At 35.7% G+C, this 57671-nt stretch carries 58 protein-coding genes, 1 tRNA gene and 1 other annotated feature (2 of these 60 running past the window's edge); of the genes, 11 read left to right on the forward strand and 48 right to left on the reverse strand.

What is annotated here, in order from left to right:
• The 10 genes from ERK18_RS04315 to ERK18_RS04360 all read right to left on the reverse strand — a co-directional run.
• Positions 1 to 661, reverse strand: the 5' portion of a protein-coding gene (locus ERK18_RS04315; RefSeq protein ID WP_187154460.1) for an ABC transporter ATP-binding protein. 518 nt of this gene lie to the left of the window's left edge; 661 of the gene's 1179 nt are visible here — the first part of the coding sequence; it begins with the start codon at positions 659 to 661; its stop codon lies off the left edge, out of view.
• Between the two features lie 159 nt (positions 662 to 820).
• Positions 821 to 1381 carry a CDP-diacylglycerol--glycerol-3-phosphate 3-phosphatidyltransferase gene (pgsA, locus tag ERK18_RS04320; RefSeq protein ID WP_187154461.1) on the reverse strand — a complete coding sequence of 187 codons (561 nt, stop codon included), beginning with the start codon at positions 1379 to 1381 and terminating at the stop codon, positions 821 to 823.
• A 24-nt stretch (positions 1382 to 1405) separates the two neighbouring features.
• Complete coding sequence (locus ERK18_RS04325) at positions 1406 to 2533, reverse strand: helix-turn-helix domain-containing protein (RefSeq protein WP_187154462.1); 1128 nt, start codon at positions 2531 to 2533, stop codon at positions 1406 to 1408.
• A gap of 65 nt (positions 2534 to 2598) precedes the next feature.
• The gene (gene ymfI, locus ERK18_RS04330; protein WP_187154463.1) at positions 2599 to 3327 is read right to left on the reverse strand and encodes an elongation factor P 5-aminopentanone reductase; all 729 of its coding nucleotides are present in this window, start codon (positions 3325 to 3327) and stop codon (positions 2599 to 2601) included.
• Between the two features lie 161 nt (positions 3328 to 3488).
• Positions 3489 to 5939 carry an FtsK/SpoIIIE family DNA translocase gene (locus ERK18_RS04335; RefSeq protein ID WP_187154464.1) on the reverse strand — a complete coding sequence of 817 codons (2451 nt, stop codon included), beginning with the start codon at positions 5937 to 5939 and terminating at the stop codon, positions 3489 to 3491.
• Positions 5940 to 5958: 19 nt separating this feature from the next.
• A complete protein-coding gene (locus ERK18_RS04340) occupies positions 5959 to 6351 on the reverse strand; it encodes a DUF1149 family protein (protein WP_045927779.1) in 393 nt (130 codons plus the stop codon).
• A 1-nt stretch (position 6352) separates the two neighbouring features.
• Positions 6353 to 6910 carry a tRNA (cytidine(34)-2'-O)-methyltransferase gene (locus ERK18_RS04345; protein ID WP_187154465.1) on the reverse strand — a complete coding sequence of 186 codons (558 nt, stop codon included), beginning with the start codon at positions 6908 to 6910 and terminating at the stop codon, positions 6353 to 6355.
• Between the two features lie 37 nt (positions 6911 to 6947).
• The gene (locus ERK18_RS04350; protein ID WP_187154466.1) at positions 6948 to 8174 is read right to left on the reverse strand and encodes an AI-2E family transporter; all 1227 of its coding nucleotides are present in this window, start codon (positions 8172 to 8174) and stop codon (positions 6948 to 6950) included.
• Between the two features lie 13 nt (positions 8175 to 8187).
• Entirely contained in the window at positions 8188 to 8568 is a 381-nt protein-coding gene (locus ERK18_RS04355) for a PTS glucitol/sorbitol transporter subunit IIA (RefSeq protein WP_046331851.1), read from the reverse strand.
• A gap of 79 nt (positions 8569 to 8647) precedes the next feature.
• Entirely contained in the window at positions 8648 to 11404 is a 2757-nt protein-coding gene (locus ERK18_RS04360) for a cation-translocating P-type ATPase (protein ID WP_187154467.1), read from the reverse strand.
• A 170-nt stretch (positions 11405 to 11574) separates the two neighbouring features.
• Between ERK18_RS04360 and ERK18_RS04365 the strand changes: the two genes are divergently transcribed.
• Positions 11575 to 12609 (forward strand): lactonase family protein, encoded by a 1035-nt coding sequence (locus ERK18_RS04365; RefSeq protein ID WP_187154468.1) that lies wholly within the window; start codon positions 11575 to 11577, stop codon positions 12607 to 12609.
• A 66-nt stretch (positions 12610 to 12675) separates the two neighbouring features.
• Here ERK18_RS04365 and ERK18_RS04370 read toward each other — a convergent pair whose 3' ends face one another.
• From ERK18_RS04370 to ERK18_RS04380, 3 genes are read right to left on the reverse strand one after another with little or no spacing between them, the layout of a single operon-like run.
• A complete protein-coding gene (locus tag ERK18_RS04370) occupies positions 12676 to 13566 on the reverse strand; it encodes an RluA family pseudouridine synthase (RefSeq protein WP_187154469.1) in 891 nt (296 codons plus the stop codon).
• On the reverse strand, positions 13553 to 14359 hold the full coding sequence (locus ERK18_RS04375) for an NAD kinase (protein WP_187154470.1): 807 nt from the start codon (positions 14357 to 14359) through the stop codon (positions 13553 to 13555). The genes ERK18_RS04370 and ERK18_RS04375 overlap by 14 nt, the downstream gene beginning before the upstream one ends.
• Complete coding sequence (locus tag ERK18_RS04380) at positions 14359 to 14988, reverse strand: GTP diphosphokinase (protein ID WP_045927773.1); 630 nt, start codon at positions 14986 to 14988, stop codon at positions 14359 to 14361. The genes ERK18_RS04375 and ERK18_RS04380 overlap by 1 nt, the downstream gene beginning before the upstream one ends.
• Before the next feature lie 353 nt (positions 14989 to 15341).
• Here ERK18_RS04380 and ERK18_RS04385 point away from each other — a divergent pair, with 353 nt between their 5' ends.
• Entirely contained in the window at positions 15342 to 15965 is a 624-nt protein-coding gene (locus ERK18_RS04385) for a CYTH domain-containing protein (RefSeq protein ID WP_187154471.1), read from the forward strand.
• A 74-nt stretch (positions 15966 to 16039) separates the two neighbouring features.
• Entirely contained in the window at positions 16040 to 16660 is a 621-nt protein-coding gene (locus ERK18_RS04390) for a DsbA family protein (protein ID WP_187154472.1), read from the forward strand.
• Here the strand turns inward: ERK18_RS04390 and ERK18_RS04395 are convergent.
• From ERK18_RS04395 to ERK18_RS04420, 6 genes are all read right to left on the reverse strand, one after another.
• Complete coding sequence (locus ERK18_RS04395; RefSeq protein WP_187154473.1) at positions 16646 to 17488, reverse strand: competence protein CoiA family protein; 843 nt, start codon at positions 17486 to 17488, stop codon at positions 16646 to 16648. The two genes, ERK18_RS04390 and ERK18_RS04395, sit on opposite strands and share 15 nt — an antisense overlap.
• A 74-nt stretch (positions 17489 to 17562) precedes the next feature.
• Positions 17563 to 18285: an adaptor protein MecA gene (locus tag ERK18_RS04400; RefSeq protein ID WP_187154474.1), complete on the reverse strand. Its 723-nt coding sequence runs from the start codon at positions 18283 to 18285 to the stop codon at positions 17563 to 17565.
• A gap of 107 nt (positions 18286 to 18392) precedes the next feature.
• Positions 18393 to 18791, reverse strand: a complete 399-nt coding sequence (spxA, locus tag ERK18_RS04405) for a transcriptional regulator SpxA (RefSeq protein WP_034977372.1) — start codon at positions 18789 to 18791, stop codon at positions 18393 to 18395.
• A gap of 203 nt (positions 18792 to 18994) precedes the next feature.
• Entirely contained in the window at positions 18995 to 20728 is a 1734-nt protein-coding gene (gene ptsP, locus ERK18_RS04410; RefSeq protein ID WP_187154475.1) for a phosphoenolpyruvate--protein phosphotransferase, read from the reverse strand.
• The gene (locus ERK18_RS04415) at positions 20728 to 20994 is read right to left on the reverse strand and encodes a phosphocarrier protein HPr (RefSeq protein WP_034977366.1); all 267 of its coding nucleotides are present in this window, start codon (positions 20992 to 20994) and stop codon (positions 20728 to 20730) included. Before ERK18_RS04415 ends, ptsP begins: the two co-directional genes overlap by 1 nt.
• Before the next feature lie 113 nt (positions 20995 to 21107).
• On the reverse strand, positions 21108 to 21290 hold the full coding sequence (locus tag ERK18_RS04420) for a hypothetical protein (RefSeq protein WP_034977361.1): 183 nt from the start codon (positions 21288 to 21290) through the stop codon (positions 21108 to 21110).
• A gap of 170 nt (positions 21291 to 21460) precedes the next feature.
• Between ERK18_RS04420 and ERK18_RS04425 the strand changes: the two genes are divergently transcribed.
• Together ERK18_RS04425 and ERK18_RS04430 are read left to right on the forward strand one after the other, a co-directional pair.
• A complete protein-coding gene (locus tag ERK18_RS04425) occupies positions 21461 to 23662 on the forward strand; it encodes an ATP-dependent Clp protease ATP-binding subunit (protein WP_187154476.1) in 2202 nt (733 codons plus the stop codon).
• A 127-nt stretch (positions 23663 to 23789) separates the two neighbouring features.
• Entirely contained in the window at positions 23790 to 24071 is a 282-nt protein-coding gene (locus tag ERK18_RS04430; protein WP_187154477.1) for a DUF1827 family protein, read from the forward strand.
• A gap of 30 nt (positions 24072 to 24101) precedes the next feature.
• On the opposite strand, the gene ERK18_RS04435 is transcribed toward ERK18_RS04430, so the two are convergent.
• Together ERK18_RS04435 and ERK18_RS04440 are read right to left on the reverse strand one after the other, a co-directional pair.
• Positions 24102 to 25673, reverse strand: a complete 1572-nt coding sequence (locus ERK18_RS04435; protein WP_187154478.1) for a peptide chain release factor 3 — start codon at positions 25671 to 25673, stop codon at positions 24102 to 24104.
• Positions 25673 to 26545, reverse strand: coding sequence for a hemolysin family protein (locus ERK18_RS04440; protein WP_187154479.1), 873 nt, complete (start codon positions 26543 to 26545; stop codon positions 25673 to 25675). Before ERK18_RS04440 ends, ERK18_RS04435 begins: the two co-directional genes overlap by 1 nt.
• A 99-nt stretch (positions 26546 to 26644) precedes the next feature.
• Here ERK18_RS04440 and ERK18_RS04445 point away from each other — a divergent pair, with 99 nt between their 5' ends.
• Positions 26645 to 27106: a hypothetical protein gene (locus ERK18_RS04445; RefSeq protein WP_045927763.1), complete on the forward strand. Its 462-nt coding sequence runs from the start codon at positions 26645 to 26647 to the stop codon at positions 27104 to 27106.
• Here ERK18_RS04445 and ERK18_RS04450 read toward each other — a convergent pair.
• The gene (locus tag ERK18_RS04450; protein ID WP_187154480.1) at positions 27103 to 27588 is read right to left on the reverse strand and encodes a hypothetical protein; all 486 of its coding nucleotides are present in this window, start codon (positions 27586 to 27588) and stop codon (positions 27103 to 27105) included. The two genes, ERK18_RS04445 and ERK18_RS04450, sit on opposite strands and share 4 nt — an antisense overlap.
• A gap of 8 nt (positions 27589 to 27596) precedes the next feature.
• Positions 27597 to 28412 carry a recombination regulator RecX gene (gene recX, locus ERK18_RS04455; RefSeq protein WP_187154481.1) on the reverse strand — a complete coding sequence of 272 codons (816 nt, stop codon included), beginning with the start codon at positions 28410 to 28412 and terminating at the stop codon, positions 27597 to 27599.
• Between the two features lie 122 nt (positions 28413 to 28534).
• Here recX and rlmD point away from each other — a divergent pair, with 122 nt between their 5' ends.
• The gene (gene rlmD, locus ERK18_RS04460; protein WP_187154482.1) at positions 28535 to 29911 is read left to right on the forward strand and encodes a 23S rRNA (uracil(1939)-C(5))-methyltransferase RlmD; all 1377 of its coding nucleotides are present in this window, start codon (positions 28535 to 28537) and stop codon (positions 29909 to 29911) included.
• Between the two features lie 244 nt (positions 29912 to 30155).
• Here the strand turns inward: rlmD and ERK18_RS04465 are convergent, their stop codons facing one another.
• Entirely contained in the window at positions 30156 to 31112 is a 957-nt protein-coding gene (locus ERK18_RS04465) for an alpha/beta hydrolase (RefSeq protein ID WP_187154483.1), read from the reverse strand.
• A 71-nt stretch (positions 31113 to 31183) separates the two neighbouring features.
• On the opposite strand from ERK18_RS04465, the gene ERK18_RS04470 reads away from it, so the two are divergent.
• A complete protein-coding gene (locus ERK18_RS04470) occupies positions 31184 to 31468 on the forward strand; it encodes a hypothetical protein (RefSeq protein WP_187154484.1) in 285 nt (94 codons plus the stop codon).
• Between the two features lie 29 nt (positions 31469 to 31497).
• Here ERK18_RS04470 and ERK18_RS04475 read toward each other — a convergent pair whose 3' ends face one another.
• The 6 genes from ERK18_RS04475 to map all read right to left on the reverse strand — a co-directional run bounded on the left by ERK18_RS04475 (position 31498) and on the right by map (position 37880).
• Positions 31498 to 32661, reverse strand: coding sequence for a hydroxymethylglutaryl-CoA synthase (locus ERK18_RS04475; RefSeq protein ID WP_187154485.1), 1164 nt, complete (start codon positions 32659 to 32661; stop codon positions 31498 to 31500).
• Positions 32645 to 33871, reverse strand: coding sequence for a hydroxymethylglutaryl-CoA reductase, degradative (locus tag ERK18_RS04480; RefSeq protein ID WP_187154486.1), 1227 nt, complete (start codon positions 33869 to 33871; stop codon positions 32645 to 32647). Before ERK18_RS04480 ends, ERK18_RS04475 begins: the two co-directional genes overlap by 17 nt.
• A complete protein-coding gene (locus ERK18_RS04485; RefSeq protein WP_187154487.1) occupies positions 33872 to 35020 on the reverse strand; it encodes a thiolase family protein in 1149 nt (382 codons plus the stop codon). It abuts the gene before it with no gap.
• Positions 35021 to 35176: 156 nt separating this feature from the next.
• Complete coding sequence (gene galU, locus ERK18_RS04490) at positions 35177 to 36064, reverse strand: UTP--glucose-1-phosphate uridylyltransferase GalU (protein ID WP_045927754.1); 888 nt, start codon at positions 36062 to 36064, stop codon at positions 35177 to 35179.
• Between the two features lie 65 nt (positions 36065 to 36129).
• Complete coding sequence (locus ERK18_RS04495; RefSeq protein WP_187154488.1) at positions 36130 to 37047, reverse strand: YihY/virulence factor BrkB family protein; 918 nt, start codon at positions 37045 to 37047, stop codon at positions 36130 to 36132.
• 5 nt (positions 37048 to 37052) lie between these two features.
• Entirely contained in the window at positions 37053 to 37880 is an 828-nt protein-coding gene (map, locus tag ERK18_RS04500; protein ID WP_187154489.1) for a type I methionyl aminopeptidase, read from the reverse strand.
• Positions 37881 to 38016: 136 nt separating this feature from the next.
• On the opposite strand from map, the gene ERK18_RS04505 reads away from it, so the two are divergent.
• The gene (locus ERK18_RS04505) at positions 38017 to 38463 is read left to right on the forward strand and encodes a flavodoxin (protein WP_122052119.1); all 447 of its coding nucleotides are present in this window, start codon (positions 38017 to 38019) and stop codon (positions 38461 to 38463) included.
• A gap of 10 nt (positions 38464 to 38473) precedes the next feature.
• Entirely contained in the window at positions 38474 to 38989 is a 516-nt protein-coding gene (locus ERK18_RS04510; protein ID WP_187154490.1) for a GtrA family protein, read from the forward strand.
• 51 nt (positions 38990 to 39040) lie between these two features.
• Here the strand turns inward: ERK18_RS04510 and wecB are convergent, their stop codons facing one another.
• Positions 39041 to 40183, reverse strand: a complete 1143-nt coding sequence (gene wecB, locus ERK18_RS04515) for a non-hydrolyzing UDP-N-acetylglucosamine 2-epimerase (RefSeq protein WP_187154491.1) — start codon at positions 40181 to 40183, stop codon at positions 39041 to 39043.
• A 102-nt stretch (positions 40184 to 40285) separates the two neighbouring features.
• Positions 40286 to 40420 carry a hypothetical protein gene (locus tag ERK18_RS09500; protein WP_261982431.1) on the reverse strand — a complete coding sequence of 45 codons (135 nt, stop codon included), beginning with the start codon at positions 40418 to 40420 and terminating at the stop codon, positions 40286 to 40288.
• A 172-nt stretch (positions 40421 to 40592) separates the two neighbouring features.
• On the opposite strand from ERK18_RS09500, the gene ERK18_RS04520 reads away from it, so the two are divergent.
• Positions 40593 to 40829 (forward strand): DUF2188 domain-containing protein, encoded by a 237-nt coding sequence (locus tag ERK18_RS04520; protein WP_187154492.1) that lies wholly within the window; start codon positions 40593 to 40595, stop codon positions 40827 to 40829.
• A gap of 169 nt (positions 40830 to 40998) precedes the next feature.
• On the opposite strand, the gene ERK18_RS04525 is transcribed toward ERK18_RS04520, so the two are convergent.
• From ERK18_RS04525 to ERK18_RS04600, 16 genes are all read right to left on the reverse strand, one after another.
• Positions 40999 to 41439, reverse strand: coding sequence for a hypothetical protein (locus ERK18_RS04525; RefSeq protein ID WP_187154493.1), 441 nt, complete (start codon positions 41437 to 41439; stop codon positions 40999 to 41001).
• Between the two features lie 145 nt (positions 41440 to 41584).
• Positions 41585 to 41657: transfer RNA gene (locus ERK18_RS04530), tRNA-Arg, on the reverse strand.
• A 53-nt stretch (positions 41658 to 41710) separates the two neighbouring features.
• Positions 41711 to 43039, reverse strand: coding sequence for a PTS sugar transporter subunit IIC (locus ERK18_RS04535; protein ID WP_187154494.1), 1329 nt, complete (start codon positions 43037 to 43039; stop codon positions 41711 to 41713).
• The gene (locus ERK18_RS04540; RefSeq protein WP_187154575.1) at positions 43036 to 44271 is read right to left on the reverse strand and encodes a DEAD/DEAH box helicase; all 1236 of its coding nucleotides are present in this window, start codon (positions 44269 to 44271) and stop codon (positions 43036 to 43038) included. Before ERK18_RS04540 ends, ERK18_RS04535 begins: the two co-directional genes overlap by 4 nt.
• Positions 44268 to 44975: a GH25 family lysozyme gene (locus tag ERK18_RS04545; protein ID WP_187154495.1), complete on the reverse strand. Its 708-nt coding sequence runs from the start codon at positions 44973 to 44975 to the stop codon at positions 44268 to 44270. Before ERK18_RS04545 ends, ERK18_RS04540 begins: the two co-directional genes overlap by 4 nt.
• 125 nt (positions 44976 to 45100) lie before the next feature.
• Positions 45101 to 46102: a D-2-hydroxyacid dehydrogenase gene (locus ERK18_RS04550; RefSeq protein ID WP_187154496.1), complete on the reverse strand. Its 1002-nt coding sequence runs from the start codon at positions 46100 to 46102 to the stop codon at positions 45101 to 45103.
• Between the two features lie 163 nt (positions 46103 to 46265).
• Positions 46266 to 46637, reverse strand: a complete 372-nt coding sequence (locus tag ERK18_RS04555) for a pyridoxamine 5'-phosphate oxidase family protein (RefSeq protein WP_187154497.1) — start codon at positions 46635 to 46637, stop codon at positions 46266 to 46268.
• A gap of 94 nt (positions 46638 to 46731) precedes the next feature.
• Positions 46732 to 47916, reverse strand: coding sequence for a metal-dependent hydrolase family protein (locus ERK18_RS04560; protein WP_187154498.1), 1185 nt, complete (start codon positions 47914 to 47916; stop codon positions 46732 to 46734).
• 49 nt (positions 47917 to 47965) lie between these two features.
• Positions 47966 to 48204, reverse strand: a binding site (T-box leader).
• Between the two features lie 1099 nt (positions 48205 to 49303).
• Entirely contained in the window at positions 49304 to 49654 is a 351-nt protein-coding gene (locus ERK18_RS04565; protein WP_261982432.1) for a YbaK/EbsC family protein, read from the reverse strand.
• A 41-nt stretch (positions 49655 to 49695) separates the two neighbouring features.
• Complete coding sequence (locus ERK18_RS04570) at positions 49696 to 49863, reverse strand: type II toxin-antitoxin system YafQ family toxin (RefSeq protein ID WP_174795300.1); 168 nt, start codon at positions 49861 to 49863, stop codon at positions 49696 to 49698.
• A 129-nt stretch (positions 49864 to 49992) separates the two neighbouring features.
• Positions 49993 to 50298 (reverse strand): hypothetical protein, encoded by a 306-nt coding sequence (locus ERK18_RS04575; RefSeq protein WP_187154499.1) that lies wholly within the window; start codon positions 50296 to 50298, stop codon positions 49993 to 49995.
• A 54-nt stretch (positions 50299 to 50352) separates the two neighbouring features.
• Complete coding sequence (locus ERK18_RS04580) at positions 50353 to 51237, reverse strand: restriction endonuclease (RefSeq protein WP_187154500.1); 885 nt, start codon at positions 51235 to 51237, stop codon at positions 50353 to 50355.
• Between the two features lie 42 nt (positions 51238 to 51279).
• Complete coding sequence (locus ERK18_RS04585; protein ID WP_187154501.1) at positions 51280 to 52200, reverse strand: abortive infection family protein; 921 nt, start codon at positions 52198 to 52200, stop codon at positions 51280 to 51282.
• 52 nt (positions 52201 to 52252) lie between these two features.
• Positions 52253 to 55270, reverse strand: coding sequence for a type I restriction endonuclease subunit R, EcoR124 family (locus ERK18_RS04590; protein ID WP_187154502.1), 3018 nt, complete (start codon positions 55268 to 55270; stop codon positions 52253 to 52255).
• Positions 55271 to 55288: 18 nt separating this feature from the next.
• Positions 55289 to 56434, reverse strand: coding sequence for a restriction endonuclease subunit S (locus ERK18_RS04595; RefSeq protein ID WP_187154503.1), 1146 nt, complete (start codon positions 56432 to 56434; stop codon positions 55289 to 55291).
• Positions 56435 to 56447: 13 nt separating this feature from the next.
• On the reverse strand, positions 56448 to 57671 hold the 3' portion of the coding sequence (locus tag ERK18_RS04600; protein WP_390885856.1) for a type I restriction-modification system subunit M. The gene runs 357 nt beyond the window's last position; only the last 1224 of its 1581 coding nucleotides appear in the window; its start codon lies off the right edge, out of view; its stop codon occupies positions 56448 to 56450.

Here is a 57671-nt window from a genome sequence, read left to right on the forward strand (position 1 = left end):
ACTGTCCATCATGCAAAACAACTACTTTAGTTGCAAGCTTTAATGCCTCATCCATGTCATGAGTGACAAAAACAATTGTTTTGCCTAAGCGTACTTGTAAGTTTTGAACCAAGTTCTGCAAGCTTTCACGCGTTATTGGATCGAGTGCGCCAAATGGTTCATCCATTAATATCAAGTTTTGATCTGCCGCAAGCGCACGTACGACACCTATTCTTTGCTGCTGACCACCAGATAGCTCTGTTGGGTATCTGTCTAAATATGACTCAGGTAATTCAGCCATTTTAATAAGCTTTTGTGCTTCACCAGCCAGCTTTTCTTTAGGCCACTTTAATAATTTGGGTACTAAAATGATATTTTCTCTGATGGTCATATGAGGCATTAAACCATTATTCTGAATAACGTAACCGATATGACGCCTTAAATTGACAGGATTGAAACTTTTAACATTCTTGCCGTTAACAAGTACTTCACCTTTAGTTACACTGTTCATGCGATTTATCATACGCATTATAGTTGTCTTTCCTGAACCGGAGGTGCCAATCAGGCAGCAAAAATCACCTTTTTCTATTTTAAAACTAATATGTTTAACAGCTGCATTTTTCATTTTAGGATATATTTTTGAAACGTCCCGAAATTCAACTGCTGGTACTTTTTCTACCATAAAATTTCCTCCTTTTCCAATATTCCCTTAATTTAATCCTAACAAGTAAATGTAACTTAATCAACAATCTGTCTTTTCAACAGTAGTTTATATTAAAAATAATGCACAAAAAAACACTACTAAAAGCAGTGCTTTTTTCTATATTAACTTTTCATTAATTTACATTGATCCTTCGAAAACATCCCATGAACTGTGGAAATAATCCCAACCAGAATAAATTGTAAAGATTAATGCAATGTATAGCAAAATTGTTCCTATGTGACAGAAGTCTCCGATTAACAGGAAAATAATGGAAAGCATTTGACAAGTTGTTTTAATCTTGCCAGGCATGGCTGCAGCCATAACTTGACCCTTGTTTTCTGCCAATATTAAGCGCAAACCTGTTACTGCTAATTCACGACAAACTATAATAGCGATAACCCAGGCAGGAGCCAGATTTAACGAAATTAACATGATAAAAGCAGTCATGGTAAGCATTTTATCTGCCAGCGGATCCGCAAATTTACCAAAATTGGTAACAAGGTTGCGTGATCTTGCTATGTGCCCATCAAACCAATCCGTTGCAGATGCCACTGCAAAAACAATAGCTGCAATGACTAATTTCCAATAAACAGTTGTTCCTGCAACCTTAACACTAGCATCGCCACCAAAAATGACAATTAACATAAAAACTGGTATCAATAATATTCTAAAAACCGTTAACTTATTAGGCAAATTCATTCTTAACTTTTCCTCCCAAAATAACTATCTTTCATTACTATCATTCCCACCGGAAGAAGAGCCACCTGAATGACCAGATTCACTACTGTGTTCATTATTATTTGACTGATTGCTATCATGACCTGACTGATTATTATTCTGGTTACTCTGGTTATTATTTTGATTACTTTCTTGGCTATTGGATGAACTAGAATTATTGTTGCCACTAGTACCATTATTAGTGCTATGATTGCCAGTTTGATTATGGCTCTGGTTTTGATGATTTGAATTACTATGTCCTGAATTATTGGTCGTGGCTCCAGAATTGTTCTGACCATTTTGAGTTTGATTACTTTGATTGCTGTTACGTTTACCAATATAAAAGGTCAAAGAAAGATTCGAATTCTGAGCAGTATATGGAACTTTTTTACCACCAATTGTAACTGAAGTCCCGACAGCATTACTGAAAGTAACATCAACAGTTTGAGCAGTTTCAGGAATCCTCAATGTGTGCTTTTGACCAGCAGTTAAAGTCTGACCACTTTGGTTAACGCCGTTCATAGCAATAGAAACTGTAGTAGCCTGATCACCGGCTCGCACAACCAAATTACGATTATTTTTTAGACCAGTAATCTGGAACTGATTTGTAGCTAATTCTTTAATTTTTACGCTTTTCTTTTTAGGTTTCTTTACCTTTTGCTTACGTTTGCCATTATCTGAAGAAACAGAGACATCCCCAGCTGTATTGTTATTTTGATTGCGACTAGAAGAAAAATGGGCATAAACAACATAACATACCAAAATAACGACTATTATTCCTAAGCCAACAATAATTCGTGGCAGGTAATCCTGCCATATTTTTTTCTTGTTACTAGTAGTTTTACGGACTTCTTCACTTTTGTTGTCAATCGAATCTTCGACAAATTCATCAGGCTCAGCCTTAGGAATATCTTCATGATATTCACTCAAAAGCTTTTTACCATCCAAACCAACTATTTGGGCATACTGTCTGATAAATGCTCTTACATAAAAATCTCCAGGAAGTTTATCAAAATCGTTTTGCTCGATCGCCGTCAGATATCTGCCTTGAATTTTGGTTGCTTTTTCAATATCTTCAATTGAAAGTCCCTTAGCCTCTCTGGCACTGCGTAATTTATCTCCGATATCTGCCATAGTTACCTCTTTAAATTCTAATTTTACTCTTTGAGTATAACATATACTACATATTATTTTTACATTTATATGAGCCAGCCACCACTAACGTAAATGGTTTGTCCAGTTAAATATCCTGAATGAACATCAAGTAGTGTCCTAACCCAATAGGAAATATCATTGCCCTCTGCTAAACGTCCAACAGGTATTTCGCCCCTAACCTCTTCCATTGCTTCTGGTGCTAATATTGAATTCATTGATGTGTTGACCGCACCAGGTGCTAAAACATTTACTGTGAGATTGGCAGAAGCCACTTCACGAGAATATGCTTGTGCAAAGCGCTCAAGTCCGGATTTTGAAGAACTGTAGACAGCTTCCATAGCGCTGCCTGAACCACCATAAACCGAACCCAAATAAACAATACGACTATAATCATTTTTTATCAAATGAGGTTCTAACAAGCCTGTTAATTTAATAGGAGTAATCAAATTTATGTGCAAAACTTCATCAATTTTTGTCATATTCTGACTGCTAACAAAATTATAATCTGTAACTCCTTGGGCAAATACCACTGCGTTCACTGGCAAAAGCTCACTAACAAATTCTTTTAATTCATCATTTTTAGCCAAAAAATCTAACTTTATAGGAATAAAGTCTTGACTAGGATATTTTTGACTCATTCCTTCAGCCATAGTATAGGCCTTTTGCCAATTTTGACTGCAATGAACATAAAGAGACCAACCGGCGTTGGCTAAGTCAGCACAAATAGCTTGACCAATGCCACCTGTTGCACCAAATACAAGTGCTCGCTGCAATTAAAACATTCCTTTTATTTTATTTTAGTATGAAGATGACCATATAGCTAAACTAGTCCATTAAAGATAAATTCAGTTATGTATTCATATTCATTTTTATTTTAACATTATTTTTTTGTAAATTTGAACTAATAAAACGACATGATAAACTTTCTTAAAAATTAGGTCTTATCCTCATCTTTTTTAGGCGGTAACAAAACTTGACGAGGCTTTGATCCTTCAGATGGGCCCACAATCCCCTTCTCTTCCATCGCATCAACTATTCTGGCAGCACGATTGTAGCCTATACGAAATCTTCTTTGTAAAAGTGATACACTTGCTGTTTGTTGCTGTCTTACCAGTTCAACAGCCTGATCATAAAATTCATCCTCTGGTTCGTCATCTTGTTTTCCTGAATTTTCTTGACCTTTTTGCGGAATCATCCCTTTATCATATTCAGGCTTTTGTTGTTTCTTTACCCAAGATATTATCTTCTCAACCTCACTTGAAGAAACATAAGCACCTTGAATTCGTTCAGGTTTGGAGGCTCCTACCGGCATGTACAACATGTCTCCTCTGCCGAGCAACTTCTCAGCTCCCGTTTGGTCTAAAATTGTTCTTGAATCAATACCACTTGAAACAGCAAAAGAAATTCGAGATGGTACGTTTGCCTTAATTAAACCGGTAATGACATCAACACTTGGTCGTTGAGTAGCCAAGATCATGTGAATTCCCGCAGCGCGCGCCATTTGCCCCAAACGCACAATTGCACCCTCAACATCGCGGCCACCAACCATCATCAGATCACTAAGTTCATCGACTACGACCAAAATATATGGCAAAGGTTTCATCGCAGGCTTAGATTTATCTCGATTATTGAGTTGAACCTTATCATTAAACTCACCCACATTACGGACACTACTTGCGGCAAATAGTTTATAGCGTCGTTCCATTTCCTTAACAGCTTTGCCTAATGCATTCGCAGCTAACTTGGCATCTGTAACTACCGGTATCAACAAATGTGGTACACCATTATAAACCGAAAGTTCAACCATTTTAGGATCAATTAAAATCAACTTAACTTGATCCGGCAGTGCCTTCATTAATATACTCGTTAAAATGGTATTGATTGCAACAGACTTTCCGGAACCTGTCGAACCAGCAATGAGAAGGTGGGGCATTTTAGTTAGGTCAGCTGAAATTGTTTGTCCGCTAACATCCTTGCCCAAAGGTACTTGCATAGGATCTTTTTTAGCCCTATTATCTTGATTCTGCATTACATCTTTAAAAGCAACAACCGAAGTGTTTTTATTCGGCACCTCTATACCGATATATGGTTTGCCAGGTATAGGCGCTTCTATTCTGATATCTTTTGCTGCCAAGGCAAGAGCCAAATCATCTGCTAAATTAACAATCCTGCTAACTTTAACTCCAACAGCAGGCTGTACTTCATAACGTGTAATTGTAGGACCCAAAATTGCTTTTTTTATGATAACTTTGACGCCAAAACTTTTAAAAGTAGATTGTAAAGTTTGCGTATTTTTGCGAATAAGAGCCTTATCGGTACTTTGATCAACATTCTTAATGCTGTCAAGCAAGGTTAAAGGAGGTTTTTGATAATTTGGACTTACTTTCTGATCTTGTTTAAGTTCACCATGATCAACAGATTCCAATTCTTGCTTAATTTTCTTATCTTCTTCAACAAAAGAATGTGATTTGGGTAAATTGCCACTGGTATTATCAGTTTTGCTCTCTTTTTGAATATTATTTTGACTGGCCACCTGAATTTGTGGCTCAACCGGAGAATGTTCTGGCATATCACCAAATTCTGATTCATTCGAAACAGAATTATCTACATCCGTAGTGTCTGCAAATTCTTCGGTTGACTTGTCATTAACAGCAAAATCATCAACATCAGGAAAAACCATATTTTTAGAATCCGATGTCTCCTGTAAATTTTGAGATTGTTCATTCAAGTTCTGCTGTTGTTGTTTTTCTCTGAATGAACCATATTTATCTTTTATTTTCGTGCCAGCTGCCTTATTTTTATCAATAAAAAGCTGACTAACCGTCTGAAATTTTTTAATTATAGTTGCAAACTTTACATCAAAGAACATCAAAATACCACACGGAATTAGTAGAATTGCAATTACTCGCAATCCTATATGACCTAGTAAGGGATAAAATATTTGGTAGCATAATGCACCAATTACTCCTCCACCAACATGTTTGGTAACAGCCATTCGGCCAAATTCAGCTGATATTTCATGCCAGAATGCATTCATAAACGCATTATTTACAAATTCACTTTCAAAATAAACGCTGCTCTGAATTAATAAAAATCCGAGTATTGCAAAAAACAGACCACAACTGCGCTTAAATTTAAAGTGCATCGGCTTGTTGTAAATCAGCATAACCAGGCCAAAAATAATACAAATTCCAGCAGCTAATAAATATGAATCTCCAAAAAAGAAACGAAAAATATTCGCAACTTGTTTACCAAGTATTCCAAATTTAACAAATGCCAAAACTGAAATAATAATTTGTACAAGACCAACAATTGCCCAAGTAATTCCAGTATTCTGATTTTTCTTATGAGATTTAGTGGTTTTTCTCCTCTTCTTTTTAGGCATAATACTACCTAATCAACAATTAAAAATTTGCTTGGAAGTTCAAATTAACTGGTTCATCCAAAGTAATTTGAGTAACTTCATAAGTAAGGGTTTCAATATATTCAACTAATGGACGACTAAGCAACTTATAATCTGTCTTTTCCAGATCGCTGCCATCACCAAAATAATCTTTAATTTTGACGATCTGACTAATCATTCCACTTACAGAAAAATCTCCCGGCGCAGGTGCTACGTCAAAAACAACGGTTACATCAAAATAATTGCCGTCAGTACCAGCATCAGTTGTGCCATCATCATTTTGTTTTTCGACCTTTTTTAAGCCAAAATTTACCTGATCTTTAGTTTCCGGCTCTTCATTAATATCATAATGAAAATTTTTGACTATAACAGGAGTTTCTTTTTCAAAATCCATCTTAGTTTCCTCCTAAATTTCTTTCATAGCGCTCAGGGCGATTGTAGTTATCTTTTAATTTATCATTTTCATAATGATGGCTAGTTTCTAAATTAGGAAAACCCTGCTGACGCAATGCTTCAAGTAAAACTATCGCCACTGAGTTAGCCAAATTATAACAACGAATATTATCCGACATTGGTATTCTCAAATTGCGCTCGTAATATTCTCGCATAAATGTTTCTGGTAAACCAGTAGTTTCTTTGCCAAACACAAAGTAGTAATTTTTCGCAGAATCTGTATAATCTATTTCCGCATAATTTTTTGAAGAAAATTTAGAAATAAGATACATTTCGTCTTGGGAACCAAGTTGACCTAGGAATGCATTAAGATCTTCATGTACCCGAACATCAACCTTATCCCAATAATCCAAGCCAGCTCGTTTCATTTTTTTGTTATCGATTTGAAAACCTAATGGCTCAATCAAATCAAGAACTGTATTAGTCCCGGCACAAGTTCGAGCAATATTACCAGTATTAGCTGGCATTAGTGGCTCATATAACACTACGTGATTTGTCAATCTTTTTCTCCTTTACTATATTTTTAACAAATAAAACTTATTTTTTTGGCGGTTTTTCTTCTGATCCCGCGCTTAAATTATTCGAGTTCTCAGCCGCAACTTGGAAGTTTTCCTCATATTCATCTTCTTTGAAAACCTGAGAAACATTACGGTAATAGTTATAAACACGCAAAATAATAATTTTTAAAATAGCATAAATTGGAATACCAAAAATGACGCCCCAAAGTCCCCAAACAGAACTTGAACCTATCAATAATAAAATAGTGGTTACCGGGTGCATCTCCATCTTGTTTCCCATTACCAAAGGACTAATAACCCTTGATTCAATGGTCTGTTCTATTGCAAAAACAACCAAAACTTTAATTACCATTGGCACAGAAAGCATAATAGCAATCACGATTACAGGTATAAAGGAAATAAAAGTACCAAAATATGGAATAAGGTTAAGAATACCACTTAAAACAGCAAGGGCAATGCCATACGGAAGTCCAATGATACTGTAGCCAATGGCAAACATGATTCCGACCCAAAAAGCAACAGTAAGTTGTCCCCTAATATAAGATGCTAGTGCAGTATTAATATCGTAAAGAAGTTCGCCAAAACTTTTCTGCCAACGCTTCGGTGCAAATTGCATTAAGTAAGGGCGTAAATTGTGAGCATCTTTTAACATAAAAAACAGAATAAAGGGTGCAGTAAGTAAAGTCATAACTATAATAGTAACAACACTAATTGCCGAAGAAATATTGCTCAAAGTCGCATTGATAGCTTCATGCCCTGATTTAAAAAGCATATCTTGAGCACGATTGATAGCATCATTAATATTGCCCTTAACACTGTGAAGTTGCGGATTACTCAGCCAATCCTGTATCGCATTTGTAGCATCCTTCCAGATATGAGGCCAATGAGTAATTAATGAGTTAATTTGACTTTGAACAATTGGCAATAAAGTATTAACTATCCAAACGAGCAAAACTGCTACTAAAACAAATAATCCAAGAATAGTAACAATCCTTGGTACTTTGAACTTTCTCTCTAAAATATCTACTAGCGGATTCATAATATAAAACTGAATCAAAGCCAGCATTAACGGAGGAAGAATCGCACTTACAAAGACCTTAGCGGGATTTAAAACAAATGATATTTTGTTGAACAACCAAATCACAAGGAAGAACAACAAAATGTTTAGTAGTGCAATACTAAACCGATTATTCAAAAACCATTTTTGAAAGATGGTTCTTTTTTTATGTTTCTTCTCGTAGTCCATCAAATCATCCTAATCAAATATGCTCATATATTATGTCATCACCGATATTAAATTCGGGCATTGTCTGTTTATCTTCTAAAGTGAAATATACACCGTTAGCCAGTGGATTTTTTGACTTTTTCTGATTAAAAAATAAGGTAACATGACCTAAAGCTCTCATATCACTGGCAACCATGGAGCCAACAAAGTCAGCAACATAGGTCTGGCCATCGATTGTAACTGTATCGCCCTTTTTCATAATAAAACCAGTAAGCGGAGTTTGGGGATCAAATTTTTGAATAACCGAAACATCGACTAATTCTGGAGTGACATTTTCACCAAATAAAATTACCATATTGCCCTTAGGTTCAATAGCTTGTTTACCAATTTTTGTAATAGTTGCTGTCCATTTCATAATTTGTTCTCCTTAAGCTTTAATTTTAGCATAACAAAAACCGCTTAACTAATATATAGGCGGCTTTTTTGTTACTTCTTTATTTTTTATGATAAAGCAGCCATTTCTTAATTTCATCAATAATAACTAACGGTATTGGCAAACAGAATAAGAATAACCAGTCAACCGGTAATAACCTGGTCGTATTGAATAACTGCTGCAGGCCAGGAGTAACTGTTAAAGCTAAAAACAGCAGTATTTCGAATATAATGCCATACCAAATGTTCCGGTTACTAAATATGCCTTTCTTAAATAGTGAAACTTTATTTGTTCTGCAATTTAAGACATTTGCAATCTGTGTAAAAATAATTGCTCCCAAAACCATTGTCGTTGCGCGCATATAAACTGGACCATCAGCAGCTAATGGCACGTGCGGCCAGCCATTTTGGAGATTCACAAAGAAATATGCACCAATCGAGATAGCACTGGAAATCAAACCATACCACAAAAATGCTTTAATAATGACGCTTCTGTTAAGCAGGTGCTCATTACGCTTCCTCGGTGCTTGTTTCATAACATCCGGATCAACAGCTTCCCCACCAAGTCCTAATGCTGGCAACATATCCGTTCCCAAATCGACTGTCAGGATTTGCATTACTGTCATCGGTAAAGGAATCAAGCCTCCAGAAAACAAGAATAAAATTGATGGAAAGGCCTCTGGCACATTAGAAGTCAAAATATAGGTTAAAAACTTACGGATATTACTGTAAACGGCACGGCCTTCTTCAATTGCGGCCACAATAGACGCAAAATTATCATCAGTTAAAATAATATTAGCAGCATCTTTAGCTACATCTGTACCAGTCAAACCCATAGCTATACCAATATCTGCCTGCTTCAAAGCAGGAGCATCGTTAACTCCGTCACCGGTAGAAGCTACAATTTCACCATTTTCCTGTAAAGTCTTGACAACTTTATATTTTTGCTCTGGAGCCACCCGAGCAAAAATCACTTCTCCCTTTAAAGCTTTTCGTAAATCTGCATTACTCATCTTTTCCAGTTCATCACCAGAAATAACTCGTGCCTTGTCAGAAGTTAATCCAATTTGGACGGCAACGGACTTAGCTGTCAGCTTTGAATCCCCAGTAACCATGATAATTTTAATTTTTGCCTGGTGACAACGTCTAACAGCGTTATATATTTCTGGCCGAGGTGGATCACTCATTGTGGTCAAGCCTACAAATACTAAATGCTGCTCAGCTGTTTCAATAGTTAGCTTGGTAACATCAGTATTTTCTTTTTCTACAATGCGATAAGCCATAGCCATACTACGAAGACCCTTAGCAGCATAGTCGGCGTTGTGTTTTTCAGCGCGTTTCTTATCATCATCAGTCAGAGCGCGAACTTTACCATCGACCTGAATTTGGTCACACTGCTTAATCACATCACTGAATGAACCTTTAGTAAAAATGATATATTGGTGATCATTCCAGCGGTGAATCGTTGACATACGCTTTCTGTTAGAGTCAAAAGGCAGTTCTCTTAATCGAGGATATTTGACCAAAACTTTTTGCCGATCAAAGCCTGCTTTTTCAGCCATAATAATTAAACAGGCTTCAGTTGGGGTGCCCAAAATTTTGGGCTTACCTCCTTTGACCTTGCTGGGTTGAACAGCAGTATCGTTGTCCAAAGATGCTATTTGAACCAACTTATGCAAGTCAGGATTTTCTTCATACCACAACTGCTTATTGTTTAATTCAATCTGACCATTATTGACGTAGCCATTGCCAGTAACTTTATATTCATTTTGAGGAGTCCAAATGTAATGGATAGTCATTTGATTCTGAGTTAGAGTACCCGTTTTGTCTGAACAAATAACTGTAGTTTCTCCTAATGTTTCAACAGAATTTAATTCCTTAACCAGTGCATGTTTTTTGGCCATACGCTTAACACCCTGAGCTAAGCTAAGAGTTACAGTAGGCAATAATCCTTCTGGGATAAAGGCTACAATCATTCCTAAAGCAAAAATAAATGCTTTAGCAAACGGATATTTAACAAAGAAAATTGCTGCAATCAAGAATAAAACGCCTATCGAAACAGCAATTATTGATAGCTGCTTGGTCAGACGGTTTAATTCCTGGGTTAGTGGACTATCGACTTTATTTTGCTTTTGGGTTAACTGCGCTATTTTACCAAATTCAGTATTCATTCCCGTCGCAAATGCTATTGCACGAGCTGTGCCTGAACCCACGGTTGTTCCGGAATAAACCAGATTGGCTTCCGCGTAGCTGCCTTCGCCCGGTGCGTAATCCGTTGTTTTTGATTCAGGTACAGATTCACCATTTAGGGCACTCTGATCAACCTGCATCGAACTGGCAGTAATTAGCCTGGCATCTGCTGGAATAGCATTACCTGCTTGAAGAATAAAAACATCTCCAGGAACCAGTTCTTTAGCATCAATCTGTGTTTTTTTACCATCACGAATTGCCTGAACGTAGGTTGGCAACATATTATTCAAAGCATCTGTCGCTCTTTTGGCAGCTCTTTCTTGCCAAAAACTAAACAAACCGTTAATAATATTAACCATCCAAATGGCAATTCCCAATTCAATGGTACCGCTGAACATCGCTACAGCTCCGGAAATCCACAACAAGATTGCCATCATACTAATAAAGTTCTTAAAAAAAGTCTTCCATTCAGACTCTTCTTGAGACTTTTTTATTTCATTACGACCATATTTAGCCAATCTTGCGGTTGCTTCTGCAGAAGTTAAGCCTGCAGAAGATGAGTGAAGATTAGTATAAACTTCAGAAATATCATTCTTAGCATAAAGCTCTCGAATTTTATTTTCTTCCATTCCCAACATACCTCTTATTTCAAAACTTTCAATTTTAAACTAATAAATAAAGCCGACACCATACTTTAACACTTTTTAAAATGTTAAAGTCACTCAATATTTTTACAATTGCGTGTCATGCTATACTAATTATTGAGACAATTATAAATGAAATTGGAGGCTTTTCAAGCATGAAATTATTAATCGGCGGATACACTAAAAAAAAGTCAACGGGAATTTATGAATTACCACTCACACTCGCTGAAAACGGACTAGAAATGCAGATGGGACCAGCTAAAGAAGTAATAAAAGTTGGAGGTCCAACATACTTTGTCCAAGATGGTAAGCTTATTTTTACTATTAATAACGCTGGCTCTAAGGGTGGCATCAGTTCATTTGAACTAGTTAATGGTAAGTATCAGGAAAAAGATTCTTACTTAACTCCCGGTTCGTCACCTGCTTATATTGGCATTAACCAGAAAAAGAAATTGCTCTATACTGCCAATTACCATACAGCAGTATTAGCCGTATTCTCATTTGATGATGAGGGCAAGTTAACTTTTTTGGATTCAGTGACTCACACTGCAGATAGCCTAGGCCCTTGTCCTGAACAAGCTGATGGCCCCCACCCGCATTTTTTTGATCAAACACCACAAGGAAATCTTGTAAGTTGTGATTTAGGTAATGACTGTGTTGATTTTTACAGTTTTAAAAATAATAAGCTGCATCATTTAGCTAAATATCAAAACGAACCCGGTTTCGGCAGTCGCCACATTGTTTTCAGCCCTGACGGTAATTATTTTTATGTTGTCGGTGAGCTTTCAAGCAAAATTAATTTAGTCAAGTTTGATGAGACAAATTGGCAATTTAAGAGTATTGCCACTTATTCAACCATCCCTGATGATTATTCCGATCACAATGGCGCAGCGGCCATAAAAATTAGCCATGATGGTAAATTTATTTACACTTCTAATCGTGGCCATGATACTATCACTGTTTTTGCAGTTAATGATGATCATACCCTGCAATTACGTCAGAGAATTTCAACTTTTGGTGAATTTCCGCGAGATTTTAACTGGGACAAAAATGAAAAATATGTGGTGGCAACCAACCAAAATTCAGATAATGCTACTTTATATACCAGGGACGCGGAAAATGGCTGTTTGACTCCTGTGCAAAAAAATATTTTTGTTCCCGAAGGTACTCGCGTACTTTTTAGTGAATAATTTTCCTATAACAAATAAAGAGTTGTCTAATATAATGACAACTCTTTTTTATTACATTTACTAAAACTATTTTGGAATATTATGCCATAATTCCTGCATATCAAGTGGATCAGGCACTTCAATACTAACTTGCCTCTCTTTCTTGAAAGGATCAGGAAATTCTAAGTGAAAGCAATTTAATGCTTGCCTTTTGAAATTATCTTTTTGCCCATATAGTGGATCTCCATATAAGGGGTGACCAAGATATTGCATATGCAAACGAATCTGGTGAGTTCGCCCAGTATAAAGGCGTAATTCCACTATACTAGCGTTTTCTTTTTGTGCGATCACTTTATAGGCAGTTTTTGCTTTCTTGCCGGTGGGTTCAATACTACGTACAATCGAAGTTCCCTTTCGGCCAATTGGCTGATCTATGGTGCCCTTTAGTTCGTCTAAACCAAAATTACCGTGAACTATTGCATGATACTTTTTAATAAACTTATCCTTTTTGAGCTGACTAAAACGTGCATGGGCAATAGCATTTTTACCAACTAAAACCAAACCAGAAGTGTCACGATCAAGTCGCGTTACAATATGTGGCTTGATATTCACACTTTTTTTGCGCTCAAAATAACCTAAAACTTGGTTAACGAGTGCGTTAACATCGTAGCGAGAAGGAATCGATAAAATCCCTGCAGGCTTATTAACAACCAGGTAATTTTCTGTTTCTTTAACAACCGCAAGAGGTTCTTGAGAAGGTACAAGCCATGGGTTACATTTTTCCTGACCCGGGATGAAAATCACTTCATCACCGGTATGTAAAATGAAGTTTGTATAGCGCCGTTTATGATTAACAAGAATCATTCCACCCGCATTTTTAGCATTATTAACAGCTCTTTTTGAAAAACCATTCTTTAATAAAAAAATCCCCAATTTTTTGGGGGCTTTTTTATTCACAGTAACTTTAAATAGTGTCATTGTTATCTCCGATAAATGCACTTTGAACTCTTGACCAAAAATGAGTATGGCCAAATCTGTCAAAATGGATTTCCTTACTAGAAATACGGTAATTGACCTTTTTGGCATTGCGAACGTTAATCCGACGACCGTCAATAGTCATTACAAAGTGATCAGCTTCAGGAACTATGGTAACCCACTGCTCGGGAGCTAGTACAATTGGTGAAGATAAAGATCTAAAAATACGATTGTTAATAGAAGCTATTTCCGCCATCTGCAAGGCCTTGAGTCTCGGATGAATTACTGCACCACCAAGCGATTTATTATATCCGGTTGAGCCAGTTGGAGTTGAAATACATAAACCATCTCCGCGGAAATTTTCAAATAACTGATCATCAATGTAAACTTTAGCTTCAAGCGTATGTGAAATGCGCTTTACTGCTGACTCATTTAAAGCTAAAAAGTGTTTCTTTTCATTAGCTTCAGTTAGAAGTTCCACCTCTAACAGCGGATAGCTGGCAGACTCAGGTTCTCTTAAAAATAAAGCATCCACCATTTTATCAACTTCAGGACCACGCCAATCAGTATAAAAGCCCAGATGTCCAGTATGGATGCCGATGAAGCGAATTGAACTGATTTGGTTTTCATATCTGTGAAAAGCATTTATCAAAGTTCCGTCTCCACCGACCGTAATCACTACATCTGGATACTTGGCATCAAAGACAACGCCCTCTTTGGTTTCTAACAATTTTCGCAAGTGCGCCACTACCTTTAGTGTCTCATGATTGGTGTTATGGGCAATTGTAATTCTCATTATTTTTCCTTACCCTTGTTTTTGGTAAAAACTTTCTGAGCTTCTTGCACTTCATCTTTAATTAATGACATTTCTTCATCAAGCTTATATGCCGTTTCTGCAGTAGATTTTAATCTTTCAGAAATATCTTTAGGATAAGAACCCTGATATTTGTAATTGAGAGTGTGTTCTACCGTTGCCCAAAAGTTCATTGCCAATGTTCTAATCTGAATTTCAGCTAATAATTTTTTGGGACCAGTCGGCAAATAAACAGTATATGAAATAACCATATGATAAGAGCGATAGCCCGAAGGTTTGGCATTTTTCACATAATCACGTTCTTCAATGACTTCCATGTCGGCACGTGTATGAATTAAGTCTACCACCTTATAAATATCATCGACAAATTGACAAACTATTCTAATTCCCGCTATGTCTTGCATATCAGTTTCAATAACATCGAAACTAATTACACGTCTTTTCATTTTTTCTTTAATTGAGTCAACAGTTTTCACCCTGCCGACCACAAATTCTATAGGTGAATGTTCTCCCTTTGTCAAGAAACTTTGTCTTAAAGAACGAAATTTCACCTTTAATTCTCGCACGGCCTCTTCATATGGCCATAAAAAATTATCCCAGTCATAATTCATAGAAATAACCCTTTCTCAAACAGCATATTCATTTTAACATAATTTATATGATAGCAATTTCATATGGTCATTTACCTTAATAAAATAATCCCTGTTTTTCTATACAGGTGCCTAAAGCCTTATTACAAAGTCTTTTTTCTTGCACATTAAACCTTTTGATATTATGATAAATTTATTAATTTCAATTAGGCTATACTATCATAGCTTTAGCACTTATTTTACTTATTTAGAAAATTTTAAAATTTAATGACATTTGTTTTTGATTTTTAGAAACTACTTTTGAGAAATATAGATTTTGCTACAGAATATTAAAGTATTTCTTTCATAAACAAAATTGAATGGAGTAATATTAAATGTCTCAAAATAATGAAATTGAAGCAAAAATCATCTTGCCTAAGGCAATATACCAAAAACTTTGTCATGATTTTCCAGTAAAGCAAAGCTTTACACAAGAAAATTATTATTTTGATACTACGGACAGTTTGCTAAAACAATATAACATAAGCTGTCGCATTAGGCTTTTTAGTGACCATGCAGAGCAAACCCTGAAGGTTCCAAATAAGAATCCCATACAACACGATTTTCATGAAGCAATAGAAATTAATGACTCATTAAAATTTAATGAAACAAAAGCATTAATTAAGCATGAAGCCACTGGATCGCCTATAATTTTCAAGTATAGCGTGGGAAAATATTTGGAACAGAAATTTTCACAGAAGTTAAAATTACATTTACAGACTTTTTGCAAAACTCACCGTATATTAGCGAATGGACCACAAAATTGTGAATTAACTTTTGATGATAACACTTATCCAGATAACTACGAAGATTTTGAACTTGAGATTGAAAATCGCAATCCAGATTTAATAGCGCAAATTCTGGCAAAATTAAAAGATGAATACAAATTTACACAAAATTCTAATAATACTAACCAAGCAAAAATTGCACGCGCTTACATACATAGTGTTAGAATATGATTGAAATAATTTTTTAAAAAGGATAGATATTTAATCATTTTATACTTAATAATCAGTATTGGAGGAGCCTGATCATGTTCGAGATTTTTCTTTTTGTTAATCCCGTTGGTATTTATTGCTTTAACACGGAAGTTTTAATTAAAGACGCAATTGATGAACTTAATATCAACTCTTCTTTTCATTTTGTTCCCATTATAAATGCAAAAGTAATTAAAGAGGACATTATTAGAAGAAAAAATAGTGGACAGAAAATAAAAGATATACCGCAATATACAATTGCCTCTTTTCAAGCTTTAAGGCATTACAATGCAATTAAGATAGAATATGGTAACAAAAAAGCACGTGCTTATTTGGTTGCTTTACAACGTGTTATTAGCACAGATTTTAATAAATATTCAGAAAGTTTGCCTAGAGAAATTGCAAAAAGTTTAGGCTTAGATTTTAATCGTATTAATAGTCGCAAAATTGCTCACTACGTTGATGATTCAATTCAACAAGACAAGGATCTCGCACGTAAATTCAATGTTCGTAATTTCCCTACTACTGTTATCTTTAATGAAAGCGGCAATTATAATGGGGTAATGCTTGAAGGCGTTCTTGCACATGACAAACTAATAAAGCTTCTTAAGGATAATGGTTGTGTCGCCAGTGACCCAAAGGGTTATTACCCAGTGAGACATTTACGACTGATTTAAATATTTACTTACATTATCTGGCGAATTTATTTCACGTAGACTAATAAAAACCCAAGGCGGCAAATCATCAATGGTTTGGCGCTTTTTATATAGCAAATTTGCTATTTGCATGCCCTTCAAACTTTTATGTGCAAGCTGCATTTGCAGATATCGTTTCTGCTGATTAGGATTAACATGATATTTATGTAATGAGGGCTGAAAATGCCACAACTTTTTTAAACCTTTTGCACTGATAGCAAATTTTTCTTCTTGAAAGTGAGCTTTATTCGTCAGTGGCTCTAGCAAAACGTTATATTTTAGTCGAATAATTTTTTTAAACGGATCAATCTCTAAATAATAATCTTGCCAAAAATAGTTTCTGCGAAAGAAAATAAGCTGCGATTTTTTTATGTTTTGTCCTAAAAAATGTCTCTGGCCAACTATCCATATATCCTTAACGCCTATTTGCTTATACAAAAAATGGCGGTGGCGAAATTCTGACTTATTTAAAGGAGCGCACTGAATTTCGAAAGCTAAATTTGAAGCTGCTAATATATCAGCTCGCAGTTGTCCATTAGCAAGATTAACTTCTGTTTCTGCATTAAAATGTACTTCTCTGAGTGCTTTTGTCAGTATACTTTTACTCTGTGCATGTTCTTTATTTTCCCCAGATAAGTTTACTTTGGAAGGTATATGTTTAAAATAGGACTGCTTATCTTTACATACTAATTGCATTTCTCGTTCACAATGTGGGCAAAAATAATGTTTCTTAACTTTTTTGTTACTTTTGGTCGATTTAGCTTCCTCAACAGCTAAAACCAAAGTATTATTTAACAGTGCTGCGTACATATTTATCACCTAAAAATAAGTACGCAAAAAGGCAGGATTTAACCTGCCCTTTTTATTCAGCTATATTTGTTAATTTATTTAATACCGCTAAAATAATGCCGCAGTTGATCTAATGCATCATTAGTTAACAAACATTTACCATTAGTACGAACACGAGCCATTTCACTTGTTTTTACTTTAATACCATATTCATTTGCAATTGCCCATGCATCAGCGGGCTTTATTTCCGAATAGTCTTGACTAGTAAAAATCAGTTCTAAGTAAAATTTTCCCCGTTCAAAATAAAGACTGGAAGACAAATCATTTGCTTTAAGACTTTCCGCCAATTCAGTCACCTGATCAAGGTCAGTAAAACTATATGCCTGCTTTTTCTGCAATTTCCAAAACTGCTTCTTAACTTTAGGTTGAGAAGAATCTGCTGGTTCATTTGACTCGTCCTTATCTGTTTCTTCATCCTCAGGTTCAAGGTCAAGAAAAGATTTACGAGCATCATTATTCTTTTTATTGTTGTGAGTAAAATCATTATCAAATAACTGGGCAAGATTATTACGATCTTTCTCTGTCACTTTTGTGATTAATAAATCAAGTCCACCATTATTAGGCATTACTTGAAAAGTTACCGGTGCATCCTGACTAAATGAATGATCAGTATCAATTTCATCCAAAATTGAATAAAAGAAATGCTGGATTTTATTTTTATCACCTAGTAAATCTAAAACTTTGAGACCACGATTAGCTAATTCTTGTTTACCTATTCTCACGCGAATCGTATTATTGTTTATATGATCTACTTGCATGAGTTCTCACCTCCATCAGATTCTTTGTTCTATTGTAGCGTACTTTGCTCATAAAATAAAAGCGTTAGTTTAAAAACTAACGCTTTTATTTTAAACTTACCTGAATTTTATAAATCAGCTATCTTTTGCATTTCTTCAAGCTCAAGACGACGCACTTTTCTTGGCAAAAAGCGCCGAATTTCATCTTCATTATACCCAACTTGCAAACGCCGATCATCCATAATAATTGGACGTCTTAATAAACTAGGATTTTTTTCAACTAAGTCAAGTAGTTGGTCTATTGACAGATCATCAAGATTAACTTTAAGTTGTTGAAAGGCTCTTGAACGCGTAGAAATAATTTCTTCCGTACCGTTTTCAGTCATTCGCAAAATTTGCATAAGCTCGTCTTTTGTCAAGGGCTCTGAAAAAATATTCCTTTCCTTAAAGGGAATGTCATGTTTCTTTAACCAAGCCTTTGCCTTGCGACATGATGTACAGCTCGGAGATATATATAAGTTGACCATATATTTCACGCTCCTTTAAATTGTATTCTAAATTATTATAACATACTACTTCTTTTTTGTAAGTAGTGTTTTTCATAACTGACTATATTATTATGTTAAGTTCAAAAAATGAATATTCTGTGAACTTTTTACCAAGAAAGATTAAAGAAACTAAAAAAGGATACACAAATTTATGAAATTGTACCCTTTTTAAAAAAATATATTTAATTACTTACTTTTTTCATTAAATCACTAACCAATTTTTCGTTTTCTTCAGCAGTTTCTGAAACATAACAAGCTTTATTAGCTAATTCCTTGATGTCATTAGTATTAAGCTTCTTCATCAAACTTCTGATGCGTAAAATTGAAGTAGCGCTCATTGAATACTCATCTAAGCCCATTGATAAGAGAATTGGGAACATGGTACTGTCTCCAGCAGCTTCACCACACATGCCACACCAAATACCATTTTCATGAGCTGCATCAATTGTATGCTTTATTAAACGTAAAACTGATGGGTTCGCTGGTTGATACAGGTAAGAAACATTGTCATTACCCCGGTCAGCAGCCATTGTATATTGGATCAAATCATTAGTACCAATTGAGAAGAAGTCAACTTCTTTTGCTAATTGGTCAGCCAAAACGGCAGCAGCTGGAACTTCAATCATCATTCCTACTTCTAAGTCTGAACCGATTTTAACGCCCTTTGCCACTAGCTTATCTTTTTCTTCACCTAAAATTGCTTTAGCCTTGCGTAATTCGTTTAAGGTACCAATCATTGGGAACATGATGCCCAACTTACCATAAGAAGACGCACGTAATAAAGCACGAAGCTGAGTACGGAAAATATCCTCATTTTGCAGTGAAAGTCTAATTGCACGTACACCTAAAAATGGGTTCATTTCTTCTGGTAATTCCCAGTAATCAAGATGCTTATCGCCACCAATGTCCATGGTTCTGATAATAACCTGCTTGCCATGCATGCCTTCGATAACTTTCTTATAGGCTTCAAATTGTTCATCCTCTGTTGGGAAATCCTTTGAGTCCATATACAAGAATTCAGTTCTATAAAGACCTACAGCCTCGGCGCCATTATCATTTACCCCTGGCATATCATTTGGCGTACCAATATTAGCTGCAATTGTGAATTTCTTACCATCTGCAGTTACTGATGGTTCATTCTTTAATTTTTCCCATTCAGCTTTCTGCTTCAAGAAGTCAGCACTTTTTTGCTTATATTCCTCAATCTCGCTATCAGTTGGCTTAACGATAACATCACCATTCAGGCCATCAACAGCAACTGTATCACCATTTTGGACATCCTTTGTGATTGATTCAGTACCTACAACAGCAGGTAATTCCAAAGAACGTGCCATAATTGCTGAGTGCGCAGTCCGTCCACCAATGTCAGTAACAAAGCCCTTAACAAACTTCTTATTTAATTGAGCAGTGTCACTTGGTGTCAAGTCATGAGCTACCACAATTACTTCGTGATCAATTGATGCCGGGTTGGGCAATTCTTTGCCCAGCAAATGAGCCATAATTCTCTTAGAAACATCTCGTACATCAGCTGCACGTTGCTGCATGTAAGTATTATCAGTCATGCCTTCAAAAATGCTGATGAATTTTTGTGCAGTTTCATCTAGCGCAGCTTCACTATTAACTTTTTGTTCCTTAATTTCATTTTCAATGGCACCAGTAAATTCAGGATCATTTAAGATCATCAGGTGAGCTTCAAAAACTTGAGCTTCATCTTCACCTAAACTCTTTTTTGCGCTATCACGGATTTTTTCAACCTCAGCAGTTGATACTGAAATTGCCTTCTTATAGCGTGCTAACTCACTTTCAACATCGCTAACCGTAGTTTTTGAAAATGAAAGATCAGGTTCAACCAAGAGATAGGCTGGTGCTACAGCAATACCATCACTTGCAGCAATTCCTTTTAAAGTCTTGGTCATTATTCAGCTAAGCCCTCTTTTTTCATTGTTTCAGAAATAGCGTTGATGGCGTCTTTTTCATCATCACCATCAGCACTGATTGTGACATCAGCATTTTTACCAACTCCGAGTGACATAACACCCATGATTGATTTCAAGTTAACTGATTTACCATTGTATTCCAAGTTGATATCTGAACCAAACTTAGAAGCTGCTTGTACTAGCAAAGTAGCTGGACGAGCATGAATACCTGTTTCTGCAACAACATGAAAATCGCGTTTTTCCATTATATATATCTCCTTTTAATTCAAAAAATCAAAACGGTAGTAAATACCTATTCGCTTACTTAGACTATCATTTTTTTGTGAATTAGACAACATAAATGTAACAGTTTACATCATTAAACTCCAGTTTTGGACTGCGAATAAATTATTTTACCACCCCGCAAGGCCTTTCCCGTTATGTTTTGCCTTTTACCAAAAGACCTTAATGCAGATTGAAATTCAAAAGCGTTTTGAGGATCAACTTCATAATGATCTAGTTCACCATCTGCCAACTGCTCAAGAATTTTCTGATAATCCAAATTTACCACCGCTTTTAATCTATATTATTTCAGCAACATTTTTGATTTTGCCTACATGTATTTTAGCATATTTAGCATACTTACAAATAATAAGATCCAAGTTTTAGCACTTGATTATTCCGAGTGCTAATTATATAATTTAGTAAACTGATATGAAAGGCGGTAATACAATGCTTTGTCAAAACTGTCAAAAACGACCAGCTTCCATTCACTTATTTGCAAAGGTTAATGGACAAAGTCGCGAAATTAATTTATGCGGACAATGTTATCAACAACTTAAACAACAAGGAAATATTAATATGAATAATGACAATAATGGCTTTTTTGGCGATTTCAGCGACCTGTTTAATTACAATGGCAACGTTGGAAATCCAGGAGATCCCAGAATGAGTAATGGCGGACCCGGCAATACCAATGGTAATAATGGTACCGGAGGTAGTCGTTCACTTTTAGATCAATATGGTACAGATCTAACTGCATTAGCAAGAAAAGGCAAAATTGACCCAGTCATTGGGCGTGATAAAGAAATTGCACGCGTCATTGAGATTTTAAACCGCAGAACAAAGAATAACCCAGTTTTAATTGGTGAAGCCGGAGTAGGTAAAACTGCTGTGGTTGAAGGCTTAGCTCAACAAATTGTTGATGGCTCGGTTCCTGCCAAATTACAAGATAAAAGAATAATATCATTAAACGTAGTTTCTTTAGTGCAAGGTACAGGTATTCGTGGCCAATTTGAACAGCGTATGCAGCAACTTCTTAAAGAAGTGGAAAATCACGATGACATTATACTATTTATTGATGAAATTCATGAAATTGTTGGCGCGGGGAATGCTGAAGGCGGAATGGATGCAGGCAATATTATTAAACCTGCTCTTGCCCGCGGTGATTTACAACTAGTTGGTGCGACAACCTTAAAGGAATATCGTGAAATTGAAAAAGATTCTGCTCTGGCAAGACGTTTCCAGCCCGTTGACGTTAAAGAGCCTTCGGTTCAAGAAACTATCCGTATTTTAAAGGGTATTCAAAAGCGCTATGAAGATTATCATCACGTTCACTACACTGATGATGCCATTAAAGCTGCTGCTGAGCTATCTGAGCGTTATATTCAAGATCGTTTCTTACCGGATAAAGCCATCGATTTGCTTGATGAAGCAGGTTCACGCATGAATCTGACGATTCCATATGTTGATAAAGATAAAATGAAAGAGCGAATTGATGCAGCCCAAAAACTAAAGCAGGAATCCTTAAAGAACGAAGATTACGAAAAAGCTGCCTACTACCGCGATCAAATTGAGAAATACAATAAGATGAAAGATCAAAAGGTTGATCCAGATAAATCGCCAGTGATCACTAGTAAAATTATGAATAAGATCGTGGAAGAAAAAACTGGCATCCCCGTTGGCGACTTGCAAAAGCAAGAAGAAAACCAGTTGCAAAATTTAGCGCCAAATTTGAAAGCACATGTTATTGGGCAAGATAAGGCAGTCGATAAGCTGGCACGAGCAATACGGCGTAATCGGATTGGCTTTAATAAATCAGGTCGTCCAATTGGCTCCTTCCTCTTTGTTGGACCAACTGGAGTCGGTAAAACTGAACTAGCTAAACAATTAGCAAGACAAATGTTTGGCTCAGAGAATGCTTTGATTCGTTTTGATATGTCAGAATATATGGAATCATATTCAGTGTCTAAGCTTATCGGGTCTGCACCTGGTTATGTGGGTTATGAAGAAGCCGGTCAATTGACTGAACGAGTTAGAAGACACCCATACAGTTTGATATTGCTTGATGAGATTGAAAAGGCTGACCCAGCTGTTATGAATCTATTTTTACAAATCCTCGATGATGGTCGTTTGACCGATTCTCAAGGTAGAACAGTATCATTCAAAGACACAATTATTATCATGACTTCTAATGCTGGCCAGGGAATTAAGAATACCAGTGTTGGTTTCGCAGCTGAAAATTCTAAGGATAAGCCGGATTCTGCCAGAAGTTCAATGAGTCAATTCTTCAAACCAGAATTTTTAAACCGTTTAGATGATGTAATTGAATTCAATGAATTAACTAAAGATGATCTGATTAAGATTGTTAATTTGATGCTTGACGATGTAAACAATATGGTTAAAAATCAGGGCTTACAGATTACTGTTAGCGACGATGCCAAGAAGAAACTTGTTGAAGAAGGCTATAATCCTGCCATGGGAGCAAGACCTCTGCGCAGAACTATTCAGGAAGAAATTGAAGATAAAGTTGCTGACTATAAGCTTGACCACCCTGCAGCAAAGAACTTACTAGCAAATGTTTCTGACAACAAAATTGTCATAAGCGAAAATGAAAATGTTGTAAATTCAGAAAACAGCAGTGATAATTACTAACTAAGTCAATTCTTATTAAGCATGGTTATTGTAAATTATGATAATCATGCTTTTTACTAAAGAAAAAAGTTTAGATTAGTTGTATACTAAAATAAAAAAGAGCTACTAGAAGAAACGGGTGAAATCCATGCATTTAATAGATGTAACCAATAGTTATAAGGACCTAGTTCATAGTCAACTAAATACGACTAACGTAAATTACGTCAAAGTATACTCTCTAGGCAATACTTCCGTTATCTACACCGAAAGTGATAAAGCGATCGGAATTGTCTTGGAAAACCACAATCGCCGTGTACGCAAGGACGAAACAGATTTTGTCATTAAACGACTTATTCAGGAAAAAAATCCTATATATAAGTTGACAATTGATGAAAGCCAACATGTAATTGAAATCCATATCGATAAATAAAAAAAGCTGGTTTAAAAACCAGCTTTTTTGTTATAATTTTTCGGTTAATTTAACATCAGGATACTTATCTTTGAAAAATCGTTCAGCAAATTGATTTTCGAACAAAAATAGTGGTTGACCATAGCGATCTTTAACCAGTAGGTTTCGACTATTAGCCATGGCAGGATCCAGTTGTTCAGGGTCAATCCAACGGGCTACTCTATGACCAATATTAGTCATTTCAACATCAGAATTATACTCATTTTTCATTCTGAATTTAAAGACTTCAAATTGCAATTGACCGACTGCACCTAAGATATACTCATCAGTTTGATAATTTTGGTATAACTGAATTGCACCTTCTTGAACCAGTTGTACCATTCCTTTATGAAATGATTTCTGTTTCATAACGTTTTTAGCAGTGACCCTTACGAATAATTCCGGTGTAAATTCTGGCAGTGGTGGGTAAACCACTTTGTCTTTGCCGGCATAGATACTGTCACCTATCTGAAAATTACCTGTATCATAAAGTCCAACAATATCTCCTGCTACAGCATCCGAAACCTGCACTCTTTCGCTGGACATAAACTCCGTCGCATTATTTAACCTTATTGGTTTACCTGTACGAGCTAAAGTAACATACAATCCCTTTTTAAACTCGCCACTACCAATACGGACAAAAGCAATGCGATCGCGGTGATGAGGATTCATATTGGCCTGAATTTTAAACACAAAACCCGAAAATTCTGAATCATCAGGAGCCAGTTCTTCAGTTTCATTAACTGTATGACTTGCAGGTGCAGGAGCCAGTTGGACAAAGCTTTGCAGGAAAGTTTCAACACCAAAATTTGTTAAAGCAGAGCCAAAGAATACCGGAGTTTGCTCTCCTTTAGCAATCTTTTGTAAGTCAAACTGGTTACCGGCTTCTTTAATTAATTCAATTTCTCCTAGTGTATCTTGAAATTGAGGATTTTGACTAAAGGGTTCACTGTCCGGCAATTTACCATCTTTATCTAGTGACAAAAAGCGGTCAAATCCATCTTTATGATACATTTCAATTTTGTTATTAGCGATATCATACAATCCCTGTAAGGTTTGGCCTGAACCAATTGGCCAATTCATAGCCACGCCTTCAATGCCCAGCAGATCTTCAAGTTCAGCAATCAAATCTAGCGGAGGTCTGCCGTCACGATCCAACTTGTTCATGAAGGTAAAAATTGGAATCCCCCTTTGTTTTACGACCTTAAATAATTTTTTAGTTTGAGGTTCGATACCTTTAGCAGAATCGATAACCATGACAGCTGAGTCAACTGCCATTAAAGTACGATAAGTATCTTCAGAAAAGTCTTCATGCCCAGGAGTATCAAGAATATTAATTCTCTTTCCCTGATATTCAAATTGCATGACGGAGCTGGTAACTGAAATGCCACGTTGCTTTTCAATTTCCATCCAGTCACTTGTAGCATAATGACCGCTTTTACGTGCTTTAACTGTCCCAGCACTGCGAATCACGCCACCAAAAAGAAGCATTTGCTCCGTGATCGTAGTTTTCCCTGCATCTGGGTGCGATATGATAGCAAATGTTCTTCTTCTATTTACTTTGTCTAACAGTTCGTTACTCATTAAGTATTTTGTTCTTCTTTCTTTTTACGTTTTGCTTCAGGTATAGTTAATAAAACTGTCATTAGTCTTGAACGCATCATTCTTCTGGTAGTTAAAACCATACCATTGTCCAATTTGACTGAGAGTTTTTCACCTTTTGCAGGAATTATGCCCAATTTAGTGATCATGTAGCCTGCAATGGTATCAACGTCTTCCATTTCCAAATCCGTACCGAATTGTTCGTTAAAATCATCAAGAGGCATTTTACCATAAATGACATACTTATTAGGGGCAAGCTGGTGCACTAAAACCTCAGTTTGATCAACTTCATCATCAATATTACCAACTATCTCTTCGATAATATCCTCAATGGTTGCTATTCCGACTACTCCACCATATTCATCGGTTAAAATAGCTAATTGCTGCTGTGTTTGCTGCATCTCAACGAGTAACTCTCTAAGTTCGGTTGTTTCTGGTGCAAAAAGTGGCGGATTCATGACATCATCGTAGGTAATTTTATCAAAACCCTTCTCCCAAGCTTTACGCAAAACGGTGCGAATATGAATAATACCAACTATTTTGTCCTTATCATGTTGATAAACCGGTATTCTGGAATATGGTTCACGCAGTATTTCTTTGAGATGATCCTGCAAACTTTCCTGGCAGTCAACCATGAAAGCATCAATTCTGGGTACCATCACTTCACGTACCATTCGTCCCTGAAAATCCAAAACTGCATTTAACATTGAAAATTCATTGTCACTAATCTTCTTATTTTTATGTAAATCTTCAATTTCTGTAATTAAGTGCTCTCTTGTTTCTTCATCGTTTGTAGGGGAAAATTTATTTTTGAAACGCTCAAATAAATTCCCCTTGTCGGGGTCGCTAGCCATTTTATTGCTCTCTTTCTTAAAATAACGTATTAAATACCAACATTATATCATGTACGCACACAATATGTTAGAATAGCACGTAAGAAATGAGGTCAAACTATGAAAAAAAGTCATGTCATACTTGTTTTCACATTTTTACTGTTAATTCCCTATCTGTGTAGTTTAACCATTATTGGTATTGGTTATGATGCTCTGGTTTTACATTCAGCTGATCTTTTTCGCACTACTATTGGTGCAACAGTCGGTGCCTTAATTATGTTTGCCATTAAGGCAACGATTCAAAGACCAGTCGATTTGCTGGCAGTCGAAATAAACGATGGCTTTTTAAAGCAATTGTTACGTTTTTTCAGTATCAGAAGACGCTACCTTTTGCAAATTGCTAACGTAATTTTGGATTTCATTCTCTGCTTTGCTGCCACTTTTGTTGTTAGAGAATTTTTAACACTTGATCAGATTGTGGGTAAATCTGTCGGCATTGTGATGCTGATCATGCTCTTGTCAACCTGTCTTGGTGCATATGTGGAGTATGACAACCTGTCAATTGATCCCAAACAACACTAATTCTTAAGACTGTCTTCAAGATATAGTTCTTGGGTCAGTTTTTTTGTGTCTAAATTCAAGTTTTGTAAAACATAGGGAGTTAAGCTGTCTCCCGGATTTTGGTAAATTTTAATGCCTTCATCCGCAACAGCTGCTAAAAACTGTGAAATTATCACATTTAAAGGTTGACTAAAAAAGGAAATATTTTGATTGTCTTTTTCTTTAATTGCCACTTGGGCTTCAGGCAAAACAAATTTCATTAGTCCTTTGGGAACTGCGGTCTCATTTGAGGCAACAACGCCATACCAATACATAAAATTTTCAGGCCCAAAAACTACTAGACTGCTGCGAGTATTTTTCAAATTGTTCTTGGTAATAAAATTTTGGAAAACTTGATTTTGCTCCATTTCCATGTTTGCTTCATTAAAAGTTTTCTGTTCGTCCATCAATTGGTCAGGAAAAGGGCGACCAATAAATGTTACTTTTTCTTGCAGTTTTTTCATAAAATCTCCTAATATTCAGCTAGTTCATCTAAAGGAATAATTTCACCAGCCAGAAAGGCATCAATTTCATTGCTGGCAAAACCATGTGTAAACAGGTAATTGCGTATTTTATTCTGTCTTTGGCTTTCAGGTAAGCGGCGAAAACGTTTATAAGCTTTGATTCCTTGCTTTTTTAACGCTGCGATTTGATCTTCCTCATTTTGAGCAAAATCCATTTGCCCAATTATTGCACTGGCAAGAGCGCCGGAAAAGCCGTGGTTTAACAACTTAGTTGTCATTTTGCGTTCCAATTCTCGCTGCGACAACTTACCTACCTTGCTTTTCATTGATTTGAGCACTCTTTTGCCAGCATCCAGCCACTTATCGTCAGCTATTTCGGCTAAAGTATTGTCAATTATTTCAGGATCAATCCCCTTTTGCTTTAGTTTATTGCTGATACTAAGTGGGCCATCGGTACCCATGCGTAAATTTTGCCTGACCAATAGTTGGGCGTACTTGGCATCGTCTAAAAAGCCCATTTCTGTCATCTGACTAACTGCAGCCTGGGCAGATCCATTATCAATACCATGTTTATTAAGATATTGCAAAACTTCAAAAACAGTCCGAGGCTCGTAACTCAAATAATTAGCCGCAATATTTGTTGCCTTGGCGTCAGCATCAAATTGCTTAATTGCCACAATTTGTTCTTCAGACAGTTCCTGCCCTTTTAAGAGCACGAATTCAGCTACAGTTTGTTCAGCAGCCGAAAAAGAATATTTACCGTCTAAAAAGATATTAAAACGGCCAGGTCTTTTTTGACTACTAACTTTAGTAATAATTGGCATTAAAGATCACCTTTCTATCGCTTAATTCCATGCTAGCAAATTTTGCTCTTTCTTGCTAAATACTTTTTACTGGGAGTACAATTAATTATTAACATTTAATATTTTATTGTAGAAAGAAAATTATGTACAAGAAATTTAATCAAAATCAACCAAAAGAAAAAGATATTATTATTACCATTAAAAGACTGGGTATTAATGGTGAAGGCATCGGCTATTACCGCAAAAAAATAATTTTTATTCCTGGCGCCTTGCCTAACGAGGTAGTTGTTGCCAAAATTATTGCAGAATACCCCCGTTATATTGATGCAGAACTGGTTCGTATTAAAGAAAAAAGTCCTGACAGGGTACCTTTCCCCACTAATGTCAATCCAGAAATTGGTGGACTCGAACTTGCTCATTTAGCTTATTCTAAGCAGCTAGAATTTAAACGGGACAATGTTCTTGAGGCCCTTAAAAAATATCATCCCCGTGGTTACAGCAAGTATAAAGTCAAAAAGACAATTCCGGCTCCAGAAGAATGGCATTATCGTAATAAGGCTCAATATCAAATTGAACTGTCACATGGCCAAATTAACTTAGGACTTTTTGCACCTAATTCGCACGAACTTTTTGATCTTCCCGAAATGCCAACGCAAAGTCAGGCAACTCAAGACACTGAACGCAAAATTAAAAGTTTAGTGGAAAAATTGCACATTAGAATTGCAGATCCTTACCGTCATTTTGACGGGCTCAAAACTATAGTAGTTCGTCAGGCTTATGCCACTCACGAAATTCAAGTAACCTTAATTACAGTGGGCCACAGTCTTAAAAATCTGGAGCAACTTGCAAAAGAGATTATGAGGCTTCCTGATATAGTTAGTGTTTTTCAAAATGAAACTGATTGGCGCAACCCCCAAGTCTGGGGCAATAAAACCACTAAATTAGCAGGTAAAAACCAAATCACTGATGAAATTTTAGGTAAAAAGTTTGCACTTTCTCCGCGAGCATTCTTCCAGTTAAATCCGGTGCAAACTATTACCCTTTATTCAAGGGCGCTAAAATTTTTGGATTTAAAAGCAGATGAAACCCTGATTGATGCATACAGTGGAGTGGGAACGCTGGGAATTTTAGCAGCAGATCAAGTCAAACAGGTTATTGGTATTGAAACTATTCCTGAAGCAATTGCTGACGCCAATCATAACGTTGAACTCAATCATATTAAAAATGCTAATTATATTCAGGGAAGTGTAGAAAAAGTTTTACCTGAACTAGCTCAAAATGGAATTCCAATTGATGCGCTGATTGTGGACCCACCACGAACTGGTCTGGCCAAAAGCTTGATCAAAACCCTGTTGAGGGTAAAACCCAAAACCTTTGTTTACATTTCCTGTAACCCATCTACCCTCGCTCAAGATTTAGTCCTTTTGAGTGAAGCGTACAATGTCAGACTGATTGAAAACGTCGACATGTTGCCACAGACTCCAAGGTGTGAATGTGTCGTTAAACTAACTTTAAGATAAATAAAAAGCAAAATAGTTGTCGCAATTAGCGACAACTATTTTTGTGGATCGGGTGTCAATTGAGAATATTTTCTTTTGAGATAAAATCATCATATACAAATATATAAAACTATAAAAACTTCGCAATAAAATTGTTATTTCAAAAGTAGATAACAAACATATTATGGAGATAGAAATCTTGTAACCTTAACCACACTTTAATAATAGCAGATAAATGTAAGCGCTAGCAAATAAAATGCATAGTTTACTTCACATATTTAGCTAAAAATGTCGCAACACGTCTTTTATATTCCTTTGGATGCTTTGAAAATGACTTGGCATGTTTAGCTCCGGGAGCTACCCATATTTCCTTTGGTCCTCTGGTAGCATTATAATTAGGATAGACCATTTTAGTTGGTACAAAATTATCACGGCTGCCATGAATAAACAGCATTGGTCTATGATTTTTATGTAACTGTTTAACACTAGAGGCATTACCCATGAAATAGCCAACTTTTATCTTATTAATGCCACTTAGAATTTCAACTAGTGGAAAACGAGGAAAAGCAGGCATATTGTACAAGACTCCTGCTTCATGCTCAATTTCATCCTTGACGCTGGTATAACCACAGTCTTCTACAAACGCTTTAACTTGATGAGGAAGTTTAAGCCCACTTGTCATCATGGCAGTTGCCGCACCCATACTTAAGCCATAAATTACTACCTGTTGGTTCTGACCATATTTTTGCAATAAATATGAGACCCATTTTTTTACGTCATCTTTTTCCGGCCAACCATACCCAATGTATTTTCCTTCGCTCTTTCCCTGAGCTCTCGGATCTGGAGTTAAAGTATTATAGCCTAATTGATGAAACAAGGCATCATATTCTCCCATATCTTCTTTCGTGTCCATATATCCAGGTAAAACAATAGCTGTCTTGTTGGAAGTTTTGTAAGGAATAAAATTTGCGTCTAATTTGAATTTTTCATCAGCTGATTCAATATACCACTTTTGTTTAGCAGTTTTTTTAAACCAAATTTTTTCAAGGTAAAGAGGATCTGACTTCTTGATTACTTTACTTGAAGAACTTAAAAAACTTTTTTTACCTGGTACACATGCCACTTTAAAGAAATAGTAACCTGCTCCTGTAAATAATACACATACTAGTAAGATAATAATAATTGATGAAAGCCATAGCTTTTTATGTTTTAATTTTTTCAATTAGTTTTGCCACCCTCACTAAAATAATATCTTATAGTATAACATGTTAAATTTGTATAGGAATAATAAAAATGAGATTAACAGATTTATTACAATTAACCAATGATTTAAGCAACCAAACTAGCTTGTATTTATCTATTGGCCAAAAAAATATTCCTTTGGCAAAAGTGAAAATTTCAAGCAATGAATGCCTCCTTTTTCCCGGAAAAAAGCCACTAACCAAAGGCAAACTGGTTAATTTGGTTAAAAATATCCACGGTCGCAGTATTCCAATATTTATTTATAACCAAAAAAAGAGAATTGCTGTTTATGGTATTCAAATTTTGCCTGATCAAAATAGAGTTAGGCTAACCTAAAAAAGCTGCCGTTGGGCAGCTTTTTCTAACTATTTTTGCAAATATTGCCGAATGCGGTTTTTGGTTCCAGCAAAATACCAGTTGCCGGTTTGTTCGTCACTTTGAAGCTCTATATCATCTTGTGGAGATTCTAAACACTGATTAAAAATTTGTTCATATTTAGGAATAGTTAATTTTTGACGGCGATTAATCATTGTTTGATCTGCATTTGCATGTAGATTCTTTTCATAACCCTCAATAATTTGTCCTGAATAAAACTCACCCATTGCCCCCGAACCATAAGAAAATAAACCGATTTTTGCATTTGCTGGCAATTTAGCATTTTCCAGTAAACTCAAAAGGCTTAAATATAAAGAAGCAGTGTAAATATTACCGACTTCCTTGCCATAACGAGCAGCAGCAGTAAAATTCTCTGTCAAATGTTTTTTAGTCTTTTCATCTTGAGAGGTAGTAGCCCACTCATTTGCCTTAAATCCCATTTTTACAAAAGGCAAATGATAAAGTAATGCTGTGAAATCACTAGTTTTTATTCCAGTTTGTCTAAGATAATCCTTGAACGTGTGTTTAAAAAAGTCTAAATACACGTTTTTTGAATATTTACCATCAACTACGGCGACTGCTGAATCATTAGGACGCCAAAAGTCATTAATATCCTCGCTGTACGAGCTGTGTCCCTTATTGATAGTCAAAATTTGGGGATCAGCCTTAATTAACATGCTAATACTGCCTGCCCCTTGCGTTACCTCACCGCCAGTATTAACACCATAGCGAGCAATATCAGAGCCAATTACAATTGCGCTATGGTGGGGATGAAGGCGGACATAATCCCGAGCAATCATGATGCCTGCAGTCATGCCAAAGCATGCTTCTTTTACTTCAAATGTTCTGACATTTGCCGGTAATGCCAAAGCTGATTTGATGAAAAGCGAGGCCGATTTAGATTGGTCAACACTGCTTTCCGTTCCAACGATTAATAAACCAACTTTTTCGCGTGCAATTTGATCTAAATATCTAAGCGTTGCATTAATTCCCATTGAAACTGCATCTTGAGTCTGATCAGCCACGCTCATTCTATTTTGACCAATACCAATCAAAAATTTATTAGGATCTTCATTTCGCGCTTTTGCCAAATCTACCATATCAACGTATTTGTTTGGTGTATAAAAACCAATTTGATCAATTCCGACTTGCATTATTTTCCTCTCTAATTTCTCTTAAAAATTCCTGGGCTGCAGATTGACTGTATTTTTTGTTATTTATGATTTTTTGGAATACAACTTTTTTCTCAGCAGCAGTAGCATCTAAACTTGTCACAATATTTCTGGCCTGTAGTTTCATGTGTCCTGCCTGTATTCCCTTGGTAGAAATTGCCAGTAATGCTGCTAAATTATTGGCTAAACCAATGGCAGCAATAATATTAGCTAATTGTTCTGCAGCAATTTTTTTGCCTAAAATACGGTAGTTTTGCCTAACATCTTTTCTGGAATTGATTGAGCCACCAACAGTTCCAATTGGCAAGGGAATGCTAAGCTTGCCGACAAGCTTTTCATTTTCAAGCCGCCATTCACTGAAACTGGTGTAGGTGCCTGTTTTACTTGCAAAAACACCGCAAGCTGCCTCCACTGCGCGAGTATCATTTCCCGTTGCCAGTAAAACAGCATCAACCCCGTTCATAATCCCTTTATTATTGGTAACGGCTCTCATTGGATCATCTTGACCAATTCGACTTAATAAAACAATTTTCCTGGCAGTTTCTATTCCACCAATTAAATCAATGGGAACAGCTGCTCTGACCGTTGTGACTTGGCTGGGATAATTTGACAAAATGGCAAATAATTTTTGTTTAATGCCAGAAAAATTCTCTAACTCATCAGCCATAAGTTCTAAAATAGAATTTACTTTGTTAGCGCCCATCGCCTCGGCCGGATCAACTAATACTTTCACATAAAGTAAATCATTTATCTGCTTAAGTTCTATTTTACGGACTCCACCGCCATGACTTACAAGACTGGCAAAATCAGTATTTGTCTTTTTAATAAGAGTTGGCAATACTTCTTGCAAGTTGGAGACTTCAAAATTTTCAGCCACCTGCATTACAATTTGACCCCAAATACCATCTCGTTGACTGCTTGCGGTAAAGCCTCCAGCTTTTGCAACAATACCAGCGCCATTATTAGCTGCGGCAACTACCGAAGCTTCTTCAGTCACCATTGGTACTTGGTAATTTTGACCATTGACTAATAAGTCTTGTACTAAACCGACAGGTAACCGCAACTGACCTATTACATTTTCACTTAATAAATCCAAGTTATGCAAAACCTGGGAATCAATTTGATCCAGTTTGATTCCCTGTTTTTGCAAGAAATCTCGCCTTTTTTCAGGAGATAATTTATAGAATTTCATTTACAATTTCTCTATTTCACATGCAATTGCTTGTCCACCACCAATACAAAGAGTTACCAAAGCCTTGTGGCCATTGATATGATTCATAATATTGACGGCTGTTCCTACTAACCGGGTTCCGGTAGCAGCAAGAGGATGACCTAGTGCAATGGCTCCACCGAAAATGTTTAGTTTGGCAGGTGAAATCCGCAGTTTGCGGGCTAAGACCACGCTAGGTGCGGCAAAAGCTTCATTAACTTCGATTACGTCATAATCATTAATAGTGTTGCCAGTTTTTTGTAATAATTTTTCTACAGCAAAATATGGTGCTACACCCATGTATGCCGGATCAGTCCCAGATTCAGCAAACGCACCCAATCGGGCCAGAGGTTGCAATTTAAGTTCCTTGACTTTTTCTGCGCTTGCCAAAATAATCATACTAGCACCATCACTTAAGGGTGAAGAATTGCCAGCTGTAACTAAACCATTTTTCTTAAAAACAGGTTTTAACTTGCTCAGTGCTGCCATATTAGTGTCTGCCCGAATGGTTTCGTCCTGCTGGATCATTTTACCGTTTACTTCTACGCCAATTATTTCATCTTGAAAAAAGTTTTGCTGAACAACTTCAACTGCTTTGCGATGAGAAGCTAAACTATATTGATCCATTTCTGTACGCGTAACTCCATATTTTTCTGCTACGTTTTCAGCCGTTAAACCCATATGCTCATGAGAAAAAGCATCAATGAGGCCATTCTGCAGCATTTCGCTTTGAAACTGTGGTTTTTCTTTGTCCTCTGTTAAATAAACAGCATTAGACATACTTTCAGCACCGCCAACAGCTACCAAGTCAAAGTCACACAGTTCCATTTGTCCTTGAGCCAGTCTGAGAGCTTTTAAACTTGAACCACAGACTTCATTAATTGTAACGCTGCTGCTTTTGGGACTCATACCCGTTTTCAGAGCAATTTGCCGAGCCATATTTTGTCCTAACCCAGCACCCAAAACATTACCCATAAATAAGGCGTCCAGTTTTTCAGCAGGCAGATCAATGCTTTTTAGTGTTTCTCTTAAGGCTAACACTCCTAAATCTATTGCATTTTTTTCAGCCCATAACCCATGATAGCGACCAAAAGGAGTTCTTTTAGCTGCAACAATATATATATCTTTCATTTAACCTATCCCTTAGCGAAAAGTTTCAAGTTGCATGATACAAAAATTTTCAACTCGAGGACAGTAATTAGTCCGACATTAAGAAAAATTTTACATAAAAAAAGAAACCATTAAATGATGGTTCCTTTAATTGCATAATTGATTTATTTGTTATTGTTAATTTTGTTCTTCTAATTTCTTTCCTAAATCAATAATATATTTACGTAATGCATCCTTCGTTTCCGGATGTTTTAAGCCATACTCAATTGAAGTTTCCAAGTAACTTTCTTTATTGCCAACATCATGACGAGTCCCCTTAAATACGTGTGCTAAAACCCGTTGAGTTTTATTCATGGTATCAATTGCATCAGTTAATTGAATCTCCCCGCCTTTATCTGGTTTCTGTTCAGCCAAAATTGGAAAAATTTCTGGAGTTAAAAGATACCGACCAATAATGGCATAATCACTCGGAGCCTTGTCTACTTCTGGCTTTTCTACAAAAGATTTAACATTTATTAAGCCAGGTGCAATTTCACTATCCGGCTCAATTATGCCATATTTATAAACCTCTTTATGTGGCACCGGCATGACTGCAATTGTGGAAGCATTCGTTTCACTATAACGGTCAATCAATTGCTTTGTTAATGGTACTTTGTCCATCATCAAGTCGTCGCCAAGCATAACGACAAATGGTTCATCTCCAATAAAACTACGTCCACGGGCAATCGCATCCCCTAAACCTGCTGGATAGGGTTGACGAGTATAATAAATATTAATTCCCAAATGGGTAATTTCCTGCGACATTTTAAGTAGACCAGTCTTACCTTTTTCCTGCAGATTTTGTTCAAGTTCAGGATTGGAGTCAAAATGATCTTCAATCGAGCGCTTATTTTTTCCAGTGACAATCAAAATGTCTTCAATACCAGATTTTTTAGCTTCTTCAACGATAAATTGAATAGTCGGTTTGTCGACAATCGGCAACATTTCCTTGGGCATTGCTTTAGTTACCGGCATAAACCTAGTACCAAGACCAGCAGCAGGAATAATTGCTTTTCTTACTTTCATATTTTTTACGCTTTCTTTAAAATCATAAAACTAATATACCAAAATAAAATTGAATGCGCCAATTTTTAATGACTGCGCTTTCTTTGAATATATTCAGCTAAACGACCCACTGAATACTTTACTTCTCCGTAATTAAGCGTTACTATCGCAGCATTTACACATGTCCCCAGTAAAAAGAGGATTGAGGAAATATTCAACCACAACATGAAAATAATAAAAGTACCGATAATGCCATAGTTTTCCCAGCTAATACGAAAATGATGCAGATAGAAACTAAAAAGCCAGGAAAGAATAATCCAGCCGAATAATGTAGTAAAAACACCTGGCCAGATAACTTTTTTCTTTAATCTGATGTTGGGTAAAAAATAATTGACATAATACAGTGAGCCTATCATTGTGATAATAATTACTGGGTAACGATAACTAAAAATTTTTTCAATTTCACCAACAGAAAAAGAGAAAATTGGGCGTAAAAATTCGAGTACCTGCTGACCAAAAATCAAAGTTAAATTAAGCAAGGCAAATACTATAATCATGAGGTTGGTCAACATAATCGTAATAGATCTTGTCCAGACAGTGACCTGCCATTTTTGCTTTAATTCTTGAGCACGAACACCATAGATGCGATTCATACCAATTCTAATAGCATTAACTAACGAAGAAACAGACCATAATGCCAATATAATACCGAATGAAATATAACCACTTGATTTGCTTTTTAATAATGAGTTAATTATCGGCATAATAAATTTAGCAATTTTATCTGGAAAAATAAGTTTTAAATAACTGGCAATCGGTTCAGTATTAATATTAAATAACGGCAAAATATTTCCGATAATAATAATTAACGGAAATATCGAAAACAAAACGTAGTAGGCAATCGCAATTGCGCTTGTTAAAACTTCACCTTGAGTAAATTTCAAGGAAACAGTTTTATAAAATAAAAAAGAGCGTTTCCTGATTGCCTCAGCTTTTTTACCCATGCAATTTAATCATCCATTTCGTCAAAATGTGGTAAGTACTTTTCATAGCCATCATATGGCTTTTGTAGCGTTAAAATTTTAGGACCATCCTTAGTTATTGCAAAGGTATGTTCAAATTGTGCGGATTTTGAGCCATCCGGTGTAGCGTAAAAGACCCAATCATCTTTTGGATCCGCAACGCTTTTTTCAACAATGCGCCAGTCACCACCCGCTTCAACCATTGGTTCACAGGTAATAGTCATTCCTTCGCGCAATCTTAGTCCGTGTCCTGCCTTACCCCAATGTGGTACTTCGGGATCTTCATGAATGCTGGGTTGAATGCCGTGTCCGACTAATTCTTTAACGTCACCATAGTGATGTTCATCTTCTACAAAATGTTGTATTGCGGCCCCGATGTCCCCAATGCGATTACCTAAAACTGCCTGATCAATACCTAAGTACATGGCTTTTTTAGTTGTATCCATCAAATCCTGATCAGCTTGAGAAATTTCACCTACTGGGTAAGTAGTACAAGAATCTGTTTCAAAGCCATTGAGATTGCAAGTCACATCAACCTTGACCAAATCCCCTTCCTTTAAAATTGTGTCTTTACGTGGAGTAGCGTGGGCGATCTGGTCATTAACAGAAATACATGTCCCATATTTGTAACCTTCAAAGCCCTGCTCTGACAACCTGCCACCACGACTTTTGACAAAATCTTGACAAAATTCTTCAATTGACCAAGTGGTAATTTCGGGCTTAATTACTTCCCTTAGACCTTCAAACATTGATGCTAATAACCTGCCTGAAGCTTGCATGCCCTTCAATTCTCTAATGGATTTAATTGTAATCAAATTTAAATTCTCCTCTATTAAATGATGTTTGATTACATTATAGCGTTTTTTAAAAGTTTACTAAAGAATTTCATTAATTACGCAAAATTAGGTATAATGTTTTGATGAATTAGTTTTTGTGAAAGGTATGAATTTAATGAAAGCTAGAATAGTCTATGCAAGTATGACTGGCAACGATGCAGATATAGCAGATATTCTGGAAGAAGATTTACAAGATTTGGGCTTCGATGTGGAAACGAGCGAAGCTGAATTTACTGACGCCAGTGATTACTTATCAAGTGATTTGTGCATCTTTATTACTTATACCTATGGCGAAGGCACTATGACCGACGATATTGCAGATTTTTATGACCAACTAAATGACTTGGATTTAACTGGAAAATATTTTGCTGTGATGGGCAGTGGTGACATGATGTATGCCGATCATTTTTGTGAAAATGTCTTTGATTTTGAAAAAATGTTTAAGCAAGTTGGAGCAAAAGAAGTGACTAAACCAGTTACAATTGAAAATGCACCAAACGATAACGATATAGATGCAATTGATAATGCAGCTAAGGAAATGGCTGATCAGTTAAATGGTTAAGAAAAAGAAAATGGATTCACAAAAATTTGACTCAATGTCTGATCCTAAAATCCACCACTTAGCGCAAAAAGTGGTCAAAAGACATCGCAACTTATTTGTTTACATGATCTTTGGTTTTATAGCGGCTCTAATCAACACTGTGGTGTTTATGATTTTGCATAAATGGTGGCATAGCGTTGTTTTAGTATCGAATACTATTGCATTTATTGTTTCTAACTTAGCTTCCTTTGTATTTAACCAAAAGGCTGTCTTTATCAATAACGTCGATCAGGAACATTCTAATTGGCAAAAGCTGATTGTTTTTTTCACCTATAGGATTATTAGTCTTATTCCTGACAGTTTAATTATGCTGGTTGGGTTGTCCTGGCTTCATTTAGATGCGTTGTTAGTAAAAATTGTTGATCAAATTTTAGTGGGTATTTTTAATTACCTCACTACCAGATCAGTTTTTCAAGCTCAAGAAACTACCATGATTGCACGGGCAAAAGAGAAAATTAAAGCACGTAAAGAAAAAAGTAATAAATAAAAGCCAAGAAAAAAATTTTCTTGGCTTTTTGTGTAACAAAATTTAGATAGCTCATTTAAAATCAGCTGGTTTTTCACCCTTATTTTGAGCAAAATAGTAAGCAATATCATCCATTATTCGTTCTGATGCATGACCATCACCATAAGGATTCTTGGCGTTAGCCATTTGTTCATATACCTTTTTATTATCAAGTAACTCCAACATTGCGTTTCTAACATTATCAACTTGTGTTCCCACTAATTTGAGTGTACCAGCTTTAACACCTTCTGGTCTCTCTGTAGTATCCCTTAAAACCAGTACTGGCTTATTTAATGCAGGAGCTTCTTCTTGAACCCCACCAGAATCTGTCATAATGAAGTAGCTTAATTTGGCTAAGTTATGAAAATCAACCACATCTAAAGGGGCAATCAAATGAATTCGCGAGTCATTACCTAAAATTTCGTGAGCAACTTTTTGGACACTTGGTGATAAATGCACAGGATAAATAATTTCAACATCATCATGGTTGTCTACGACCTGCTTCATCACCTTAAAAACCCGTCTCATAGGTTCTCCCTGATTTTCCCTCCTGTGCATGGTCACAAGTATTATCTTGCTTCCAGGTTTAATCAGATCTAAAACCTCATGGTGGTAATCACTTTGAACAGTTTCTTCCAAGGCATCAATAGCTGTATTACCAGTGATAAAAATATTATCAGAATTGTGGTTTTCTTTAATCAAGTTTTGCTTGCTAACCACAGTTGGTGCAAAATAAAGATCAGTTAAATCATCAGTCATTTGCCTGTTCATTTCTTCAGGAAAAGGTGAATACTTATTCCAGGTTCTAAGGCCTGCTTCAACGTGACCAAGTGGGCATTGAAGATAAAAGCTGGCCAAACCAGCAGCAAAGCTGGTAGTTGTATCTCCATGAACCAAAACAATATCTGGTTTAACTTCTTTTAGAACTTTTGTCATGTCGATTAATACTTTGGCTGTCACGCTCTCTAAAGTTTGGTTTTTCTTCATAATATTAAAGTCATACTCCGGCTTGATTTTAAATATATTAAGAACTTGATCCAGCATCTCTCGATGTTGTGCTGTAACCACCGTAACTTCTTCAAATCGATCATCTTTTTTTAGTCTCTGTACCAAAGGAGACATCTTTATCGCTTCCGGTCTGGTACCAAAAACAGTCATTACCCTAATTTTGCTCATAATTTCCTCCATTTTATTAATATATTAGTAAATTAGCTGCAAAAAAACAAGTAAATTATGGTTTAATAACTATTGAATAACAAAAGTTGGTGAAGAAATGTATCATGGATTTAAATTATTACTAATTACAGGACTGTTAATAGTTTTAGCAGCTTTTTGTTTTGTCTTTAGTTTTGACGGCAGAAAGACAGTCAAATGCAGAAGAATTTTACTTGGAATAGCAGTAATTCTATTCATATTAATTATCTTTTTAGTTATTCGTATTTTGAAATCACCTTTATATTAAAAATATAGTAAGAAAATGCTCTAGATCAGTAACTACACAAATATTTATTTTATAAAAGTGTTTATTCTTTCACTTTATATATTAATTCGCTGTATAATGATTTTGAAAAGAGGTGAATAAATTATGGGTAAGGCGGAAGTCTCCAAAAATGTTTGGGTCACTACTCACGGCGATAAATGGGCTGTTAAAATTGCTGGTAGCGGCAAAATCTCTAAAACTTTTGACAGAAAAGCTGATGCTTTAGAATATGCAAAAAGTCTGGCACAAAAGAAAAAGACCGAACTAATTAGTCAAAAAAGAAACGGGCGTATTAATCTTAAAAATTCGTATGGTCGTGACAGTCCCAAAGCCTCAGGTTAATATATATCGATACATTGTTATTACTACTATTTTCATATATTTTATCTATTCTGACATTTTAATTAATCTATATTTCTCAAACTAAAATATAAACTTTATTTTATTCATATTTACATAAATAACAAATCTTTCAAATTCTGGTCTGATTATCTTCTTGATAGTCAGACTTTTATTTGTCCACAATTATTTTTACCCCTAAAATATCTGAACTATCAATACTATCTTCTTTTTTGTTACCAACAAATGTGTAGTTTGGCTTTGCTGCATTTTTGATTAAAACATTCGTTACAATAAAAGTTTTAATTGCACCATCTTTAAGTTTAAATTCAGCTTTTTTACCTTTTAGGACAAATTTTAATTCAAAGTATGTCATTTGATGTATAGCCAAAGAAAAATTGGCACTGCCTGGAATTGCATCAACCACTTGAGAGATAAAAACATCATCTTTTGGATCATCAGCCATAAAAATCATTTCAGGTTGGTCATCATCTTCGTCCTCAATTTCATTAACAAAGATTGTTCTTTTGGTACCATCTTTTAATTTAAAAGTTACATTACGAGCCCGAAAATTATCTAAAACTTCGGGTAAAGACATTTTGTGTGGATTCATTTTTAAAAATTCTAATTAAACTAAAAAAGCCAATCTTGTTTAAAACAGGACAGTTAAGCTGAAAATGATCCTGCTACAAAGGATTAGCAACTGTTTTCTAATAAATTTAAAATCTGTAAAATTTGCATTTAAATTATACTTTATATGACCCCGGTGAGATTCGAACTCACCTCTACGGTTTAGGAGACCATTGTTCTATCCAGATAAACTACAGGGTCGCAATAGATTAACTTTACCAAATTTGAGTGATAAAAGCCAATTTTTTTAGTAACTAATATTGACGAGTAAAATATGGTTGTGGCGCGTTAGAATCAGCGATCTTATCTGCCGCAAAAACAAAGGGTGTCCAGATGGCTAAAGCAATGAGCATGTTAACAATTGACAATATAATAGCACGCCAATCATAATTGCAAGCTAGAAATGGTCCGATGATTGGTGGCACAACGGCAGGAACTGCTACTTGGACAGGATTAACTAAATTCATCATGCTGACACCGTAAGAAAAAGCCACATTGACTAATGGGGCAAGGACAAATGGAATAAAATAAACGGGATTAAGAACTACAGGCAAGCCAAAAATAATTGGTTCATTGATATTAAAAATTCCTGGAGCTAGTGCAACTTTAGCAATTGTCCGGTAGTCACTCCTCTTGGAAAACAGCAGTATGGCCACAATTAACATCAATGTTCCCCCTGCTCCTCCAAACCAAGCAAATGCGTCAAACGATCCGCGAACCCAAATAAAAGGTGCTTCTCTTCCTGCACGAGCAGCTGTGACGTTGACATTCTGGGCAGTTAACCAAATTGAATCTAAAATTGGAGCCCAAACGCTTAAGCCATTAAAACCAAAAAAGCTGAAAATCTGAACTAATAAGGTCACAAGCATTACCATGCCGAAGCCTTGGCCTAATTTTACTAAAGGGGTTTGAATCGAATTGAGCAGCCAGTTGCCAAAAAAAGTTCCCGTGATTGTCTGAAAGACAAAATTAATCATACCAACGCAAAATATCGCAATAATTGCGGGAATGAGTGAATCAAATGCCATCTGCTCTGCATAAGGCAAATTAGCAGAAAGGTGAAGTTTGATTCTCGCCCTAAAACAAAGGGCAAAGATAGCTACACCGATTGAGCCAAATAAAATTGCAGTAAAAATACCGGTAGTTGAAAATTGTGAAATGTTAAAAGCTTTTTGAACAGGAACTACTTTGCCGTTAATTTTAAGTTTAGTTAAATTAGCAATGCTCATGGCCAAAGAAGACAGGGAAACAATTGCTCCGGCAACTGGATCAACTTCCATGCTTTTAGCTAAATGATAACCTAAAGACATTGACAAAAAGAGGGCAAATAAAGCAAAAGTACCACGCCAAACTACATTACATACTAACGAGAGTGGCTGCATTGCCCAAGCAAAAGTATACCAGCCTAATTCGGTCTTGGCTGCAGCAATCAGGCTTTTGATCAAAACAGCAAGGGAACCTGCAATAGTAATAGGCATTACTGAGACAAATGCATCCCTTAATGCCACCAGCCAGTGAGTTTGCCCTAATTTATTTGCTAAAGGCAAAATATAGTCTTCCAGCCAAGCTACTAATCGACTCATTTTTGCTCCTTTCTTTTCAAATAATGGGGATGATAGCCCTTATTTTTATTCTTGTGCTTTTTATGTTTTTTGCTTGATCCACTAACCTTCTTTTCTTCAGCTGCGTCCTGTTTCTTACTTTTCTTTTTACGCGGCACTCTAGTAGTTAAACGGAACCCTGCAAAGTATACCCGTTCAATTTTAACACTCTGCTCAAGCAGCTTCCTAAGATCACGCAGATCATGATCATCACCTAAAGTTACCACAAATCCCTTGGCCCCCATGCGCCCAGTTCGTCCAGCACGATGCATGTACGTGTTAATTTCACTAGGGATGTCGTAATTTACCACATATGTTACCCCAGCAATGTCTAAACCACGGGCAGCCAAGTCTGTTCCTAGAAGCAATTTGATTCTGCCAACTTTAAAATTATTAAGAGCTTCCTCTCTTTTCTGCTTGCCAAAGTCATTAGCTAAAATACCAAATTTAGTCTTAGTATGTGCCAAAATACCGGCAAAACGCATCATAGTTTGGTTTGAATCAAAAAACAGAATGCCTTTAAAACCATCAAGGCGCATCAATCGCTGAATAAAATCAATTTTATGGGCATTATCTATTTGTAAAAAATAATTTTTTACAGTTGATTTCTGTTCTGGTCGGACATCAATCGTGATAAATTTGCGAGCAAAAATATCTTCTGCCTGTTTGGTTATCTCTGATTCAGTAGCACCAAAAAGCAAGATCTGCGAATCAGCTGTCATATTTTGTCCTAAAGAACTTAATAATTCCATTTTATTAAATTCTAAAACGTCATCCGCCTCATCTACTACCAGAGTTCTTATTTGATTAACTTTGATGCGATTGGCTGAAAAGAAATCAAAAAATCTTCCGGGAGTGGCAACGACAATTTCAGGATGTTTCTTTTTTAAATTATCTTCTTGACGTTTGCGATTACCAGCTCCAACAAGTGTAATTCCCGTTAAAGCAAGAGCATGAATAAAAGGGTTAATGGCATGGCGAATCTGCACCGCTAATTCTGTTGTTGGTGCAATAATAATTAAACTATTGGGTTTGCCTTTTTCTACTTTTTCCAGCGCAGGTAAAGCATAAGCTAAAGTCTTTCCGGTTCCCGTTTTTGCAAGTGCAATACAACTTGCACCATTTAAAATTGGAGTGCGCGTTTCCTGCTGAATCAAAGTTGGTTCAGCCATTTTTAATTTTGTTAAAACTGCTTGAATTTCTTGTTTCATTATTGTGTTAATTGTCCGTATTTCTCCTTGTACTGGGTAACTGTACCATTGTATGTTAGCATAACTACCCCACTTTCTAAATTTCTTACAGACTTTACCCGGCCGTCATTGTTATAGCGCCAAAATGAATATTGCATTTTGTTCGGGGCCTTTTTGCCACCAGTAATGAACTGTACACCATGGGGAAAATATTTTTTATATTTAACTGGGATATCTACCATGACGCGTTTATTTAATCCTTGAAGCATGCCAGCAAATTGAGCCATTTGTTTAATATATGATAAATCATAGCTATCAATAGCTGGTTCTATACAAATTGGTAAACTTCCCGTGTCTGTGCCCACCTTTTTCAGAAAATACTGATAGTGCTGCAATGGTGTTGATTCATTGCTGTAGGCAACAATAGTACCAAAAGCCAGTTTAGTTCCTAATATTTGATCACGATATGACAGATAATCATCGTCGAAGTATGAACGTCCCTGTGTACTTCTCAAATAGACAAATGAAATACCGTTAGACTGTAGTTCATGTAAATCAACATAACCGTAATCCTGGTTTAATTCGACGCCAATTGCGCTTGAATTACCATTTGGCGGCAATGTCGTCTGGTTATGCATATTGGCTATGCCAGTGATAAGAAGTCCAATTGCAACAACTAGTAAGATTAGAATTGCAGGTAGCGTAAACTTATGATGAAACCTTTTCATCTTTTTCTCCGTTTATTTTTTCTACACCTGTACATTATAGCAATTTTTCCACTACAGTTGCTAACTACAATCTTAGCAATAAAAAAAGTGATCGACCATAAAGTCGATCACTTAATAAACAAAAATTATTCTTCAACTAAATATACTGGCTTTTGACCATTTAAAACGCGCTTAACATCAGTCATACTGTGTTCAATCATATTCTTGACAGAGGTCTTCGTGTAGTATGCGGAATGCGGTGTAAAGACTACGTTAGGCATTTTTGCCAATTCCTGGTACTCAACTGGCAATTCGGAAATATCTTTGAATTTCTTCATAACAATTGCCTCTTCACCAGTCATCACATCCAATGAAGCACCAGCAATTTCTTTGTTCTTCAATGCATCAATCAAGTCTTGAGTGTTAACCAATGGACCTCTTGCTGCATTAATCAGATATGCGGTGTTCTTCATTTCTTTAAATTGCTTGGCACTAATCATGTTTTCCATTGAAGGCTCAAGAGGTGTATGCAATGTCAAAATGTCCGCATTTTTGACTACAGTATCAAAATCGGTATATTCCAAAAATACCTCATTGGCAGGATTTTCAACCAAGTCATAACCGAGTACTTTGGCTCCTAAAGCATGAAACATTTCTGCAACGCAAGAACCGATACGCCCAACACCAATAATACCAACTGTCTGGTTATAGATTTCATCACTCATCAAATCTTCAGACCGAACAAAATTGAGGTGCTCTCTTTCATTATCTAAAATAGGTCCCCATTTTCTCAACAAGTACATTGCAGAAGTCAAAGTGTTCTCCGCCACTGCACGAGGAGAATATGCCGGTGTATTAGTTACAATCATATGATACTTGTGCACAAAGTCAAAATTGACAATGTTATACCCAACAGATCTTAAAGCTATTTGCTTAATTCCATATGAGCTCAGTTTACGATAGACCTCTTCCTCATCTATGTCAAAGACCTGCAAAACGCTGACAACATCATAGCCTTTCGCCATCTCAACAGTCTTAGCATCAAGCTTGTCTTCAGTTGAAACTAAATCATCTTCAGGATGATCTTTATTCCACTTGTCAGCATATACCTGTTGCTCCGGGGTCATATTGTAAAGTAAAGCTTTCATTATTAATCCTCCTTTTTTGGATAAAAAATTTATATCTCTTATTGTATCTAAAATTAGAATAAAATTAAAGATAAATTTTAAAAAATAATAATTAATAATTTAAGCCTAATCATATGAAAGCTAATAAGACCATCAGATTTGCACATTATTTTAAAGTGCTAAATTAAATTTTTTGTTCAATTTGGTTGATATTAACCCGTAAAACCTCTCTTAACCAGGGAAAACGTGCCTGCATTTCAGAGAATTCTGGTCCTTCTGCTAAAAATTTTCCGGTTCCTTTAACATGAAAGCCAGCTCCTGGGCCAGTTGTACCCTCTACTTTTTTTGAACCCATAGTTAACAGGACATGATTATCTTGGGCAAAATCATTCTCAATACTGTGCATTCCCGCTGCAGGGATATAAAGGCATTTATTTGCCTCGTCGACTTTTACATACGACATCCACGTATTTACCACACTGGCTGGGTTAGCATTAATAGTAACAATGGTGACTGGTCCTTCATCATTCATTACATCTAAAAACTTCTGATTCATTTTTGTACTCCTAAAAAATAAAAGAAGCTGCTTTTCTAGTAGCTTCTTTTATTATGGAACACTTGTTCGCGATCACAAAATCTTTTGCTTTTATTTAGTAAGCTCTTTTGCCCTTTTTGTAAACCGCTTTGTCTTTTTGGACAACCGCACTGATCTTCTCTAACGGATTTTCATCCAATACCAAAAAGTCAGCGTATTTGCCTTCTTCTAAAGAACCATATTCTTTATCTATTTTTAGTAGCTTAGCAGAATTATAACTGGTTTCTAAAGCTTCAAAATTAGTGAAACCTTGTTCTACCAGTAAAGGTAATTCTTGCGGAGTCATCGTGAAGTCATTAAATGGAGTTCCCGCATCAGTACCCAGAGTGATCTTAACACCAGCATTTTTAGCCTTAGTAATATTACCGCGCAAATCTTTCCAAGCTGCCGCAATTTTATTCATTTCCCAGTCTGGAATTTTACCCGGTGCATATTCGATAAATGCCCAAGCTCCAACTATCGTTGGTGTTAAATATGTTCCTTTTTCAATCATCAACTTAATTTCTTCATCATTAACGTAAAAACCATGTTCAATGCTATCAACGCCGGCTTTAATCGCATTCAAAATTCCTGGGTTGCCTTCCGCATGTGCGGCCACAGTTAAACCCTTGTGGTGAGCTTCTTCGACTGCAACGTGCATTTCAGCTTCACTTAATTGAGGATCATCAAGAGAATCGTTTTCCGTCATTACGCCACCTGTGGCCATGACTTTAATTGCTTTGGCACCAGCTTTAATTCCCTGACGAACTGCTTTGCGCATTTCATCTGGTGAATCGACCAGCACACCAAAATTAGGCAAATCGCCGTGTCCCCCAGTCATAGAAAACGGGTGTCCTGCTGGCACGATTTCTGGCACCTTAGTTAACTTATTTTTCTTAATTAAATTATTAAGAGCAATATCAATATTGTATGTGCTGCCGCATTCACGAATATAGGTGACACCAGATTTCAATAAATCATGCAAATGTTTAACGGCACGAACCGTAGAAGATACAACATCAGATTCACTGCCACCGTCAGGGGTCAAAGGATCCATAATAATATGAGTATGGCAGTTGATTAAGCCAGGAATCACATACTTATTCTGCAAATCAACTGTTTTATCTGCTTGAGGTGCAGTACCTGTAGCAATTTCGGTAATCTTACCACTCTCGTCATCAACCACCAATGTTGTATTAGACTGAATTTTATCATCAATCCCGTTAAACAAATTAACGTTAGTATAAGCAGTTTTAGTCATCTAAAAAACCTCCAAATTTTTGTATAAAAAAAGCACTCATCCTTTTCTTCTTAAGGACGAGTGCTCGCGTTACCACCTTTTATTCATTTATTACTCACGTAATAAACCTCATTAACTATCAAGCAATAGCTTGCAAAAATAACGGATGCAACTCCGCCACTGGCTGATTATCACCAATGGACATCAATTAGAAGCCCATGTTCACTACTTGCTGCTAACTGATTTTCACCTAATATCAGCTCTCTTTATCAGCAACAAAATAGTTACTCTGCTTTGCAAGATGTTGTTTATTTAATTGACTTTTAATCTATCATTATTTATTAATTATGTCAACACCATAAAGTAAAAATGAAGAATCGGCAGTTCTCTTGGGGGTATAGCATTAACTATTTGGCTAAGAATGGTAAAAAAATTTATCATCTTAGCCTTACTTTTCTGATGCTTATAAAATAGTAATTTTGTTTAACCAGACGATATTGCTTTTTTTAAGTTTATTGCTAGGTAAAATTTTAGTAACAGGTAATCGCTAACTGTGTTGATGTCACACCTCCAATTACGACTTAAAATTAGTTGTGATTACCACTGTTTTTAGTCGTTAAGCCAGAATGCTAATAATTAATCTATCCCTACTCATATGCGTTTTTTCTACTAGTTTGCAACTAGTATTAGCTTAAGTGATCAACTAACAATCCTTTTTCCTGAAAGGGGTAAAAGGCAAGAGCCTCAACTTTTTGCTTTAATCATCCGCTATTTTGTTTCAACGTTGATGAGATATTAGCAAATTCACATAAAATTAACCAGATGAAAGCCATCACGATTAAATGATTAAATGAATATTAATTATTCTAACTAAAACAATAGTTGATTGAGAAATTAAATTTATACACAAGAAAGAAAGATGCTTAATTAAAAATGATGTAAATGTTTTAATTAAAGTCACGGTTAAACTGATAACTATATTTTTAACACCAGATTCGTTACCATTATTGCCTGCGTTCAGGTCTTAATTTCTTGGTGCTTTTAAAGCAATACCCTAGTCCTGACCAGAGATTAACGGCAACGAAAAAGATTCTACAATGAAAGTTGATATAATTTAACCAATTACATTCACGAATAAAAATATTTACCTTTTGTTAATAATTTAGTGGTATTTATTTGATAAATATATACAAACAAATAACTCGTATGTCTTTAATATAAAAAAGACACAAATTACTAATTTGTGTCTTAATATTCAGCAGTTTTTGTTTTGGTTACATTTTCTCTACTTTGACTGGATTGCCCAAATCCTTTATGAGATGAATTAGAGCTTGCGGCTTCAACCAAATAGTGGCTGTATTGTCGTTGGGATGAACAGCGATTCTAGGCTGGTCACTAAAATATGAATCTAAGTAAAGGGGATTTCGTGGTGAGAGTCATTTAACAACCCCAAAGGTGTGACGGAACCTGGTTTTAATCCTAATTTTTCTTTTAGGTCTTGCGGTGAGGCAAAACTAAGCCTGCGAGTGTCATTTTCCTCATGAAATTGCTGTAAGTTGACTCTTTTATCGCCCTTAATCGTCAAAAGGTAGTAGTCACGTTTCTTGTCATCCCTCACAAACAGATTTTTAGCATCTGCTTCAGGGTGTGGTAGAGCAATTTTTTCCATTTCTGCCATATTGTAGACAGCTTGGTGCTCCATTATTTCATATTTAATTCCGTGTTGATCAAGGTAATATAATGTTTCGCTTTTGTTCATTTGGTGTTATTTTCTTAAAAGACGCTATTTTTAATCTTACTTCATAACTTACCAGTAGAAAGTTCCTTATGATTGGTGATAGTTACCATCCTTAAACGCTTTTTGGCATCCACCTGATAATAAATTACTAGTAAATCATTAAGAACATGAAATTCGTGGTATTCACTCCAGAGTTTTTTCAAAACTTTATGAACAGTATATTTTTTCAATAGCTAGGATTTCAAAAACATACCTAGTTATCATCCTTGCATCTATTGTATCAACAGTAGATTGATTAAAAATACTTTGTAAATTATCCATTCTTTTTACAAAAGATTTTTCAAAACGCACTTCATATTTTAATTTTCTGTCCACCGCTTTTTCCAATCATCTAGATTATCTACTTTAATACTACTATCCTTAATCAATCCTAACTCTTCAGCTTTAGCTATTACTATAGCCTTTTCAACTTCGGAAGGTAAATTTGTATCTGATATATTATCCTCTTTACGATTTACAGGATAACTAAATCCTTTATCATGGTTAAACTGAGAGATAAGCATTTTAACTGCCGTAGTAGCCGTCAAGCCGATTTGCTTGGCATTATCATCTAATTCTTGCTTTTCTTTCTTATCTAATCTAATTCCAAATTGTATAGTCGACATAGTATCACCTTATCTGTAAAGCAATAACGATAAATCAGTTAACGTAAAAGTTGTTTAATCTTTATCAGTATAAAATGATTTCAACCGATACGTAGTTACAGGCTCCACGTAATAATTATATTTTGCCACCAGGTCACAGATTTCCTCACCATCAATCAGAGTGATAATTCTGGTCCCCTCACGTGCCGTCTTAATTGCGCCGCGAGTAAAATCAGAATTAGTAATAAAAATACCAAATTCAGCGTTATATTTATCCATTGCTCCGCGAAATTTGTCTATTTCTGGCGCTGAAACATTAGACTGCCAGCGTTTTGCTTGTAATGCCACTCTAGTAGTACGGTAATCATTTGAACGAACATAGCCAAAACCATCAAGACCCCCATCAGCAACATAGTTAACGCCAATCGTCTTATCCACGTCAATTCCCATTTTTGTAAGTAAACCGCGACAAAAAAGTTCAAACTTTTTCGGACTCATTTTCATTAGAGCATCTAGCAAATCTTGTCTCCACTGATCTTCTTCTGTGACTTCATCCGTAGTATCTTTAGCAGAGTCAATTTCGGCCAAGTTCTTTTTCTTCAATTCCTGAGAATTATTATCTTCCAAAAAGGGACGAACATCCTTTTCCGGATCAAAAGTATTAAGATCAACTTTACGGCCTTTTTCAGATAATTCTACTTGATGATCATCTTCAGTTAAAAAACCAGTTCTTACTAAATACATAACTGCATAATTAAACGTATAGTCAAAAGGTTTATATTTATTACCAGTTTTCTTAGACACCTTAATTTCATTCACTTCTTTTTCAGAAATTGCAGTGGAATTGTCACGAATATCTGAACAAATTTCACGTCTTGTTACCTGACCACCAAGGCGACGCATTGCAATCAGAATTTCTTTCATAGTTAGATTCTCAATATTAATTTGTCGATTAGCCATTCACTTTATCTCCATTTTATAAATATAAATTTTTATATGAAATTATTTTCTCTTACTTATATTTTTTGCCGATACTGACAAAATAAAATCTGCCATAGTTAAAGCAGCGTTTAAAGCAAGACGCGCATGGTGTTCTTCAACTTTTATTCTTTTTCTTCCCAAACCATGAGCATCGCTTTCTTTGTTTCTCATTTCTGCTATCGCATCAACGATATTTTCTAGACCGGAAAGTAATTCATTTATTCTCTTATCAACATCTTTGCCTGTACTCATTGAATAAGCTAATTTAACTTGTCCATACAGTTTCTTAATATTTCCCTTTCTTGAAGGTTGAATCCCATCTACTTCAAGAACATACATAAATACCTCTTCAAGAAGAGTTCTTGCTTGAGTTAAAACACTATCAAAGTTGCCTTGCCTTAAATTTTCATTTGCTTTACTTTGAACCTCTTTAATGTATGTTCTGTCAATCTTTTGGATATATTTGCTCTTTATTTCAAACAGGTCAGATTTTAAAAACACATTATTATTTTTAATAATTAATTTATCCCCAGTATAATCAATGAAGTTATTAATTTTTTTAATAGCTAGAGTTGTTGCTTTTTGATAATACTCTTCGAACATTTCAACGGACAAGTCAGAAATGTTTTTACACATGCTAAAATTAGTTTTACTAAACAAATAGCTCAAAATTTCCTGTGTCTTATTTTTATATTTTGCCTTTTCAAACATCTCTTGCATGTATGACCAACGAGAGAATATATCATATTCAATTGGGCTTCCAAACTTTTCGGATAAGCTACAAATATCTGGACCAGATAAATACGGCATATGAATCTCTACATTCATAGGTTGGCCATTATGTATTTTATCCTCACTAATTAAATTATCTAAGCAAGCATCTCCATCCAAAATTTCAATAATTGGCTTTTTCATTAAAAAATCATATTTACTTTTTTGCAATATGTCTCACGACTTTCGGGATATCACATTTACAAATAATAACTATCAATTTTTACTCTTCAGATTCTAAAGGTTTGATCTTCGTGTTATAAACTAACTTAACCTTTTCACGCACCTCAGTTTTCCAGCTAAGCCAGTTTTTTAATTTACTATCAGGGTGCGCCTTTTTATATTTATCGAAGTATTTTTTGCTTACTAAATCTCCCATACCTTTAGGGTTAACCTCATCTGGCTTGTAATTGTTGACAACATAGTTCAAGTTATCATAGTCAAGACTGAAATCGTCAGCAAGTTGACTTAAAATCTTTTTATTTTCCTGTTTGATAGAGTTTTCTAACACATCTTCAACCTTTTGATCAGAATATTTATGCGGATTATCTTGAACATCTTGCCAAATCGAACGAATATGGTTTGCCCGTAGCTCATTAGTTTTAGCGTATTGATCAATATAGTTACCAACTTGTGAAGTTTCGCTTTGATCCCTAGATTTTTGTGAGGCGCTTATTTGTTGGCTTTGCTGATTTGCTGTTGAAATATAATCTTGAATGAGTGACATAATATAACGTTCATCCACTTCTTTAATATGAATAGATTCAAGCTCGTAATCTTCATCAAGATCAACGTCTACTGAATCATCATCATTTTTATTTTCTGTTTTTAAATTATCGATAATATTTTGGTATGTACCTTCTAAAGTGTTTTCTATTTCAGGTGGGATATCATCAACATTAACTTGTGCAGAAGCAGGAAGTTTGTCCTGCTTATCTAACTCATCATAAGTTTTAATAGCAGCAAGTGCCTGATCATATTTTTGAAAAGCTTCAGCAAACTGTTTTTGTTCTATTTTAGGAGCATCAATGAGTGTAGCCAATATCTGCGAATTATCGACATATTTGTCTAGTTTCTTACGTGCCTGTACATAACGCTCCCGCGAAGTGTTCCAGTCTGGAGCAAGAACACCATTAGTCCCACCATTCGCATAAAGTGTCAACGCTTTATCTATTGCTTCACTATACTGATTAGGATATTGGAAAGTTACGATTTGCCCCCATTTTTTGCCATCATTATAAATGCGGTTTGTTCTTGAAAAAGCTTGTATGAGGTTTTGGGCATTCATTGGTGATCGGTCAAGATATAGTGTGGATAATCTTGGTGCATCAAATCCAGTCAATAACCGATCAACTACGATCACTATGTCTAGTTGTTGGTCTCGTGTTTGGTATGCTTTATTTTTGCATGCTAAACGATCATTGACATTGCGATTATAACTGCCAAGCTCTGCCATAGAAAACTGCGTGTTAAACATTTTGTTATAATCATCCAGAGCCTGCTTCATTTCTTCTTGATTAGCCATTGATTCATCTTCATTTTGGGAGATTGAATAGGTAATAGCTATGCGGGGAAAATCTGGCGCTACTTTTCGAATACGATTAGGAACTTCACCGTTGACAATTGTTTCCTGAAAAAGATGATAATATTTTTGTGCCTGCTTAATAGAGGATGTTGAAAACAGTGCAGAATATCTGTAGCCATTGCTAAGACCTTGCTTACGATAAGCTAAATCTAAAATTTGCTTGACCACTGCCTTCATGTGAGCATATGTGAGATAGATACCATCGTTATCTGTTTGATTTGAATTTCCTTCATTATCTATTTTAAAACCAAGTACTTTTTTATCATGAATTGCATCTTCAATAGTATATTTATGCAATATCGGACCATAAAGTTGTTCAGTAGTGCGTTCATCTTTTCCATTTTCAGCACGTGCGTTTTCTGCAAAAATTGGTGTACCGGTAAAACCATACCATAGTGGTTGACGATTAAAGAATCTGTCTAGTTCCCTTTTTTGAGTTGGCGTAACTGCTCTATGACATTCATCAACAATAAAAGCTAATCGTAAGTCTTTCAGTTTTTCATATTTTTTAGCAATTTCAGGTGAATTTTCCATTCGTTTAAAAATAGTTTGCAGTTTCTGTCTGGAAGTTACAATCACATTGCGGTTGCCATCACCCAATTGCTTGACCAATTCAAAACTATTCGCAGTTTCATCCACATCAATCGTGTCATTATTTGCATAAGTCTGAAATGCAGTAACAGTTTGCATGTCCAAATCTTTGCGGTCAATTAGAAAAATCGTCTTATCAATGGCAGGAATTTGTAATAAATTGCGGGCAACTTTATAGGAAGTCAGCGTTTTGCCTGAACCAGTAGCGTGCCAAATAAAGCCAGACTTTCCTTCACGCGATGCTTTGAAAATTGCTTGTATTGCTTGAATTTGATACGGACGCAGCAGAATGATTCTCTGCGCATTGTCATCTAAAACAGTATAATCAGCAATCATGTGATGTGCCATCGGAATGGATAATACATCACGTGCAAAATCTAAGTAATCATTAACTTGCTGCTTATTTTGATCAATCCAAGAAATTAAAAAATTAGCACGTAAATTTTGCCCAGCAGGAATATATTGAGTATTGGTACCATTTGTAACAACAAACATTTCTACAAAATTATAGATATCACCAAATTTATCTTCGTCTATATACTTTTGTATTTGACGAAACGCATCCATAAAAGGAAAGTTTGGGGTTTTCAGTTCAATATGAATCAGGGGTAAGCCGTTAATCAAGAGAGTAACATCAAAGCGCCTATCTTGATCAAGTGGTGACAAACTCGACTTATTAACTTCTACTTGATGAACAACTTCATAAACAGAAGTTCCACCAGCAATATTGGTATTATCTAAAATTAACAAATCAGCATCTGGTAAAGAAGAATCATCGCGCTTTAAGTGATGCCTAACCTGCCTGTTAGCACCAGCCAAGAATTTAGCAGCTTGGTAAAAATTAGGTTGGGTTATTTGCGTACGAATAGTTTCTTTTTCATTTTGTGTTAGTGGGACATCATGAAGTTGATCACGGTTGTTATCTTCAAGAATCTGAAAAAAATTCGCCCATAATTGCGGAATTGTTTTTAAATCTTCACGTAAACGCCATTGGTTAATACCTTGAGTCAATTGCTCAATTAAAGTTTTTTCCATTTGAGCTTCTTTAACTGCTGCCACTGACATATTTGTCTCCTTTACCTACTATTCAACAAACATATTTTGTAAAAGACACTTTTTAACTTGTTGAAAATCTTGCAATTTCTTATTTTCTAATTCGATTAATTGGTCAACCTTAGATAGGAAGTTATAAATTTTTTTTTGCTCTTTAAAAGATGATATCTTTATCTTAGCGTCACTAATATCATTAGAAGATATTGATTCAAAAGTAGAGCCAGTAGACAAACGTTCCCAGTACCCTACCACCTTCAGTTTTTCTAAATTGTAATATAAAAAGTAGTTACCTCTTAAAGCAGCCATCCCTCTGCCTATTACAGCTTTATATTCATTTTTAGCAACTTCACCAACGGGAGCTCTTACTGTTAATAATACATCTTTGGGCATAGCTATCTTAGTTATTTGCGTCGTCCAAATACGTGGCTTAACATTATGATGTTTAATATCTGCATTTCCCTGAATTAAAATCATTGAATTTTCAATAGGCGTATCAAAGTAATTAGTTGAAGAGGGAGACTGACCCATAATTATATCCACTAAATGACTAAGTTTCTTTTCTTTCCAATCAACTTCAAACCCATTAAATCGTAATTCAGGAATTTTGTCATCATGATTAGGAAAAAGCTTTTTTAATAGAGCTTTTTTTAGCAACTCCAACTTGTCAATCTTATGCTGCTGCAAATCAAGTAGTTTTTCTAACTTATCAAATAAATTGCCGATTTCTTGCTGTTCACTGCATTCTGTTAAACCTACTTTATAAGTTCCTAATTCAGGTGCAGTTAGCTGAGGTACTCCAGTTGATTCAGAGAAAAAATTCAAATTTTCAATCTCATTACTTAAGAACTTCATATCTATATTTTTGCTTTTTGGAACAAGAGCAAGTAGACGAACAACCGGAGTAAATGGTTTTGGTTGATAAAAGGCTTTTCCAATTTCTCCTCTTCCAGTCACTGTTACTGCAGGTGCTTCTATTTTAAAAGTATTAGTATATCCAATTATTCCATTATTTTTTAGCGTATTGCCAATTACTGGATACTTACCGTCCTTTAATAATTTATTTTTTTCTAAATCACCCCCAGCTTTTATATTAACAATATAGTTAATTTTTATTACCTTCCATTCATCTTCAAAACCTTTAAATCTCATATTTGGCACTGAATTATGTTCATTCATTTTTCATCAAACCTTACTTCAAAATATTTTTTAATTGTTCAAGCGTTTTTTGTGCTTCTGGGTTGGTTCCAACCAATTCATCCAAAGAATTCTTAATTTCATCAGTTGTTTCTTTTTCCTCTTTTGTAATGCTAGTCATATCTGAAACTAGTTTTTGCACATCAACCGGTGGTTCTTCTTCAAAAGTATCAACATAACGGGGAATGTTTAGATTAAAATCATTTTCTTTGATCTCATCAAATTTTGCCAAATGAGCATATTTTTCAACATCTTGACGTGCAGAATAAGTAGTTAAAATCCGATTTATATCTTCTTCCCGCAATTTGTTTTGCGTTTTAACCTTTTCAAAACCTTTAGAAGCATCAATAAACATGACATCACGGTCCTGCTTATCTTTTTTAAGTACAACAATCACTGTTGGAATACCAGTACTATAAAACAGATTTGTTGGTAAGCCAATAATTGCATCAATGGCGCCATTTTCAAGGAGCTTTTGCCTGATCTTGCCCTCAGCACCACCACGAAAAAGAACGCCGTGAGGTAAAACTATGGACATTACACCACTATGCTTTAAATGATAATAGCCGTGAAGTAAAAAGGCATAGTCAGCCTTCGATTTAGGTGGCAAAACTCCATAAGGTGAGAAACGAGGATCGTCTAAAAAGCCCTTGTTCGCTGACCATTTTAATGAATACGGTGGATTCATAACAACTGCGTCAAAGTTATTGGCTTCTTCTGCTGGCCAATCTTCATCCAAGGTATCGCCATTTCGCAAATGCCTGTTTGCTTGGGCAATGTTGTGCAAGATTAAGTTCATTTTAGCCAAGTTATAAGTGGAGGTATTAATTTCTTGCCCATAATAAGTAACTCGATCGTGAGCTAAACCATATTTTTTAAAGTTTAAGAGCAAAGACCCGGATCCCATAGCAGGATCATAAACCGTCATCCCTGCTGAATAATCTTTACCTACCAAAGTTAAACGGGTTAGTAGCTCAGAAACTTGTTGAGGTGTATAAAATTCACCAGCTTTTTTGCCAGATTCTGAAGCAAACTGACTAATCAAATATTCGTAAGCATCACCCAGACTATCACCAGGAGTTTTAACTAATTCTATTTTACCAATTGCTTGAATAACTCCGGCTATAGTATCTGTTATTTTCTGAGGTGTACTTCCCAAACTTTTGGAATATAAATCATAATCATCAAACAATCCTTCAAAGTCTTGATCCGAGCTTTC

Source organism: Lactobacillus kimbladii, assembly GCF_014323605.1.
GTDB classification, from domain to species: Bacteria; Bacillota; Bacilli; order Lactobacillales; family Lactobacillaceae; genus Lactobacillus; species Lactobacillus kimbladii_B.

Coding starts and splice junctions, on each gene's coding strand:
- ERK18_RS04430 (WP_187154477.1), top strand. CDS start 23,790: ATGCATTTAATAGATGTAACCAATAGTTATAAGGACCTAGTTCATAGT.
- ERK18_RS04590 (WP_187154502.1), bottom strand. CDS start 55,270: ATGTCAGTGGCAGCAGTTAAAGAAGCTCAAATGGAAAAAACTTTAATT.
- ERK18_RS04485 (WP_187154487.1), bottom strand. CDS start 35,020: ATGAAAGATATATATATTGTTGCAGCTAAAAGAACTCCTTTTGGTCGC.
- ERK18_RS04580 (WP_187154500.1), bottom strand. CDS start 51,237: ATGGCTAATCGACAAATTAATATTGAGAATCTAACTATGAAAGAAATT.
- ERK18_RS04415 (WP_034977366.1), bottom strand. CDS start 20,994: ATGGAAAAACGCGATTTTCATGTTGTTGCAGAAACAGGTATTCATGCT.
- ERK18_RS04390 (WP_187154472.1), top strand. CDS start 16,040: ATGTTCGAGATTTTTCTTTTTGTTAATCCCGTTGGTATTTATTGCTTT.
- rlmD (WP_187154482.1), top strand. CDS start 28,535: ATGTACAAGAAATTTAATCAAAATCAACCAAAAGAAAAAGATATTATT.
- ERK18_RS04560 (WP_187154498.1), bottom strand. CDS start 47,916: ATGACTAAAACTGCTTATACTAACGTTAATTTGTTTAACGGGATTGAT.
- ERK18_RS04545 (WP_187154495.1), bottom strand. CDS start 44,975: ATGAAAAGGTTTCATCATAAGTTTACGCTACCTGCAATTCTAATCTTA.
- ERK18_RS04480 (WP_187154486.1), bottom strand. CDS start 33,871: ATGAAATTCTATAAATTATCTCCTGAAAAAAGGCGAGATTTCTTGCAA.
- ERK18_RS04365 (WP_187154468.1), top strand. CDS start 11,575: ATGAAATTATTAATCGGCGGATACACTAAAAAAAAGTCAACGGGAATT.
- ERK18_RS04525 (WP_187154493.1), bottom strand. CDS start 41,439: ATGAATCCACACAAAATGTCTTTACCCGAAGTTTTAGATAATTTTCGG.
- recX (WP_187154481.1), bottom strand. CDS start 28,412: ATGCCAATTATTACTAAAGTTAGTAGTCAAAAAAGACCTGGCCGTTTT.
- ERK18_RS04575 (WP_187154499.1), bottom strand. CDS start 50,298: ATGTCGACTATACAATTTGGAATTAGATTAGATAAGAAAGAAAAGCAA.
- ERK18_RS04495 (WP_187154488.1), bottom strand. CDS start 37,047: ATGGGTAAAAAAGCTGAGGCAATCAGGAAACGCTCTTTTTTATTTTAT.
- ERK18_RS04395 (WP_187154473.1), bottom strand. CDS start 17,488: ATGTACGCAGCACTGTTAAATAATACTTTGGTTTTAGCTGTTGAGGAA.
- ERK18_RS04520 (WP_187154492.1), top strand. CDS start 40,593: ATGGGTAAGGCGGAAGTCTCCAAAAATGTTTGGGTCACTACTCACGGC.
- ERK18_RS04440 (WP_187154479.1), bottom strand. CDS start 26,545: ATGGCTAGCGACCCCGACAAGGGGAATTTATTTGAGCGTTTCAAAAAT.
- ERK18_RS04385 (WP_187154471.1), top strand. CDS start 15,342: ATGTCTCAAAATAATGAAATTGAAGCAAAAATCATCTTGCCTAAGGCA.
- ptsP (WP_187154475.1), bottom strand. CDS start 20,728: ATGACCAAGACTTTAAAAGGAATTGCTGCAAGTGATGGTATTGCTGTA.
- ERK18_RS04350 (WP_187154466.1), bottom strand. CDS start 8,174: ATGGACTACGAGAAGAAACATAAAAAAAGAACCATCTTTCAAAAATGG.
- ERK18_RS04555 (WP_187154497.1), bottom strand. CDS start 46,637: ATGAATCAGAAGTTTTTAGATGTAATGAATGATGAAGGACCAGTCACC.
- ERK18_RS04375 (WP_187154470.1), bottom strand. CDS start 14,359: ATGAGAATTACAATTGCCCATAACACCAATCATGAGACACTAAAGGTA.
- ERK18_RS04505 (WP_122052119.1), top strand. CDS start 38,017: ATGAAAGCTAGAATAGTCTATGCAAGTATGACTGGCAACGATGCAGAT.
- ERK18_RS04550 (WP_187154496.1), bottom strand. CDS start 46,102: ATGAAAGCTTTACTTTACAATATGACCCCGGAGCAACAGGTATATGCT.
- ERK18_RS04400 (WP_187154474.1), bottom strand. CDS start 18,285: ATGCAAGTAGATCATATAAACAATAATACGATTCGCGTGAGAATAGGT.
- ERK18_RS04470 (WP_187154484.1), top strand. CDS start 31,184: ATGAGATTAACAGATTTATTACAATTAACCAATGATTTAAGCAACCAA.
- ERK18_RS04450 (WP_187154480.1), bottom strand. CDS start 27,588: ATGAAAAAACTGCAAGAAAAAGTAACATTTATTGGTCGCCCTTTTCCT.
- ERK18_RS04370 (WP_187154469.1), bottom strand. CDS start 13,566: ATGACACTATTTAAAGTTACTGTGAATAAAAAAGCCCCCAAAAAATTG.
- ERK18_RS04475 (WP_187154485.1), bottom strand. CDS start 32,661: ATGCAAGTCGGAATTGATCAAATTGGTTTTTATACACCAAACAAATAC.
- ERK18_RS04535 (WP_187154494.1), bottom strand. CDS start 43,039: ATGAGTCGATTAGTAGCTTGGCTGGAAGACTATATTTTGCCTTTAGCA.
- ERK18_RS04425 (WP_187154476.1), top strand. CDS start 21,461: ATGCTTTGTCAAAACTGTCAAAAACGACCAGCTTCCATTCACTTATTT.
- ERK18_RS04335 (WP_187154464.1), bottom strand. CDS start 5,939: ATGCCTAAAAAGAAGAGGAGAAAAACCACTAAATCTCATAAGAAAAAT.
- ERK18_RS04565 (WP_261982432.1), bottom strand. CDS start 49,654: ATGAACAAAAGCGAAACATTATATTACCTTGATCAACACGGAATTAAA.
- wecB (WP_187154491.1), bottom strand. CDS start 40,183: ATGAGCAAAATTAGGGTAATGACTGTTTTTGGTACCAGACCGGAAGCG.
- ERK18_RS04355 (WP_046331851.1), bottom strand. CDS start 8,568: ATGAAATGGACAGCAACTATTACAAAAATTGGTAAACAAGCTATTGAA.
- ERK18_RS04340 (WP_045927779.1), bottom strand. CDS start 6,351: ATGGATTTTGAAAAAGAAACTCCTGTTATAGTCAAAAATTTTCATTAT.
- ERK18_RS04510 (WP_187154490.1), top strand. CDS start 38,474: ATGGATTCACAAAAATTTGACTCAATGTCTGATCCTAAAATCCACCAC.
- spxA (WP_034977372.1), bottom strand. CDS start 18,791: ATGGTCAACTTATATATATCTCCGAGCTGTACATCATGTCGCAAGGCA.
- galU (WP_045927754.1), bottom strand. CDS start 36,064: ATGAAAGTAAGAAAAGCAATTATTCCTGCTGCTGGTCTTGGTACTAGG.
- ERK18_RS04380 (WP_045927773.1), bottom strand. CDS start 14,988: ATGAATTATGACTGGGATAATTTTTTATGGCCATATGAAGAGGCCGTG.
- ERK18_RS04595 (WP_187154503.1), bottom strand. CDS start 56,434: ATGAATGAACATAATTCAGTGCCAAATATGAGATTTAAAGGTTTTGAA.
- pgsA (WP_187154461.1), bottom strand. CDS start 1,381: ATGAATTTGCCTAATAAGTTAACGGTTTTTAGAATATTATTGATACCA.
- ERK18_RS04360 (WP_187154467.1), bottom strand. CDS start 11,404: ATGGAAGAAAATAAAATTCGAGAGCTTTATGCTAAGAATGATATTTCT.
- ERK18_RS04435 (WP_187154478.1), bottom strand. CDS start 25,673: ATGAGTAACGAACTGTTAGACAAAGTAAATAGAAGAAGAACATTTGCT.
- ERK18_RS04325 (WP_187154462.1), bottom strand. CDS start 2,533: ATGGCAGATATCGGAGATAAATTACGCAGTGCCAGAGAGGCTAAGGGA.
- ERK18_RS04445 (WP_045927763.1), top strand. CDS start 26,645: ATGAAAAAAAGTCATGTCATACTTGTTTTCACATTTTTACTGTTAATT.
- ERK18_RS09500 (WP_261982431.1), bottom strand. CDS start 40,420: ATGAATAGAATTACTGCTATTCCAAGTAAAATTCTTCTGCATTTGACT.